Annotated in this window: 42 protein-coding genes; 17 read left to right on the top strand and 25 right to left on the bottom strand. The window is 40.5% G+C overall.

Annotation, left to right across the window (positions count from 1 at the left end; translation table 11 throughout):
- From DYY65_RS01675 to DYY65_RS01665, 3 genes are all read right to left on the bottom strand, one after another.
- The coding region (locus DYY65_RS01675; RefSeq protein WP_370519264.1) for an electron transfer flavoprotein subunit alpha/FixB family protein at positions 1 to 705 on the bottom strand (705 nt) is incomplete at its 3' end.
- Positions 702 to 1,595, bottom strand: coding sequence for an electron transfer flavoprotein subunit beta/FixA family protein (locus tag DYY65_RS01670; RefSeq protein ID WP_162476258.1), 894 nt, complete (start codon positions 1,593 to 1,595; stop codon positions 702 to 704). The genes DYY65_RS01670 and DYY65_RS01675, both read right to left, overlap by 4 nt.
- A gap of 170 nt (positions 1,596 to 1,765) precedes the next feature.
- Positions 1,766 to 2,488: an HD domain-containing protein gene (locus tag DYY65_RS01665; protein WP_162476257.1), complete on the bottom strand. Its 723-nt coding sequence runs from the start codon at positions 2,486 to 2,488 to the stop codon at positions 1,766 to 1,768.
- Between the two features lie 107 nt (positions 2,489 to 2,595).
- Here DYY65_RS01665 and uvrB point away from each other — a divergent pair, with 107 nt between their 5' ends.
- From uvrB to DYY65_RS01645, 4 genes are read left to right on the top strand one after another with little or no spacing between them, the layout of a single operon-like run.
- Positions 2,596 to 4,581: an excinuclease ABC subunit UvrB gene (gene uvrB / locus DYY65_RS01660; RefSeq protein ID WP_370519263.1), complete on the top strand. Its 1,986-nt coding sequence runs from the start codon at positions 2,596 to 2,598 to the stop codon at positions 4,579 to 4,581.
- A gap of 15 nt (positions 4,582 to 4,596) precedes the next feature.
- A complete protein-coding gene (uvrA, locus tag DYY65_RS01655) occupies positions 4,597 to 7,488 on the top strand; it encodes an excinuclease ABC subunit UvrA (protein ID WP_162476256.1) in 2,892 nt (963 codons plus the stop codon).
- A complete protein-coding gene (uvrC, locus tag DYY65_RS01650; protein WP_370519265.1) occupies positions 7,473 to 9,155 on the top strand; it encodes an excinuclease ABC subunit UvrC in 1,683 nt (560 codons plus the stop codon). The genes uvrA and uvrC overlap by 16 nt, the downstream gene beginning before the upstream one ends.
- 47 nt (positions 9,156 to 9,202) lie before the next feature.
- Positions 9,203 to 10,606: a cobyrinate a,c-diamide synthase gene (locus DYY65_RS01645; RefSeq protein ID WP_162476254.1), complete on the top strand. Its 1,404-nt coding sequence runs from the start codon at positions 9,203 to 9,205 to the stop codon at positions 10,604 to 10,606.
- Between the two features lie 54 nt (positions 10,607 to 10,660).
- Here DYY65_RS01645 and DYY65_RS01640 read toward each other — a convergent pair whose 3' ends face one another.
- The 5 genes from DYY65_RS01640 to DYY65_RS01620 all read right to left on the bottom strand — a co-directional run bounded on the left by DYY65_RS01640 (position 10,661) and on the right by DYY65_RS01620 (position 15,503).
- Positions 10,661 to 11,101, bottom strand: coding sequence for an SRPBCC domain-containing protein (locus DYY65_RS01640; RefSeq protein ID WP_162476253.1), 441 nt, complete (start codon positions 11,099 to 11,101; stop codon positions 10,661 to 10,663).
- A 161-nt stretch (positions 11,102 to 11,262) separates the two neighbouring features.
- A complete protein-coding gene (locus DYY65_RS01635) occupies positions 11,263 to 11,742 on the bottom strand; it encodes a CBS domain-containing protein (protein WP_162476252.1) in 480 nt (159 codons plus the stop codon).
- Positions 11,743 to 11,799: 57 nt separating this feature from the next.
- Positions 11,800 to 12,471, bottom strand: a complete 672-nt coding sequence (locus DYY65_RS01630; protein WP_236561599.1) for a precorrin-8X methylmutase — start codon at positions 12,469 to 12,471, stop codon at positions 11,800 to 11,802.
- 642 nt (positions 12,472 to 13,113) lie between these two features.
- On the bottom strand, positions 13,114 to 14,184 hold the full coding sequence (locus tag DYY65_RS01625) for a cobalt-precorrin 5A hydrolase (RefSeq protein WP_236561598.1): 1,071 nt from the start codon (positions 14,182 to 14,184) through the stop codon (positions 13,114 to 13,116).
- A gap of 134 nt (positions 14,185 to 14,318) precedes the next feature.
- Positions 14,319 to 15,503 carry a cobalt-precorrin-5B (C(1))-methyltransferase gene (locus DYY65_RS01620; protein WP_201449256.1) on the bottom strand — a complete coding sequence of 395 codons (1,185 nt, stop codon included), beginning with the start codon at positions 15,501 to 15,503 and terminating at the stop codon, positions 14,319 to 14,321.
- A gap of 302 nt (positions 15,504 to 15,805) precedes the next feature.
- On the opposite strand from DYY65_RS01620, the gene DYY65_RS01615 reads away from it, so the two are divergent.
- Positions 15,806 to 16,720, top strand: coding sequence for a serine/threonine-protein kinase RIO2 (locus DYY65_RS01615; RefSeq protein WP_162476251.1), 915 nt, complete (start codon positions 15,806 to 15,808; stop codon positions 16,718 to 16,720).
- 23 nt (positions 16,721 to 16,743) lie between these two features.
- Here DYY65_RS01615 and metK read toward each other — a convergent pair whose 3' ends face one another.
- Positions 16,744 to 17,886, bottom strand: coding sequence for a methionine adenosyltransferase (gene metK, locus DYY65_RS01610; protein WP_162476250.1), 1,143 nt, complete (start codon positions 17,884 to 17,886; stop codon positions 16,744 to 16,746).
- A 34-nt stretch (positions 17,887 to 17,920) separates the two neighbouring features.
- Positions 17,921 to 18,178 carry an LSM domain-containing protein gene (locus tag DYY65_RS01605; RefSeq protein ID WP_162476249.1) on the bottom strand — a complete coding sequence of 86 codons (258 nt, stop codon included), beginning with the start codon at positions 18,176 to 18,178 and terminating at the stop codon, positions 17,921 to 17,923.
- Positions 18,179 to 18,288: 110 nt separating this feature from the next.
- On the opposite strand from DYY65_RS01605, the gene DYY65_RS01600 reads away from it, so the two are divergent.
- Positions 18,289 to 18,996 carry a hypothetical protein gene (locus tag DYY65_RS01600; RefSeq protein WP_162476248.1) on the top strand — a complete coding sequence of 236 codons (708 nt, stop codon included), beginning with the start codon at positions 18,289 to 18,291 and terminating at the stop codon, positions 18,994 to 18,996.
- Between the two features lie 555 nt (positions 18,997 to 19,551).
- On the opposite strand, the gene DYY65_RS01595 is transcribed toward DYY65_RS01600, so the two are convergent.
- The 3 genes from DYY65_RS01595 to DYY65_RS01585 all read right to left on the bottom strand — a co-directional run bounded on the left by DYY65_RS01595 (position 19,552) and on the right by DYY65_RS01585 (position 22,183).
- Positions 19,552 to 20,013 (bottom strand): CBS domain-containing protein, encoded by a 462-nt coding sequence (locus DYY65_RS01595; protein ID WP_162476247.1) that lies wholly within the window; start codon positions 20,011 to 20,013, stop codon positions 19,552 to 19,554.
- Positions 20,014 to 20,027: 14 nt separating this feature from the next.
- A complete protein-coding gene (gene moaA, locus DYY65_RS01590) occupies positions 20,028 to 21,026 on the bottom strand; it encodes a GTP 3',8-cyclase MoaA (RefSeq protein WP_162476246.1) in 999 nt (332 codons plus the stop codon).
- Positions 21,027 to 21,379: 353 nt separating this feature from the next.
- The gene (locus tag DYY65_RS01585; protein ID WP_162476245.1) at positions 21,380 to 22,183 is read right to left on the bottom strand and encodes a matrixin family metalloprotease; all 804 of its coding nucleotides are present in this window, start codon (positions 22,181 to 22,183) and stop codon (positions 21,380 to 21,382) included.
- A gap of 196 nt (positions 22,184 to 22,379) precedes the next feature.
- Between DYY65_RS01585 and DYY65_RS01580 the strand changes: the two genes are divergently transcribed.
- The 3 genes from DYY65_RS01580 to DYY65_RS01570 all read left to right on the top strand — a co-directional run bounded on the left by DYY65_RS01580 (position 22,380) and on the right by DYY65_RS01570 (position 24,205).
- Positions 22,380 to 22,802, top strand: a complete 423-nt coding sequence (locus tag DYY65_RS01580; protein WP_162476244.1) for a hypothetical protein — start codon at positions 22,380 to 22,382, stop codon at positions 22,800 to 22,802.
- Positions 22,803 to 23,083: 281 nt separating this feature from the next.
- A complete protein-coding gene (locus DYY65_RS01575) occupies positions 23,084 to 23,407 on the top strand; it encodes a hypothetical protein (RefSeq protein WP_162476243.1) in 324 nt (107 codons plus the stop codon).
- A 363-nt stretch (positions 23,408 to 23,770) separates the two neighbouring features.
- Positions 23,771 to 24,205 carry a VOC family protein gene (locus DYY65_RS01570; RefSeq protein WP_162476242.1) on the top strand — a complete coding sequence of 145 codons (435 nt, stop codon included), beginning with the start codon at positions 23,771 to 23,773 and terminating at the stop codon, positions 24,203 to 24,205.
- A 129-nt stretch (positions 24,206 to 24,334) separates the two neighbouring features.
- On the opposite strand, the gene DYY65_RS01565 is transcribed toward DYY65_RS01570, so the two are convergent.
- The 3 genes from DYY65_RS01565 to DYY65_RS01555 all read right to left on the bottom strand — a co-directional run bounded on the left by DYY65_RS01565 (position 24,335) and on the right by DYY65_RS01555 (position 26,378).
- A complete protein-coding gene (locus tag DYY65_RS01565; RefSeq protein ID WP_162476241.1) occupies positions 24,335 to 24,976 on the bottom strand; it encodes a DJ-1/PfpI family protein in 642 nt (213 codons plus the stop codon).
- A 70-nt stretch (positions 24,977 to 25,046) separates the two neighbouring features.
- Positions 25,047 to 25,409 carry a hypothetical protein gene (locus DYY65_RS01560; protein ID WP_162476240.1) on the bottom strand — a complete coding sequence of 121 codons (363 nt, stop codon included), beginning with the start codon at positions 25,407 to 25,409 and terminating at the stop codon, positions 25,047 to 25,049.
- A 528-nt stretch (positions 25,410 to 25,937) separates the two neighbouring features.
- Positions 25,938 to 26,378, bottom strand: a complete 441-nt coding sequence (locus tag DYY65_RS01555) for a hypothetical protein (protein ID WP_162476239.1) — start codon at positions 26,376 to 26,378, stop codon at positions 25,938 to 25,940.
- 1,175 nt (positions 26,379 to 27,553) lie between these two features.
- Here DYY65_RS01555 and DYY65_RS01545 point away from each other — a divergent pair.
- Positions 27,554 to 28,081, top strand: coding sequence for a pyridoxamine 5'-phosphate oxidase family protein (locus tag DYY65_RS01545; protein WP_201449254.1), 528 nt, complete (start codon positions 27,554 to 27,556; stop codon positions 28,079 to 28,081).
- A gap of 16 nt (positions 28,082 to 28,097) precedes the next feature.
- On the opposite strand, the gene DYY65_RS01540 is transcribed toward DYY65_RS01545, so the two are convergent.
- The gene (locus tag DYY65_RS01540; protein WP_162476237.1) at positions 28,098 to 28,967 is read right to left on the bottom strand and encodes a hypothetical protein; all 870 of its coding nucleotides are present in this window, start codon (positions 28,965 to 28,967) and stop codon (positions 28,098 to 28,100) included.
- Positions 28,968 to 29,181: 214 nt separating this feature from the next.
- Positions 29,182 to 30,267, bottom strand: a complete 1,086-nt coding sequence (locus DYY65_RS01535; protein WP_162476236.1) for a polysaccharide deacetylase family protein — start codon at positions 30,265 to 30,267, stop codon at positions 29,182 to 29,184.
- A gap of 512 nt (positions 30,268 to 30,779) precedes the next feature.
- On the opposite strand from DYY65_RS01535, the gene DYY65_RS01530 reads away from it, so the two are divergent.
- On the top strand, positions 30,780 to 31,139 hold the full coding sequence (locus tag DYY65_RS01530) for a DUF3467 domain-containing protein (RefSeq protein WP_162476235.1): 360 nt from the start codon (positions 30,780 to 30,782) through the stop codon (positions 31,137 to 31,139).
- Between the two features lie 845 nt (positions 31,140 to 31,984).
- A complete protein-coding gene (locus tag DYY65_RS01525) occupies positions 31,985 to 32,218 on the top strand; it encodes a hypothetical protein (RefSeq protein ID WP_162476234.1) in 234 nt (77 codons plus the stop codon).
- A gap of 353 nt (positions 32,219 to 32,571) precedes the next feature.
- On the opposite strand, the gene DYY65_RS01520 is transcribed toward DYY65_RS01525, so the two are convergent.
- The 5 genes from DYY65_RS01520 to DYY65_RS01500 form a co-directional block, all read right to left on the bottom strand.
- Entirely contained in the window at positions 32,572 to 33,210 is a 639-nt protein-coding gene (locus DYY65_RS01520) for a hypothetical protein (protein WP_162476233.1), read from the bottom strand.
- An 8-nt stretch (positions 33,211 to 33,218) separates the two neighbouring features.
- On the bottom strand, positions 33,219 to 34,397 hold the full coding sequence (locus DYY65_RS01515) for a multicopper oxidase domain-containing protein (protein WP_162476232.1): 1,179 nt from the start codon (positions 34,395 to 34,397) through the stop codon (positions 33,219 to 33,221).
- A gap of 298 nt (positions 34,398 to 34,695) precedes the next feature.
- Positions 34,696 to 34,926 (bottom strand): hypothetical protein, encoded by a 231-nt coding sequence (locus DYY65_RS01510; RefSeq protein ID WP_162476231.1) that lies wholly within the window; start codon positions 34,924 to 34,926, stop codon positions 34,696 to 34,698.
- Between the two features lie 41 nt (positions 34,927 to 34,967).
- On the bottom strand, positions 34,968 to 35,339 hold the full coding sequence (locus tag DYY65_RS01505) for a hypothetical protein (protein WP_162476230.1): 372 nt from the start codon (positions 35,337 to 35,339) through the stop codon (positions 34,968 to 34,970).
- Positions 35,336 to 35,500: a hypothetical protein gene (locus DYY65_RS01500; RefSeq protein WP_162476229.1), complete on the bottom strand. Its 165-nt coding sequence runs from the start codon at positions 35,498 to 35,500 to the stop codon at positions 35,336 to 35,338. The genes DYY65_RS01505 and DYY65_RS01500 overlap by 4 nt, the downstream gene beginning before the upstream one ends.
- 85 nt (positions 35,501 to 35,585) lie before the next feature.
- Between DYY65_RS01500 and DYY65_RS01495 the strand changes: the two genes are divergently transcribed.
- The gene (locus DYY65_RS01495; protein WP_162476228.1) at positions 35,586 to 36,707 is read left to right on the top strand and encodes a DDE-type integrase/transposase/recombinase; all 1,122 of its coding nucleotides are present in this window, start codon (positions 35,586 to 35,588) and stop codon (positions 36,705 to 36,707) included.
- Here DYY65_RS01495 and DYY65_RS01490 read toward each other — a convergent pair.
- Both DYY65_RS01490 and DYY65_RS01485 read right to left on the bottom strand, forming a co-directional pair.
- Entirely contained in the window at positions 36,685 to 37,188 is a 504-nt protein-coding gene (locus tag DYY65_RS01490) for a hypothetical protein (protein ID WP_236561596.1), read from the bottom strand. The genes DYY65_RS01495 and DYY65_RS01490 overlap by 23 nt on opposite strands.
- 383 nt (positions 37,189 to 37,571) lie before the next feature.
- The gene (locus DYY65_RS01485; RefSeq protein WP_162476226.1) at positions 37,572 to 38,045 is read right to left on the bottom strand and encodes an acyl-CoA thioesterase; all 474 of its coding nucleotides are present in this window, start codon (positions 38,043 to 38,045) and stop codon (positions 37,572 to 37,574) included.
- 797 nt (positions 38,046 to 38,842) lie between these two features.
- Here DYY65_RS01485 and DYY65_RS01480 point away from each other — a divergent pair.
- The 4 genes from DYY65_RS01480 (at position 38,843) to DYY65_RS01465 (ending at position 42,173) form a co-directional block, all read left to right on the top strand.
- Positions 38,843 to 40,024: a low temperature requirement protein A gene (locus tag DYY65_RS01480; protein WP_162476225.1), complete on the top strand. Its 1,182-nt coding sequence runs from the start codon at positions 38,843 to 38,845 to the stop codon at positions 40,022 to 40,024.
- A 390-nt stretch (positions 40,025 to 40,414) separates the two neighbouring features.
- Positions 40,415 to 40,819 carry a hypothetical protein gene (locus tag DYY65_RS01475; protein ID WP_236561595.1) on the top strand — a complete coding sequence of 135 codons (405 nt, stop codon included), beginning with the start codon at positions 40,415 to 40,417 and terminating at the stop codon, positions 40,817 to 40,819.
- A gap of 625 nt (positions 40,820 to 41,444) precedes the next feature.
- On the top strand, positions 41,445 to 41,813 hold the full coding sequence (locus tag DYY65_RS01470) for a hypothetical protein (RefSeq protein ID WP_162476223.1): 369 nt from the start codon (positions 41,445 to 41,447) through the stop codon (positions 41,811 to 41,813).
- Positions 41,814 to 41,966: 153 nt separating this feature from the next.
- Complete coding sequence (locus DYY65_RS01465) at positions 41,967 to 42,173, top strand: hypothetical protein (RefSeq protein ID WP_162476222.1); 207 nt, start codon at positions 41,967 to 41,969, stop codon at positions 42,171 to 42,173.
- Positions 42,174 to 42,283 lie beyond the last annotated feature (110 nt).

Below are 42,283 nucleotides of genomic sequence, written 5' to 3'. Positions count from 1 at the left end.
CGGTTGGAATACTCCTGGGATTATGCTACATGCCTGAGGGTGATATTCTCTCTTGATAGTAGGGTTGCGATTGTCCAAACATAAAATTGTAGTCCAGAGGAATCCGGAAAAGTCAGGTCTATACATTTGTAAGATCTTTTCGTATTTCAACAGCTGGCCTTTTGTCTTGTGTTCGTGCCTGATCTCAAGGTCCCCGATTACTAGCTTGTTGATATCGGAAGCAAGGCCAGATCCGAGCTCTGCAAGAACAGTTGCTGACAAATGTCTGCCAACGTTGTCCGCAGAAAAAAACATGAATCGTGGCTTTTTAAATTGCTGGCCATATTCTGGTGAGATCTTTGAGGAGTGGTCGCGATTCGTTGCGATTTGACTTATTACCTTAGTATCCAAAAGGTTGATTGGGTATCGTAAGTTAGGGTCTTCTACACAGATAACAGCATCTGCACCGTAAAAGATCAGTTCTTCGCACATTTTCTTAATGTCGTCTCCTACCGCGATAGCAACAACCTTCTCTCTGGAGGAGTACTTGCTGTTAAAGCCGTCCATTATTCTTCTGGCCTCACCCAGCATCTCAAATGTGACTGGCAGAGGCCTACCCTCTTCATGTTCTGCTACCAAATACAAATGTCGATAGCCTGATTCGTCCTCGGCGGATCTGAGGTTGGACTCCACCACATCCCCGGCAGATACCTTGACAGCAGTCAACTCTGTTGAGAGTTGCCCCCTTTGGCGATTTCCAACATCTTTCCAGCAACGGTACGTAATTGATCTGGGTCAGAACCGTCAACTACTGTGGCACGCCTACTAGCTCCTGCTTTGGGAATCTTTTCAACCTTGTACACTATCGTAGGTGAGCCCGGCAGTCCAACCATGCCAGGATCTACACCTAACTCCTGAGCATTGAATACCTTAAGATAGTTTTTATAAACTTGTGCTCGACGCTCACCTTCATTTTGGTATCTCGCCGATGCGAGTCTTTGAGAAATTGTGCTAAAAATTGACTTGTAAGACGGATCGACAGCGATAAAAACAGGCAGGCTTGCTTCTACCTCTTCAACAATATCAGGCGTCCCTTGCAAGGATATCAAACGCCTTGCGGATACACTTCGTTTTTCAACATTAATATCATAGCTTACTACGTTTCCCAAAAAAGTATAACCAAGCTTCCATGCTGTTTGCGGACCAGTCTGACCGGTTTCGCCGTCAGATGCTCTATGCCCAGAAAACACTATGTCTATCTCTCCCTGGCCTTCCATTTTTTTTATTCCAAATTTCAATACTTCGGCAGTAGCTAGAGTATCAGCTCCTGAAAATATCCTATCGCTGTACAGATGAAGAGAGTCTGCATCAGAAATCAATTGGGCCTGTCGCAATGCAGAATCGGCGATCGGTGGTCCCATAGTTGCAATTGTTATGTCTGCTCCGTACTTTACTTTAGCAAAAAAAGCAGCCGAAGATGCTAAAGCACTGTGTGGCCCAAGTATGCTTTTCGTCTCGGCCCGATTCAATGTACCGTCAGAGTTATAACTCACATTACCTTCAGAGAAATCAGGCTCTAGTTTCACTATAACTGCTATCCTTAAGGCAGAAGTCATTAACTGTGGTCTTTCTATATCATAGCTTTAAATGGGTTACGCAACAAATTGATGGTGCATTCTGTGACTCGAGACCTTTTTAAGACAATTAAAGAAGTAATCCAAGGGCTGCTGAAAGAATAACCTTGTTAGACTATTTTTCTCTGAATTAACCGGCCACACAGGTAAGTCTAAGCAGACTGAGGCATCGTAAGCGTTTGCTCAAAATACTTAGATCTTAGTCTTTCGTAAACAGATCTGATTGGAGGATAAAAGTCGGGAAGTTTAGGTTTAAGCATGGTGTATGCAATATAGAAGTCTTCAGCCTCTCTAAGATATCTCTTTATCTTGTCATAAATTGCCTTATTATTCATTTGTGCTATTTCGAGAATAAAAGTCATATTGTTTAACCTATCTGCCAGCTTGATTGTTTTTACATCATATTGAGACGAAGACAGCATTTCACAATAACTCTGGAATCTGTTTAGTTCCCTTTGAGCTTTTTCTGGACCAGGGAAATTGTCTAATGGCGGGATCTTCAGTTGCGTTGCTATTTCCTTTACCCTGCTTCCGAACCTGTAACTCAAGTATGCCTCAAATCCATAGTCTTTGGTTTTATGATAATCAAGAATTCTATCGTTATCTTCTAATATATCGTGCAATAATGCTGATGCAATTTCCACGCTGGTCAAGGTGCGATTGACTGCCCTGTAATGCCTCACCACATCTGCTGCCACAGGCCAGATATGTGTGTCTAAGAATGACGATTTGGCATCCTCTCTAGTTACGCCATGATGTACTTCTTCGGCAAGTTCCATTGCGCCCTCTACGAAATCATCTACACGAAAGTTAGCGTCCCTTTCCAAAAAAACCAAGAATTCTTGCTTGCTCATTGCAAATTCAGGTTTTTTCATATAATATAATATCGAGAATCTAGAAAAAAAGTCTTCCTATTGCTTTTACCCGGATACATCTTGAAATCTATAGTAATATATGCTCGTTTTGACGAATAACTTTTCCTGTGCTCAAGAGCTATAACTCCTTTAGGCTGACGCAAACGGCATACCCCCCACGTGGAGATCAACCAGAAGCAATTGATAAATTGTCTTATGGGGTTTCGCAAAGACCTGGTCTCCAAACTTTGCTTGGAGTTACTGGTAGTGGCAAGACATTCACAATAGCCAATGTGATTGCTAAATCGAAAAAGAACACACTAGTTCTTTCTCATAACAAGACACTCGCAGCACAACTTTACGCCGAATTTAAGGAATATTTTCCCAATAATAACGTTGGCTACTTTGTTAGTTTTTACGACTATTACCAGCCCGAAAGCTATATCCCGCAATCAGACACCTACATCGAAAAGGATACTGAGGTGAACGAAAAAATTGAAAAAATGAGGTTAGAGGCCACATCTATGCTGATGTCTGGCGAGCCGACCATTGTTGTTTCAACTGTTTCATGTATTTACTCCCTTGGCTCACCGTCAGAATGGAACGAAAACTCTTTGATGATTTCAGTGGGGATGCAGATCAAGAGAAATGCTCTAGTTCGCCGATTGATTGATTCCAGATATGAGCGAAATGACTTGTCCTTAACGCCAGGCACCTTTAGAGTAAAAGGTGATATAGTGGATGTCATTCCTGCATATTCTGATGACGTGGTTCGTATCTCACTAGACGGAGATCAGGTCGAGTCAATAAGCATTCATAACCACCTTACAATGAGAAAATTAAGGGACATGTTTTCAGTAACAGTCTTTCCTGCAAAACATTATATCGTAAGTGAAGACGCCAGATCAACTGCAGTCCAATCTATTGAACAAGAATTGGAGAGCTGGCTTCCCAAGTTGCCAGGCGAACTAGAAAGACAGAGGCTGAATTCGAGGACAACGTATGACCTTGAAATGATTCGCGAGCTAGGCTATTGTTCTGGAATTGAAAATTATTCACGCCATTTTGATGGCCGGTCGCCCGGCCAGCCGCCATATTGTCTGCTTGATTTCTTCGGTGATGATTTTTTGTTGGTAATAGACGAATCTCATGTGTCTCTTCCTCAGCTGCGAGGCATGTATGCCGGCGACTTCACAAGAAAAAAGACGCTAGTAGAACATGGGTTCAGGCTCCCAAGTGCATTTGACAATCGGCCCTTAAAATATGAAGAATTCCAAAAATATATGAAAAATGTCGTGTTCGTGTCTGCCACTCCGTCGGAAACCGAGACGCAACAAAGCTGGCAGGTAGTAGAACAGGTTGTCAGGCCAACAGGCCTAGTGGATCCCAAAATAATTGTTAGACCTACTCAGGATCAGATCAGTGATCTCATTAGGGAGGTGACCATCAGGGTGGCCAGGAATCAACGGACGTTAGTCACAACATTGACAAAGAGAATGGCTGAAGATTTGGCAGAATTTCTTGCAAGAAAGGAGATTAAAGTTCGCTATATGCATTCTGAGATAGACGGATTGCAAAGGACTGACCTTTTAAGAAGACTCCGTTTACAAGAGTTTGATGTATTGGTAGGGATTAACTTGTTAAGAGAGGGATTAGATATCCCTGAAGTCTCCCTTGTAGCGATTCTAGATGCTGACAAAGAAGGCTTTTTGAGAAACGCTACAAGCCTCATCCAAACGTTTGGAAGAGCAGCCAGAAATATCGACGGGACAGTCATTATGTATGCTGATACGATAACTAAGTCTATGGAGTCTGCAATAAGCGAGACCGATCGTAGACGTGCTAAACAAATTGAATTTAACTCAAAGCATGGTATAGTCCCACAATCTATCGTTAAGGCAATTCCGATACCAGTAGACGAAATCGTAGAAGCTAAAGACTATGCAATATCAAATACTGCGTCTATGACCAAGACCGAACTTACAAAACTTTCAATTGAAATTGAGACAGCTATGAAAAAATATGCTGAAGACTTGGACTTTGAAAATGCGATAAAGTACAGAGACAAGTTGAATAGGATAAAGCAGACGTTGGGCGAGATGAATTTAGAATAGGATGGAAAACGAGAAATGCACAACAGAATAGTCATTCGCGGTGCGAGGCAGCACAATTTAAAAAATATCGATCTGGAGATTCCAAAAAACAGCTTGGTTGTAATAACGGGACTATCAGGCTCGGGAAAGTCAACCCTTGCTTTTGACACTATATACGCTGAAGGCCAGAGGAGGTATGTGGAATCTCTTTCTGCTTACGCTAGACAATTTCTAGAGCTGATGGATAAACCCGATGTTGACTCAATTGACGGATTGTCACCAGCTATCTCCATACAGCAGAAAACGACCAGCAAAAATCCACGCTCTACGGTGGGAACTGTGACTGAGATATATGATTACCTCAGACTCCTTTTCTCTCGAGTTGGCACCCCTCACTGTCCAAGATGTAATCAAGCAATAACAAGCCAATCTACCGAGGCCATAACTGATTCGCTTCTTAGGACCTTAGATGAGAAACAGATTCTGATTATTTCACCAGTGGTACGAGCAAAGAAAGGATCTTACGAAAAGCTATTTGAGGAAATAAGACAAAAAGGATACTCTAGGGTAAGGATCGATGGACAAATAGTAAACCTGGACAGTGATACAGAAGTAACAAGTGATAGAGAAAGGCACAATATTCCCCGGCTAGACAAACAGAAAAAACACACCATCGAAGTTGTAGTCGATAGACTGAAAGTATCAGCTGATGAAAAAAGCAGAATATTTGAATCACTTCAAACTGCCTTAAAGCTAGGCAACGGAATCGCAACTGCTTCCTTTAATAATATTGATAGATTGTATACTCAACGTAATGCCTGCGTCAAATGCGGCATAAGCATTGGTGAACTGGAACCTCGTAATTTCTCATTTAACTCACCTTTCGGAGCGTGTAGCGAATGCAATGGATTGGGAATGAAGATAGAGTTCGATCCGGATCTTGTCGTACCAGATAAGACTAAGAGCATATTGGAAGGAGCCATAAAGCCTTGGATGGGACGCTTCGGAACATTCCGCACGGCTATACTAAGAGACGTAGGTAAGCACTTTAACTTTGACCTGAACACCCGCATTTCTGATATGACAGACGAACAATTGAGGATAATATTATATGGAACTGACAAAGTGATCCAATACAAACATGAGTCTAAATATTCCTATTCCAAATGGGAATATCGCGGCCAGTTTGAGGGCGTTATCCCCAGCTTAGATCGAATATACAAAGAGACTGACTCAGATTCTAAACGTGACGATCTAATGCAATTCATGCGTGAGAGGGACTGCGAAAAATGCCACGGAAAGCGACTCAAAGATGAAGTCCTTGCAGTTAAAATCAATAATAAATCAATTATGGAAATATGTGATCTTTCGGTTCAGGAAACTTACAACTTTTTTGAGAAGTTAATTCTTTCTGCGACAAATATGCATGTAGCTAAAGTAATTCTAGGAGAGATTAAATCAAGGCTTGAATTTCTTATCAACGTTGGTCTGACATATCTTACATTAAATCGAATGTCAGCCTCCCTTTCCGGCGGGGAATCACAAAGAATCAGACTGGCTACTCAAATAGGCTCTAACCTTACAGGTGTCCTTTATGTTCTAGATGAGCCTACAATCGGTCTACATCAGAGGGATAACACAAGACTGATAAGTACTCTCAAGCGACTGCGTGATCTCGACAATACGTTAATAATTGTTGAACACGACGAGGAAGTCATACGTAGTTCTGATTGGGTCGTCGATATTGGTCCGGGAGCAGGCGTGCATGGAGGGATGGTTGTTGCAACTGGCCCATTAGAAAATATTCTCGAGTCCAATGAATCAACAACGGCTGCTTATCTTAGAGGTGATAAACGCACATCCTCGAGACGAATAAGAAGGACGCCTAACAAGTGGTTGACGGTTTATGGAGCAAGAGAAAACAATCTGAAATCGATTATCGTAAAGTTTCCGATAGGATGCTTGATAACAGTCACAGGTGTATCTGGATCAGGCAAATCTACACTCGTAAATGACATCTTGTATAGATACCTTGCTATGCATTTCCACAATTCTAAAGAGAGGCCAGGCAAGTTCAACAAATTGACTGGATTAGAACAAATTGACAACGTAATTGGTATAGATCAATCTCCTATAGGCCGGACTCCAAGATCTAATGCTGCTACGTACATAAATGCCTTCACACCAATTAGAGAAATATTTTCACGGACTCCACTCGCGAAGGAAAATGGTTATCGTCCTGGTCGCTTTTCTTTCAATGTTTCCGAAGGCCGCTGTGAATCTTGCGAAGGGGCAGGAGTCAGGAGGATAGAAATGCAATTTTTGCCGGACGTATACGTTGTCTGCGATGAATGTAAAGGTAAACGGTACAACTCTGAGACTTTAAAAGTTAGGTACAAAGGCAAGAATATTTCTGAAGTGCTTGATATGACGGTAGAAGAAGCCCTCATATTCTTTCAAAATATTCCGACAGTTCGAAAGAAGCTTCAAACGTTAGAAAGGGTCGGACTAGGCTATATCAGAATAGGGCAACCAGCAACCACTCTATCTGGTGGTGAGGCTCAGCGCATTAAGCTCTCTGCGGAGCTTTCTAAAAGAGACACAGGTAGAACCTTGTACATACTTGACGAACCTACTACTGGGCTCCATTTTGCCGATGTTAGCAAACTACTAGATGTATTGGACTCATTAGTTAGTTTAGGCAACACCGTGATCGTCATTGAGCATAATTTAGATGTCGTTGCCTCTTCTGATTGGATTATTGATCTAGGGCCAGAGGGGGGCGAAAACGGGGGTGAGGTAGTATGTGTCGGATCTCCAGAAGACATTGCTGGTTGTGAAAGCAGTTATACTGGTCAATACCTTAGGTCAAAGCTATCAATAGATCAGTTGATTTTTAGGAAAGGTGCTAGATCTTCAACTCAGTAGTTCAGGAAGAGATAGGCTCACAAATTAAACGCCTGCCCAATTCACCAGGCGTCTACATGATGAAGGATGGAGATGACAGAATAATTTATATCGGAAAGGCAAAGAATTTGCGTAAGCGGGTTTCTTCCTACTTCAAACAGCCATCTGGCGACGCTGCATCCATGGGCTATGATAGCAGCAGATGGAAAACATCAAAACTCATCAGCAGGATTCGCGATCTAGATTATGTTCTCACCGATAATGAAGTAGAGGCATTTTTATTAGAGTCAAATCTCATTAAAAAATACCGACCTATTTTCAACATAGAACTCAAGGATCAACAACGCTACACATATCTCAAAGTTACCAATGAGCCTTTTCCTAGGCTACTGGTTGCTCGGCGAAATGCGAATGGAGATTTATACGGACCAAAGGGAAAAGTGTACGGTCCTTTTGTCTATGGAAGTTCAAAGTTTCTAACGATAGGCTTACTACGGAAAATATTCAAGATTAGAATCTGTAATAAATTGCCAAAAAAGCCTTGCCTTGAATATTTTCTAAGAAACTGCGATGCTCCTTGTATCAACAATACTACCATGCAAGACTACATGAAGAACATTAAATCTCTACAGAACATTCTGGAAGGCAAGAGCGACATTAGCAAGTTCATGGGTGAAATGGAAGTAGAAATGAAACAAGCCTCTCAAAACCGCGATTATGAAAGGGCCCAGCAAATACGAGATACGCTACATAGGCTCAGAAACCTAAGCGTAAAGCAAAAGATGGAAAAAGCCGCGTTGCGATATTCAAATGAAGAATATGTGGGAATAATAAAGCTGGTTCATGAAGGAGTGGCCCACGTTATGACACTCCGTAGAAGAAACGGCGTAATAAGTGACATGAAAAAATTTGAGTTCGAGCTGCTTGGGGATAATTCACTGGCAAGCTTTTTGTGTCAATACTATTCGTCTTCTCCAGAAATTCCACAGCTTATTTATGTAAACGAGGTACCGGAATCGAGTATCGCATTGACCGAATCAATCAAGCGATTTACAGATCATGATGTCAAAATTATTTTGGTCTCAGACAAAACAAAGGAGAAGGGAGAATTAATGGATTTAATACTGCGTAACTTGTGGAGACACGCCGAGAACGGTTTTCCTCCGGAAGTTGTTGAACTAAAAGAATTGCTTCATTTGTCTGCCATTCCATCCGTAATCGATTGCTTTGATGTGTCAAATTTAGGAACGAAGTACGCTGTTGGGGCTTGTACTCGTTTTGTTAACGGAAAACCACAAAAGGAATGCTATCGAAGATTCAAAATCAAGTTAACATTCAGTCAAAATGACTTTGCAATGATGCACGAAATTGTAAGTAGGAGGTATTCATTTTTAAAGGTAAACAACCCTCAGGTGACTGAATGTACATTGCCAGATCTAATAGTAGTAGATGGCGGGAAGGGACAGCTTAGTTCTGCCGTAAGCGCTTTGAAAAAGGCCGGTCTTCACATCCCCTGCATTTCTATAGCTAAAGAAAATGAATCAATCTATTCGCCAAATCTGATATCTCCTATTCAGATTCCTCGTAGAACCCAGGCTCTGAAATTGATCCAGAACCTAAGGGATGAAGCCCATCGTTTTGGCTTGGCTTACAATCGTCATTTAAGAAAACTCGGTGACTCTGACTAGGAAGTCGCATTTTTCATTGTACCATAAGGTTGGGCATATTTCCATTAATGATGTCATCTAATCACATAGCTATACCGACAATAGTCGTCGCTGGCGCTACAAGCGGGGTCGGCAAAAGTTCAGTCGCTATGGCGGTCATGCACTCACTGAAGAAGAAGAGTTACAAAGTTCAGCCGTTCAAGGTTGGTCCAGATTTCATTGATCCTAGTTACCATACTTTTGTCACCGGCAGACAATCCCGAAATTTGGACATATGGATGATGCGGAAAAGGGGTGTACTAAATTGCTTTTACGAGAGTTGTCATGATGCAGACGTAGCAGTAGTAGAAGGAGTAATGGGATACTTCGACGGAATATCTGGAAGACACGATTATGGAAGTACGGCTCATATAGCAAAGATTTTAGATGCCAAAGTCATATTGGTGATAGATGCGGCTAAAGCAGCAAGATCTCTTGCAGCTATTGCCATGGGATTTATAAAATTCAGCAAAACGCTAAAAATCCACGGGATTATACTAAATAAAGTTGGCAGTTCAAAGCATGAGGCAATTCTACGACAGGCGTTTGCTGATAAAGTAAATGTGCCAATTATAGGGATGATAAGAAGGAACAGCGAAATCACTATGCCCGAAAGGAAATTAGGATTGACCCCGGCCGTTGAACTTGACAAAAGCAAAAAGAACGAAATTCTCTTGGCAGCCAGGTACATTGCAGAACAAATCGATCTTGAGAAGATTATGGATCTTATGCATAAACCCAGACATTCAGAACTAGGTCCCCCAGCAGTTCTGCGAAAAAAGGACGGCCCAAATGTAGCAGTTGCACTTGATCAGTCTTTTAATTTTTATTACGCAGATAATCTAGATGCTCTAAGGAAAGAGGGAATAAACCTAATATTCTTCAGCCCAATCCAGGACGTATGTCTTCCTCCCGATATCTCCGGGATTATTTTGGGCGGCGGCTTCCCTGAGATCCTCGCAAATCAACTGAGCAAAAATCAAAGCATGAAATCATCAGTATTAGAGGCAGCTCAAACAGGAACTCCGGTTTATGCCGAATGCGGGGGGTTAATGTATCTTAGTAGGTCAATTGTGGAGGAGGGCAGGGAGAAAATAAACCGAGGATATCCAAAAAGTAGGATGGTCGGGCTAATCGATGTTGATACAATTATGACTGGACGTCTAACTCTGGGATATACTATGGCCGAGTGTGAATCGCCTCCGTTCAAGAAAATGTTGAATTTGAGAGGACACGAATTCCATTATTCAAAAATAGAAAACGTCCAATGCGACGCAAAATTTGCATATAAAATGTTAAGAGGGAATGGAGTTGACGGACAAAGAGATGGATTCAGGGTGTACGATTGTCTTGCTTCTTATATGCACTTGCATTTTTCAGACACCAGATTATCACAGAGACTTGCCAAAGCATTCAGAAAATTTCGCAAATAGATTCTAATTTACTATCTTTGTCCTGGCAACATAGGCATGGAGTGCTCCAGCATACTATTGCTTCTCATGTTCAATTTTTTTTTTCAATGCACTATTCATTTCTTCGAATTTTCTCCGTATTTCGAAGTCTAGACGACTACCGGCAAGACTTACTCCGATGCCTCTGAATATCTCACGATGGACAAGTCTCACTTGATTATTTTCAAGCCTTTGCAAAGTTAGTATGTGCTCTCCGTCGAACAGCCCTGGCAGAAAGGCCTTCCCGAGCCAACGCATCTCATGGTTAGGCTCGATTTTGGTCAATACTGGTCTGTACTTTCTGGTTTTTTTAGTGGAAGTAGATATTTGTATCTCAAGCCTTGACCCTTCGTTGAGTTTTCCGGTTATATCGCGGATAAATGGATTCCAATCGCGATAATGACCGAAATCTGTCAGCACCCGCCACACCTTTTCGGGCGAAGAGTCGATATCCACCTCCGTTCTTATTTCCTTCAAATGGCGATCTTTTTCTGATTCTATTCAAACCCACTTATAGTTAAATTTTCTTTCAAATAACCCTCGATTTTTCATGAGAAGCCATCTTTCTGTTGAAACATCAAAAATTAAAAAATCTAAATGCGTTCGTCTAATTTACGGTGACCGTAGATAGAGCTATGTTATTCAGAATTTCTTTCTCCTTCTTTAATATTCAACAAGCTCTCTAAAATTGACGCGTTGACTTCATCCATATCTACGTTTTGTTTTAAATAATTCGCAAAGTCATTTGCGCTAATTATCCCCTGTTCTCTTCCGTCGTCTAGTACGAGAAGATGTCTGACTTTGTGCTGAATCATTTCATCTGCCGCCTCTCGCAGGGATGAGTTTGCATTCACCGTGATGATAGGTGAAGACATTATATCTGTAACAATGGTTTGGCTACTTTGCTTATGAAAAGCACATACTTTTCTAACCAAATCACGTTCTGTAAGTATGCCAATCGATTTGCCTGAAGTATCCACAATTAATAGTGAACCTGAACTGCTGTTTCTCAGCTTTTTCGCTGCCTGTTGAGCACTGCTGGAGCTTGTGAGTGTTTCAAGTTTCGTCTTTAAAATTTCCCTAACGGTCGTAAGTTTAGTCGAATCAGAATTATTCAAAGATCTGTACTACTAACTGTTGATATATAAAAAGAAAACCTTTCTTGGCCTTCTCACTTAAAATTTTTGAGCTAGCAGCATTAATGCATTCATTATCGAGGATGCAGCAGGGCTTCCCCCCTTCCTGCCGTTATTGGTGATACTTGGAATGGCAGTCTGTGAAAGCGCGTGTTTGGATTCTGATGCAGATACAAAGCCTACGGGAACGCCTACGACCAGAGCTGGTTTGGTTGTCCCTTCATTTATCATTTTGATTGTCTCAAACAAGGCAGTGGGAGCGTTACCAATCAAAACTATACCGCCATTCATTTCGTTAGAAGAAATTCTCATAGCCAGTTGCGATCGGGTCTTGTTTGAGGTGCGGGACATCTCGACTAAATTCTCATCGGATATATGACAAACAGCATCAAGCCCTAGACGAGTTAATGATTTCTTATTCAACGCAGAGAGCACCATATCCACATCACATACGATGGTGCACCTTTGTCTGATAGCATTGAAACCTGAAGAGAGAGCTTCATTTTGAAAAACAATCTTTGCTGCCCTGGCGAAGTCAAAATCAGCAGTTGAATGAATAACCCTTCGAACTATCGACCATTCAGTCGGATTATAAGTATGCTCACCGATTTCCTCATCTATTATCTTGAAACTCTCGTTTTCAATGTCTAGAGCTTTTTCCGACATTCCTCTTGCGGACAGCAAATCAGACGAACGATCAAATGGAGCCATCTAGTTTTTTCTTTTCCTCCTCAACACTTCCGATTACAAGTTTTATTAATTTATATCGGCTCCAGTACATTCTGTCATATTCCCTTTCATATGTATACTTTAGGAGCTTCGGCAACATCAGATTTTTCATGAGCTCTTTTATAAGGAGAGCAAGACATTAGGATGCGGCCTTTGGCTGTAGCTATTAGCATTCAAGGTATTTCTTCGTCTATATCCCTCGTGCCCAATTCAAGAAGCAGATCCTAAAGATTGGTAAATTGGTCTTATCGACTTGACGTCATAAACGTGCATCTCTAGAATTTTTGTCCGAGCTGCCAAGTCTGATGAGCAAAATATCTACGACAGCTGATGATACCAAAGTGTCTTGGTTACGGCTAAATTCAGTTTATGATCCCTTTTGATTTCTGTGCGTTGTTTTATTTCTTTGCCTTCAACATCGGATGCAAGTTATGTTATCTATTTCATTATCTAGACATTTGTTAATTCCCTCATACATATATGGTAGCGCAACTTGCAGAAGGCAATAATCTGCGTAAGAGTACATCTGCCTGGAATTGTGAATTCAGAACAGATAGGTTGCAATTCATTTCGCACTTCGTGGTCTCAGCTACTGATTGAGTAATGATAAGGCCATTCATATACTCAGAATTCAACTCTGGCGATCGCGACAGTAAGGTCAGGCGGATACTTCTGTTTTGGCACTACCAGTACTCCCTTCGAGCTTATGATAGATGAGGCTTCTGATACACTTGATGTCCCTTCAAACTTCTTTACAGTTTTTGATGGATTGGGGACAGGTATACTGTCAAGTGTATGCCTATCATATACCTCTAGAGGAAGTTTGTTCTGTTCCGAGAACTGCTTCAATCCCTGCACCACTGCACCACGATTAATTGATGCTATATTTTTGATAGACTTATAGCTCAACCCATAATTCACAAGTGTACTCCTAACTCCATTTTCAATGGTTTCGATTTTTGTATCTGCGTGAACTCCAAGTCCCACAACTAGGCTTTTTGGCCTGAAGATAACTGATCTTTCTAATATCAGCGGGTCATGGATTAATCTATCTGAGATAACTATCGCCCCTCTGAATCTTGACGTCTTCAAATCCTCAAGAGAGCCGACAATTACTACATTGGAGGGCAGGGGTTTTTTTTGCCACCAGTTCTTTTCTCCTGCATCCTGGTAAACACCAATTCTTTCTTCATTGACCATCATAGCACTCACTTTTGTTACATTCTCAAAATTTTCAATTGTCCACGAAAATTCCTGCCCCAGCAGATCAACAGCAATCGTTTCGTTCACATCAGCTGCTGTGGTGATGACAGGTCTACAGTTGTCAAAGAAGGTTGATATTAGACGGGCAAGCGAATTGGCGCCCCCTAAGTGTCCCGAAAGAGTGCTAATTGCGAAATTAGCACCATCATCAATTACAACGACTGCAGGATCTGTTTTCTTATCTTTAACTAACGGAGCGATCAACCTAATTGCAGCACCCAGAGAAAAAATGAAAACGAGAGCGTCACATCTATTGAAAAGAGCTGATACTAATTGAGATATTGGTTCTTTGAACCAATTTGTTATAGGTGAAGAGGAATTCTCAAATTTTATAGGGGCGTACGTTTCTATTTCAGGCATTTTGTCCTTAATCCTGCCAGCAATTTCAATCCCGCGCTTTGTAATGGCGACTATAGCTCTTTTTTCAGTCAATTAGATACCCTTAAAGTCAGAAACTAGAAAATAAAAAGTGTTTCTTAAATCCGAATTTAAGTCCTAGGACCAAATATAACCACAAGCTTTCATAATGAAACGGTTGCTCTTTCAATCTAAAACAGACTGGAAGTCTAACCCGCGAATCTACCACATATTTTCCCATCAAAGTCAAACATAATTACCTCTATTAGTAAAGCACCTTTCGAATGCTCTTGCATTTGCTCGTGGACCTTCTTGCAAATCAATTCAAAAAACCCAGGTATTTGATGGACCTTTACTATCTCAGAGACATGTCGAGCCGTATTGGCTTTTTGTATCTCTTCTACGAGTGAACTCTGTATGCCTGGAAAACAATTCATGGCAATTTTTGCCATGAACTCCATGTCTACATGAGAGCCCCGAACATGAGTTTGCTTGATTCCCATTGCCATTTTTGTCAGCTTTCCTACAAATCCAGCAATCGTTACTTTGCGAATTTGTTTTAAAACACAGTTCTTAATAGAGTAACCTGCGAAATCTCCCATTTGGATAAAACAATGCTCTGGAAGTGTGTCGCCAAATAATTCCTTCGCATAGTCTTCGCTTCTACCCCCTGTTGTCAGAATCACCCATGTATTACCCATCGCCTTGGCGACGTCCAAAGCTTGACGTATGGCGGCTGCAAAAGAGGCAGTTGAGTAAGGTAACACTATTCCGGTTGTGCCCAAAATAGAAATGCCACCGAGGATGCCTAAACGAGGATTATCAGTCTTGACGGCAATCTCTTCACCTAAGGGCACGGATATGACAATCTCGATTCCACCATGTTGTAGCCATCCTGATGCGACTTCCTTTGCTGCAACTTGGATCATTTTTAAAGGAACCGGATTGATGGCTGGCATCCCAATTCCAATTCCTATACCGGGCTTAGTTATTCTCCCTACTCCTTTTCCTCCATCAATTGAGATGATTCCTGCATTTTGAGTTAGCGTGACGGTAGAATGTATTTCAGCACCATGTGTGACATCAGGATCATCTCCTGCGTTTTTGATGACTGCCGCGGTGGCCATATTTGCGTCAGATTTCTTTATCCACGAAATATTAATGCTAATTTGATTTCCTTTCGGAAGTGACACGACAACTTGGCTGGCATTAGCTTCACATACAAGCGTCAGAAGAGCAGCCTTGGTTGCAGCAGCCGCACAAGTTCCAGTGGTGAAGCCGGTCTTTAAGGCCCCCCTTCGCATCCTCTGTAGAATATTTTCGGGTAGTCTTTGCTCTTGTTCAGCGAGCTGAAGATCTTCAGATTGGTCAGATACTTCCTGTGAATCATTCATTCAGCTACCAGTTCCTCCTTCTAATCATGAGCACCTCAAAGTGAACCGAAATGAAGTCACTAGTACTAATGTAAATGCACTCTTGTAACCTATCTCCATCAGCATATTGTTCGAATTCATCGTGAACAATTTGATCCAATCTCCATCAATCTGTCGAATAAGAATGAGCTCTTTTATAATCCAGTAGTGTTAAAGTCGGTCAATATTAGACATAAATTGTCAGACCGACAGTCTGGCGGTCTTGATTTATGGAGGGTGCGTCAAAATGACACCGGTGTTCCTTTGACGGATAGGTATCGCGTTTGATTCATATTGGCACTGTTCCTAAAAATCCAGACCTGTCTTCGATCAGAATAATAGCTGATTTCGTTAAGAAACTTGGTCCGGAAGACTATATGATTCTTAAAACTTTAGCATCTGCGCTTACCCATCGGCAGTCACTCACAAAGCAACAAATAGTGAATTATTCAAAATTGCATGAAGATATCGTCGACTTTAGACTAAGGGCGTTGAGGAACTCTAACCTAGTGAGCAAGCATGACCATGACTTTGCAATACTTAGGGCTGGGTTAGACACGATGGTGCTAAAGCTGCTCGCGGATAAAAATGTAGTAGGCGGCATTGGCAAGCCTATTGGTTTGGGTAAAGAGTCAGACGTTTACGAAGCAATGAAAGATGAAATGAAGCTAGCCGTTAAATTCTATAGAATTGGAAGAATAAGTTTCAGGGGTACAACTAAGAAAAGGTCTTTCTCCTTCAGACAGGAAGATAATTCGCATCATTGGCTCCTGGTGAGCATGAACGGAGCAAAAAAAGAAGTCGAGATACTACAAAGGTTAATGAAATCAGGTGTTTCCGTTCCCAAGCCACTATACAGGGCGATGCATTGTGTGGTAATGAAGCGAATAAATGGTATTCCACTAGCAAACTTGTTAAATGTTAATGATCCACCTGTCTTATTCAACGAAATAATGAGGAATGTCAGGATGGCATACAAAAATAACATAATTCATTCCGACCTTAGCGAGTACAATATTCTTATCGGCCAGTCTGGCGAACCTCATATTATCGATTGGCCTCAAGCCGTAAGCACAAACCATCCAAATGCCAAATTACTTATTACTAGAGATGTGGTCAATATCGTAAATTATTTCAATCGCAAATTCCATCTAGCTCAAACTGTCGCTGACGGAATGGAACTCGTGCTTAACTCGTAACAGCTTGTCCTACAAACGAAACCTTAGGTGAGCAAATTAACCTTATCTGTTATTTCCCATGTGAATCCTGGTTCATTACGACCAAAGTGACCGTAAGCAGCAGTTTTCTTATAGATAGGCTTTTTGAGGTCAAGATTATCAATAATCGCAGCAGGCCTCATGTCGAACGATTTCTTCACCCTTGCTTCTATTTGATCTTCAGAGATGCTTCCAGTCCTGAATGTATCAACCATAACTGACACCGGTGACGCTACTCCGATGGCATAAGCGATTTGAACCTCACACCTTTGCGCCAAGTTTGCTGAAACAACATTTTTGGCAACATATCTTGCCAAGTAACAGGCTGACCTGTCCACCTTGGAAGGATCTTTGCCAGAAAAGGCGCCTCCACCATGTCTTCCCATTCCTCCGTAGGTATCAGCGATAACCTTTCGCCCGGTTAGTCCTGTATCCCCCGGTGGCCCGCCGACTACGAATCTGCCAGTGGGATTAACAAGGAACTTTGTACTTTGATCAACCCAATCCCCGCATACGGGCTTAACAACCTCTCGAATTATTTGCTCTCTCAATTGCGATAAGTGAATATCGGGTGAGTGTTGTGTGGATATAACCACAGTGTCTATTCTTACGGGCTTATTGTCTTCATAAACCACCGAAACTTGTGATTTGCCATCAGGCCATACCCAATCGAGTTCTTTTTTCTTTCTTACGCTTGAGAGTTTCATTGTTAATTTATGTGCAATAGAAATCGGAAGAGGCATGAGTTCAGGAGTCTCATTCGAAGCATATCCAAACATCAATCCTTGGTCTCCCGCACCTTGCTCTTTCTCACCGTTTGCAGCTATACCCATTGATATGTCAGGACTCTGCTCGTGAATTGACACTAACACTGAACATGACTCGGAATCGAATCCGTAATGAGGTTGATCGTATCCGATTTCCTTTATCGTTCTACGAATAATTCGTTGTGGATCAAATTTTGAGCCAGAGGTGACTTCACCAGCAACGAATACTATACCAGTGGTGGTCATAGCCTCGACGGCAACCCTTGAGTCAGAGTCATACCTAATAAATTCATCTAGGAGTGAATCAGATATCTGATCACATATCTTATCAGGATGCCCCTCCGTTACACTCTCGGAGGTGAAGATAGATCTGCGCACCATAGCTATCCAAAATCAGATCTTTTAGCAGCGGTGTTCAGAATTCTTTTTCAAGCTTAATAAACAGAACGTTATTTCCTCTGATTACTACCTTGCCATAATTTGCCAACACGTCAGAACCGTCAAACTCTTCAGCATTCAATAAAATTAGATTCATATAAGAATCAACATTGCTCATTCTGCCTCGATATTCAATTTCACTCTTCAACCTTACTGCGACCTTTCGATTAACCGCACGCTGCAAAGTAGACAAAGGCCTTTTTGGTTGTTGAGAAGAGGACGAAGATGATGACAAATTCAACTTATCACTTGGGATTTCAAAGCCGCGGGGCTAGAATAAAAAGGTTCCTCCGTTTTGTGAAACAAGCGAAATCTGTTTAGTTCAGATGTTACTAATGATTATGTTTGTCACAACTTTTGCCCACCGGTTGCAAAGCGATCGACATGCTCCTAGGTGGAGGATTGCATGCTGGAATGATCTCGGACGTTTACGGTGAAGGCGGGTCAGGGAAGACTCAACTATGCTTCACCATTTGTGGAAGAAATGCAAAGTTGTTTAAAAGAGTGAAGGGTATCGCGATAGTATTCGTGGATACAAGCGGGACGTTTAGACCTGAAAGGATCACAGAAATTGCATATGACAACGGACATGAAATTCTAGATAAAATATTGGTTATAAGGACACTATCCTACATGGATCAGATACGCTCCATCGAAAAAATTGTGGAGATTCGCCCTAAACTCCTAATCGTAGATGGGATAGCATCGCTATTTACGGTCAATCACCATGGAATTGCTAGACATCTAACTTTAATGAATCATTTGCACAAATTATCGCTTGTAGCAATTAACCTTGGATGTCCGGTAATCATTACAAACATGATTCGTAGCCGTTTGAGTGATTCTGGCGCGCCCACTCTTATTCGTAGTCTAGAAGATAGCACCAGAGAGCTTATGGGTACTTCATTGTCCATTTATACACACATGAAATTAATGCTAAGCATTGTTCAACCGAACAAACAATTGTTCAAGGCAGTCATAAAACAGCCGCGTTGTGACAAACATGCATACTATACCATTACTAAAAGCGGAATATCAGATGTGTCTTTATGAGCTAGAAGCAAACCAGATTGAAGAGTGGGCGAATTTACCTGTCTTAATTACCAGATGTATCTAACGATATGATGGATAGTACAACACAACATCCCACGCCTAATCATATTTTAACGAATACTTGATCAATAACATATTTCACTTTTTAAAACCCTTTCTTATAGATACTATATGATTCTATGCTATAGATTATAATTAATAATGGAAAGTGTTATAAATAAGCAGTTTCTATTACACTATAACCGATAGATAACCGCTAAAAAGATAGTGACCCTCCGTACCCGTGTGAAGCATTTGTTTTAGCACTGTGGTAGGGGGACTGGCCCTATCTATGAGATATATTCTTCGATGAAATTCTGCTGTCCAAATTTTGGATGTATCTAGATCTTTTTAACGTGGGCTTGGAAATATTTATTCCTAAGATGCAAGGCCCTGCTTATGGCGTTAATGATATTTGACGAATCTTCTCCCACAGGGTTCCAGTAAAACCGGGCTCATTCTACGTCAGACTAGTCACTCGCGAAAATTGTTCAAAAAGGACAGATTAATCTCGTTTCAACTCCCCTTTTTAATGCCTATCGTCACAAATTTTTCATTAAGTTTTTCTCTCAAAATGTCGAGCCTTGCAACTACACCGATGAGCTTTTTATCCTGGTCTACTACAGGTATCAAGACTATGACCTTCTGAAGCATAATGTCAATTATATCATCGATAGAGGTATCACGATTTACCACAATAGGCTCCTTGGTCATGAGGTCGGTGGCAGGAAGACTGTCAAGGTTTTTGCCTTGTCGTACTGCCCGCAAGATGTCTGCAGCAGTAACAATCCCTACTACCCGAATGCTGTCGTCAATAACAGGCACACCGTTGAATTCACCAATTAGCAGCCTCGTACTTATTTCAGTACCAGAAGTGCTTTCCCTGGCGGCTACTACGTTCGTGGTCATTAAATCGGAAGCTACAATCATGCCGGCCTGAACCAAATATTGTCCGAGTAGTATATTTTTCTTCCGCATGCATACAAAACGCTCTAGCCGCCTATTTTATGCATATAATTCAATGTTGGTCTAAGAGAGTTTGTTTTAATAAGTTTAATTATGCCCTCGGGCTTTTTCTTCATGCACTTTTGAATAAATTTCGCGATATCTTCGTCTGACTGGCCGTCTCTCAGCATATTTTTTACGTCATAACCGGGTTCTTCATAAAGACACGTCAAAATTTTGCCATCAGAGCTAAGCCTGACCCTGTCGCAGTTGGAACAGAATGGCTTGGTCATAGAGGAAATAAATCCGACCTTCCCAATACCATCAATAAAAGAATACAGGGTAGCTGGCTCTGAAGCGTCGTCTGTACTGACCGGTATGAGTGCCCCCACTTCGTGACTAATTCGGTTAAGGGTCTCAGTCTTACTCACTACCAAATCAGATCTCCAGATTCCAGATCCATCAAGTGGCATGAATTCTATGAACCTTACAACTATACCTGTATCCCTAGCGAACTTGGCAAAGTCGGCAGCTTCATCATCATTCCATCCTTTCACCAGAACAGTGTTGACCTTCACTTTCAAACCGACGGCATCTGCCTCTATGATCGCTTTTAAGACCTTATCTTTTCCTCGTCTGCCCCCCATACTTTCAAACTTCTGTTCTTTGAAGGTATCTAAACTAATATTCACGCTGGAGAGCCCAGCCTGTTTTAATATCGAAGCTTTTTCTCCTAGCAAAAGACCATTTGTAGTCATACTAATAGTCCTAATTTTGCTGATACTCGATAACATGCTAATTAAACGTTCGACTCTGGGCCTTACAAGCGGCTCACCCCCGGTGATTCGAATTCTTTCGATCCCAAGTTTGCTAAATATACTAGCAAGTCTATGGATCTCATCATATGTCAAAATGTTCTCTTGTTCTAACCAATCGGTAAAGTTCTGGGGCATGCAATATAAACACCGCATATTGCATCGATCCGTGACAGATATCCTCAGCTTCCTGCTGACTCTACCGAAGCTGTCAACTAGATTAGAGGTCATAAAATCGATCTTCCTGAAGTATAGAAGTGCGAATCAAATTTCTTTCTTCTTCCTTGATTGTTGATATGTGTGGCAAAGAATAAATGAAACTCCTTGAAAGGGAGTAAGGGCCGACGATCAGTAACTGCCCACTCTCGACCCTCAAGTTGGGTAATATTCGATCGGCTAACAAATATTGAGTACAAGCTAATTAAATGCAGATTAAGATAATGTACTAAAGGCTATATATATTCAGGGTGCCCGACGCTATGTAAGTGAAATATCCTAATTTATTAAGTTAATGCAAGTGGCCATCGACACGTTTTGAGCGGAAGGATCTTAGACCATAAATTCCGTATTAATATAATAAAAGGTTAGCTGCACCGGATACGATTTGTAGCCGGAGGTTGTGCTGACATGCTTGAACCCCCAACCTTCCAATCATTTGCCGTTAGCACTGCATTTATATCGCATTTTGAGATTGAGTCTGACTGATAGTTGATTGCAGGAGCCATTATGTCTCCAGCAAAATTTGCGTGCCCTAATCCCAAAGCATGGCCTATCTCGTGCAGGGCAATTTGCATTGTTTCAGAAGCGTCAATTGGTGAACCAAATCCCATTCTTGCCAAAGTTATTTGAGCTTTGTCTATCAAACCATCCTTTGGGGTCAGTCGTGTTTCTCCTAAAATTTCACTGAAAAAGTGCCCTCTGCCAACTATCGAGCCAATACCATCTGAATGATTACTAGTCTGACCACCTTCCGTCAGGAAGGTTATCCTTATATCAGAATTGCGGACGTTAGAAATTTGCTTTAACTGTAATCCATCAATTCTTGACTGCCATTCAGTCATGGCTTCTGTAACTGCCTGGCGCGAAGAAGGACTACCGCCAGTTATACTGTATGTTAGTTGACCACTAGCAATTTTGTCATCCCATCCACAACAGATTGCGATAGAAGGTGAGAATTGAGCATTTTTCTGTGGCTCACCTCTACTAGAATGCTTGTGGTGTCCTGACGAGCCGTAAACTGGCTGTGAGTGGAGAGTCATGGAGCCTAGAGTAAAAATAATCAATCCGGCCAGAAAGCAACATAGAGTTAGCTTCGCACTACATGATGCTAACAATCTTATGATACTAATTATAATGCCATTCTTATATACCTTATTTGTGATTGACAATCCTGAGGATGATCACAAGAACATCTATAGCTGCTGTTCGAATCCCAGGCCTATAGTACCACTATTATTATCACATGAAAATAGGACGGATATACTAGCTCTAACCGGCGAAAAAAGGACCTTTCAGAGCATATCAAATATATATAATTGCTAAATACTTTAGAATAATCAGTAGTAACGGAAATAGCGTATTAGCATGAAGCAGAAAAATAAGCAAATCGGGTCTAGACCCAGTGGTTATTACTATTACGCAGCCGGTGCTACGACGGCGATAGCCGGCATATTGCACTTGATCCTGTTCTCAAACGGATTGGGAAGAGGGATCAGTGAGGTTGGCATATTTTTTCTAATATCTGGCCTAATTCAGTTATTTTGGGCTGTGCCTGTGGTCAAACGCTGGGGCAGAACATGGTATTACATAGGAATAGGAGGAACAATAATACTGATCATCCTCTGGGGAATCACAAGAGCACCGAATCCTCTTACACATGGAAGGGCATTATCAATAAATTCTATGAGCGTTGTGACAGAACTCTTTGAATTCGCATTTATCGGATTGTTGGCGATAGTAATCTGGAAAGAAAGGAGATCAAGGCTACCTGAGATTAAACATAATTAAGCCCTATTAAAGATTGCCAGAAAGTTGGACTTCTGGCAAAAATAGTGATGGTAACGACAAGTGGGGAGGCTCTTGTTGCCTGCTTTGACAACACATTAGAAATGAAGGTTCCTTGTGTGAAATTGGACCTTGCAACCAAAGAATACATGTTTAAGAGCAAAACCTCACTTGAACATGTGTTTTTAAGTACATGTTGGTGACTCAATCCGGAGACAATTTATGTGGAAAAATTATAAAGCTGTAAAGCGTATTAATTTCGGATTTCATTGAAGAGAGAATATGTGATATCAAGAATAGAGGCATCCCAGGACGGCAGTCCATACGTATACGTCACCTTCACCGACCCTGCCGATTTTATTGCCGGGAGCGATAAACCACAAAGCCCTTTTGGGTCAAACATGATGGCATTCACATCACCTGAGGATCTTATGAAAAACTTACCGAAGGCGATGGCAAACATTTCTAAAGCCATCGGAGGAGCAGGTGGTTCTATTACAGAGTCTCGCACTTTCAAAATTAGCATGAGAGAATACGAGGATATGTCAATTAAAGTCGGAGACAAAGTTACTATTGAAGTAAAAAGGTCACAAAGTCCTGAGATATAAATCCAATTACAGCATCCTTTGAATTACCGCAAAGACACAATAATTGCAGCTAAAAACATTCAGCTTATACGGCCTTGTGACTAAGCCACATGGCTCACCAGATTTGACCTTCTGTTTTACAAAAGCACTGTAAGGAAGCCAATAGATATTGAGCGCATTACATTATGTATCGAATGACTTGTGCTAGTACTTCGTGCTCTCAGGGTTATTCAATTAGCGCTTATAAGCAACTTCAAATTATATATTTCCCCAGCTCAGCTCAACTGAAGCTGTGAAATTAATATTCTCAAATTTCAGGTTGGTACACTAACGAGCTAACTCATTACGACTGTAACATATTGTTCAGGAAGCTTAGCTATAGATTTGCAATCTTGGACAGCACACTTAAATTATTGCTGTACTACCTGTACCAACGTGCCAAGGATAATTCATTTTGAAATTGTTGCAAGCGAACCCGAACGAGAAATAAAGTTTTATAAGGACGTCTTTGGCTGGGAATTTAGCAAATGGAATGGGCCTCAAGATTACTGGTTAGTAAAAACAGGAGGTGATAGCCTACCTGGAATCAACGGGGGACTTGCTCCGAAAAGAGATCAACATGGAGGAAGCCAAGGCAGCAAGATGACTAATACTATTGACGTTCCGTCTATTGACGATTTTTCAGAAAAAATCCAGAGAGGAGGAGGCAAAGTCTTAAGCCCTAAAATCCCCATAGCAGGTGTTGGATACTTGGCTATCTGCCAAGATCCAGAAGGGATAACTTTTGGAATAATCCAAACCGACCAAAGTGCGACATGACGCCGCAATATGAAAAGCACTTGGAATGATGAGGCGTCTAAAGATCAATCTTTAAGGATATGCTATAGTTATTGCTAAAGTTCTGTCGGACTGCGATCATCTAGGCCACTATACGATCAAATGGTATTATTAGGCAGTCTTTGCACGCCTGTTGTCGAATGGGAAAGGATATTCCATATATCGAGCCGTCGCTAAGCCAACGTCATCTCCAAAATAATGGCTTACAATCCTTAATGCAAGATCGATCCCTGATGACACTCCTGCAGATGTAAATATTGGTTGTTGCAGTGTATATCTGACGTTCGGTTGTATTTTGGCCTTAGGAGCACACTTCCTTAGAAAATCGAATGCAAGCCAGTGGGTAGTTGCTTCACGTCCATCCAGTAATCCAGCTTTTCCAAGGAGACTGGACCCAGTGCACACCGATGCGGTTAAGCCTGTTTTAGATGCACGTTCAGCAATCCATTCGATTAATTTTTTATTTTTAATTTCCCTGCGTGTACCGAACCCTCCGGGAACAATAAGTAGGTTCAAGTCAGGACATTCTTGGGTAGAGACATCTGGCATCAAGCGCAGCCCGCCAACTGCAACTACCGGCTCTTTTTTTTTCTGTGACACAAGCAATACTCTAAATGGCGATGGTTCCTCTTGCCTAGACCTTTCATGTAAACGAGTCACTGAAAATACCTCGAAAGGTCCTGCTACATCCAGAACCTCCACTTGATCAAATATCAGTAGACCTACAGTTAAGAATGCTCTCTTCTGAGCCAACAGATACGATTTAATTTTGTTGACAATTTATTGTTATTGCAGGACAAGAGTAGGCAGATGAGAAGCAAATCTATACATTCCAGTATACTACTAGGAACTGACAGCTGTTTGAATTTCCATGCAAATGTGCGACAGATATCCTGTTCCTGAGACCCACTTTCAACATTTGGGACTGGATTTTTGGACACACCTTATTCGTACTGCTGTGGCCACCATAGCCAGTCATACTTGTTAGAACAGGAAGAAGATGATCCTGATAGAATATTAAGCCTTTACAACCGTTTTCATCGCAACGCTTAGAATAGGCGCTCCGTGCGCCAACTATAATCCTTCCGCTCGAATCCATTATGGCAGCGAATATAACGCGTTTGTTAAATGTCAAAGCTTCTTTGCATACCTTATGTAACTCCTTTCTGTTAATAGCTTCTTCCAATTTGCAGCTTCTTCAACAATGGTAATGATAACTGGTTCGCAGAAATATTATGTTACATTCAACAAAGTCTTTCTACGTATCAACCATAAGTTAAAACAGTTTAGTATAGCAAAAGCTACTATAGCACAACATTATAGTAGACTCTAGCTGCTGTTAATTCCAGCATCCGCGAAATCCAATCTTGACATAAAGATATTTGCAATTGCTGCAAAAAGTTGTCGCCGATTCATCAAAAAAAGGTAATTACCACTAGAATCCTAAGCTTGGTACATAAGCTATTGAAAAAAACTCCATAAAATTATCGTCGTCATTAGCATAAGTCAACCGGATCCGTGACGTAGATTTGAAACCCAACGCGCGGGAATTTATTAGCTCCCAGATTCATTTCTCTCTAATAGTATTTCTATGGTCTAGAAAATACATCGACCCTCCAATAAAGTAATCTAAGATAACAAATGCTTTTTTATTAAACTAACTTAGGAAAGGGACCGCCACTGATTGTAGTATCATACTTTTTGTTGTGTGATATTATTTTATAGCATCGCAAAGCTTTGATATTATCTGTTGGTGTTTTTCAGGGGGAGTTCTGGGCAATTGTAAATATATGCATAGAAATTTATCCTTCGTCTGCGTAAGTGGTGTTGCAGCCAGTAACATATCGCCTCCTGAACCCTCCTGATATTTTATCTCGACAATTTCAAAATGCGCTTTGTTTGTTGACCAGTCTACCCAGCAATGAGAAGCCATATTATTGAGCAAAGGTACAACCGTCTCTGTGTAAAACAAGAGAGCTGGTCTAGATGGTTCAAAACCGCTATTCGCTTTTAGAAAACCTTGAAAAGTATGCCCTTTTCTAAACTTTCCGACAACTATGCCTCCATTAGAGTCGACTACAGCAGTGAATTTTACAGCCTTGGTAGCATACAATGAAATTAAACAGACTTCCTCAAAGAAATCGCGTTCTTCCATTGCTTCCTGATTGGAAAAGGAAAAGGCCTAATATTAACCATTTTTTCCACATATGGTAACTTTATCAGGATCTTAAACTTTTTGCAAGCTATTTACTTAAATAATATAAAAACTATGGTTAACGCATCGGCTGATAATAATGACATGCAAAGGTATCTGTATCCGCCATAAGGCGTCCAAACCTGTAGGCAGCGGGCGATATTCTACCGGACAAAAACGATGTCAGGTCTGCGAAATATTCCTTAAATGGGATGGACTCTGGTGCCCATGCTGTGGCTACAGACTAAGAACAAAGCCCCGTAATCTTAAGTATAAGGCCAAGTTAAGGGCGAGGAGGGAAATTGCCAAGTCAAAGGTACTCCTGTCATCGGCACAAAGTCAGCAGTCACCTGGTCTGAGCCCATAAGTTAATTGCGTTTTTTAACATTGTTGCAAGCATCCATTAATCAGGATATTCTTTCGTGAGCCTTAATAGTTCAGACGACTTTCATTTCATGCTCATGGCCGTACTTGGAACATGACCAGTAAACGTTAACGAGCCGATCGGTTCCATGTGCCTCGTACATTTATAGCCGGATGTTTTTAAGAAATGGGAGCACTCATGCTTGCTTTTGAGGGGGACATGACGCTATCAAAATGAACTAAAATAAGCTCGATAGCCAGAGGTAGTTTTTTTGGCATGTATTAAAGTGCTAGGGTCGCTCGATACAATTCAAGCTGAAAATGAGAATCTTGCCGTTTATGCCACTTAATATGCCATGAGGCAAACGCTAGAAGAGCGACAAACCAGTTCTATCTTTTCAATGAAAAGAACAATCAGATGAAGTGCGCAATAGTTCTTTAACTAAGAAAATTCTGGCTCAATGCCAGATCTTATCTGCTGAAGCTTGATGTAGAACTTAAAACGGGGTTCATTTTGTATAAAAGATGTAAAATCATAACTAGTAGTTTTGAATAGCCACGCTGTACTATTCCAAGGGACCTGTGACATAAGGCACGCTAGTCACACTCAGTCCACCTGACATATATCCCCTACCTATCACAGTAGTGTGACAAGTGACTCTTGCCGAGTACATGTGGGCTTCTAGTAGTGAATTGATAAAAATCAATGTTCCACTTTGACGTATATTTTCTTATAATCACCTTTGCTGCTTTGAGTTTCATGAGGGGCGCTATTGTATATTACGTCCACCCAAGATGATGTTCATGATGGATATGCTCCTCCTATGTCTTGGGGTATCTTACCAAACATTTTTATCCCATCTCATGATTGCATAGTTAGTTTGGCCGAAGGCACTTCGGGTATAAATCTGAAACGAAGCGAAGAATCCTTCCTTGAGCAGAATGAGGTGTGCAGGGTCGCTACCTCACACAATGATATCCCTCATGTTACAACAGTCAATTACTGCTACATAGACCATTTCATATTCTTTGCAACTGACTATAATACTAGAAAATATAGAAACCTCGAGCAAAATAGGAACATAGGAATTATTATTGATTCTTATGGCTCGTCAATAAACAATAAGGCAGTGATAATTCAAGGCGTGGTCGAGTTTGTTGAAAGAGGAAATGAATTCGTAAAACTATACAAGCTATTCGACAGCAGGTTCAACTGGGTTAGAAATGACCCCTGGAAGGAAGGTGAGGCACCATTCGTAAAAATTATCCCAAGATCCAAAGCGAGTTGGGGATTAAACTGATTTACTTTACGATATTTCAGCGTCCCTTCCCCAATTCCTTGTGGTAAATGAGTTGCAATGATATTGCAACGCTTGAAGTACTAGGAAGGATCACAGGATGGCTTGTAGGATTAAAAAGTTGAATTGCGGTGCTATTTAGATTTTTAGAATACTGGCTTGTAGAATTCAATTGTGCCTGAGTGTTTGAATTATTCACCGAACTCATAAGAGGGGCAGTGATGTTTTGGCTATTTGACAAATCTACACTATACATACATGTTGAGCCCGGCCTAGACAATGCATTTATTGGGAGAAGCGGATAGGATTTGTTGTTAACAAGAATTTGCAAGACGGACTGGGATTTATTACTACACGGCAGCTTGGCGTATATATTGCCACTATTAACGACGGTTCTATCTCCGAAATAAATGAGAATAAAATCCTTTGACGGGATATTCTGGTTTGCCAATTGCATAACTCCTGTATTTAAAATCACATCGGTCATTCCACCAGTCGTTTGAGGACTACTCTTGAGGCTCTTTGAAGTGCTGTTCCGTATTTGGTCAATTGCGGAAGACAGCAAAGCCTTTGGACTCATAACAGAATTTATAGTAGCAGTGATATTTTCAGGAGTTTGATTTGGAACGACGGTATTTCTGCCAAATCCTGCTCCAACAGTATTATTTACGCTTGGACTGACTCGAATTGTAGACTTATTTTCTGTTTGTATGGTTTTCACCGGCCCCTGTTGTTGGGGAGTGACGGGGGTTGTGGTTGAATTGTTCAACAGGTTTTCCAGTATACCATTGTTATCTGTTTGTGCAGAAGCTTCTATTAGCAATCTGTCATTTGCCATAATTAATACTAGAATAGTAGTAAAGACTATAGTCGTTAGAAGTTGTTTCATTATCGAAAGGGCTTTAATTCGACAGTCCAAAAAATGGTGGGTTATATTTTGTTGATATTTGTCTCATATACTTTCATCAAAAGCTGGTGTAAAAATAATGGAAGCATTAGTAAAATGCTCGGTTTTCATGTTTGTTAGTAACGATTAGATCGAACTTGCTTTTATAAACAGGTTATTGATTCCAGATGTCTGTATAAACGGGCCAGACCCGAGTCTAAAAGGATAGCCTAGATGTAGACGGAGTTGGTGCTGGTTTGATGTTACTAAGTGATTGTGATGGCGTGTTCTTGACATAGAAGACGTTTTTTGTAGAGTCATAACCAAGTTGATCCATGGTTAGCGTTTTAAATCCATTGTCATGCAAATACTTCATCATCTGTGCAAACAAGGGCACCATTATCGTTGAAGGCAATTGATTGTATACGCTATTACTATAAGTGAGATTATGAAACGTTATTATCGGGATTGCATTTATTACTCCATTTTTGTTGTAGGGGATTTGACTATTGACTCTTTGAACGAACTGCTGAAATAGCTGAGGTTGTGAGAGTTCAGTGTTGCTATGTATATGGTCGAAACTTTGACTTCTTATGTCATATATGTTGACGTAGTTTAATGAACCATCTGGTGAAAATGTTGTGCAATTTGCTTGAGGATGTTTTTGGTATCCCTTGCAGTCCAAGAACATAAGAGGATCACTCCCCGATCTTGCCATGTAATAATATTTGGATACTACGTTGACGACTGTTTTATTTCCTGACCCTAAATTGTCCGGATACCCGAAAAGAGGCACAGGGTAACCATGTTTTACAAAGCATTCCTTCGCACCGCCGAGTTCAAAGTACAATTTGCTAGTTGACACACCATTCAAATGAGCGTGGGTCATTGTATGAGAAGCAATCTCATTACCGTCGTGCAGCAATCCAGCTACATCTTGCCAGGTTTGTCTTTCCCCATTTTTGTCTACCCATCCACAGACCTCAAAGAAAGTGGCTTTGAAACCATATTGGTCCAAAATTGGCTTTGCATATAATACCTGAGTTTTGTATGAGTCATCAAAGTTGATCATTATTACCTTACTGTTATTATTTCCCGTGACTGGACTAGCACCGTCGCTAATTCCGCTATTTCCCTGAACCCCTGGCGATGCAGCACTTTCACCATGCGTGATAGATGATTTGCTATGGTGAGATGACTTGCTCTCAGCCAACGGAACTGAAAATGGTGCAAGCAAAACCAATGCGACGAGGACGCACAAGAGCGTTAATCTTATAGATTTAAACCCAGTATCTAAGTTCAAACAATATTCACCAATGGCTGATTTTAGTTAATTGACGCGCCTGTAATTCCTTTTCTCAATCGGTGTAGAGGCTTCAATTCCATATAAAAGTAATATGGTTTGTTCGTCGAATGCACTTCTCTACTCCTACAGCGAAGGAATACTATCAAATTGGAAGTAGTCAGTAAGATAATGAATATACTCACTCCATAAGTTTTGATAATTACTTAATCTAAATTAGTGTGAAATTGCTTGTAGATCATTATAACTGCACACCTAAAGTCATGGCCGTTATAGGCTATATATTAACTGGCTTCGTCTGCTTCAAATCCTGTATAGTTTGCTTGCATGAACTGTAATGGCTGCTCTACACTCCTTTTAGGCAAGCTGAAACGTAATTAACCGTACTTCAGGTCTGCTCATCCTCTGGTGAATGAAACCTAATGCATATGTCTATTAGCCATTTGTCTATTGGAACTGGTACAACGCTCAAACTAACAAGAATCATATAGGTAGGAGACATATCAGCGCAAATGAGCAGTAAAACCCCTGAAATTGAAGTACGAGAACATGCTAATTTTAGAACGATTAACGTGGGCGGAGTCTATGGCATGCCGCTTGGCATGCACTTTGAAGTAATAGTGTACTCAGAACAGTTTGAAGTAGGAGAAGCACTTGCGTCACCGAATATGATTGCACCACCTAAGGTTAACAGGACGATTGAATGTAGGCTTATAATAGACCCATTCCAGGCTAAGTCAATAGTTCAGTGGTTGACTGCGCAGGTCAACGCATTTGAACGACAGTTTGGACATATCCCGTCAGCTGAGGAAATACAACAGCAGAATCTCGAACAGGAAAAAGAGAAACAGAACAAAGGGGTTTACCAATGAAGGTTGAACCAACCCTCCTGCATGGCTGGTAGCTTGAAGGATACCTTTAATCTAATTCTCTAATGATACACTAATACGATATGAAATTATGATTCTGTATTCCTGACCTATTTGTGAGTTAATCAATCGTACCTTATCAGGAACATAGTAGCACTAGTAAGGTATCTTCGCCGGATGAGATAGACTCACGGTTTCATCACAAAATATAATATTAGTAATGCCACACACATAAGAGGGCGCCTGATTAAAGGTATAGTTCGTTTCATTCAGTTGCCGAACTATCAGGCGTCCAACGTGTCTAACCTTTCAGACCTTTTGCTTTTTATTAATGTGAATTAATTTGATTTGACTATCTACAATCTTTCTAATAATGAGGTTCTATCGTTGATATTCGCTTGTCACGCTGGATTTTAAGGATAAGTTGCGGAGTTTTCGGCATGAGGCACGAGGACTTTTGTATTCCGAAAAAGGGGTATCAATAATAAATTGACCATCACTATTAATGCACATAATTTTGAATTGATTAGAAATTAGCTTGAATGCCAATTAGCAGCATTTCAAAATGGGGGATGTGAGCCCATTCCCCCTAAGATGTATTCTCGTGGTTGACTATGCTCCATATATATTTGCCATCCAACTATATATTAGTTACTGGCTATAGTAACAAATTCATTTAATGCCCTAAATGGGAAAAGGTAACTTAAGGATCACCCACAAATATTGAGAAAGGTGCTCTTGCGGTTAGCAATTTAAAAATCTTATAAAAGATCGAAATTTATGGAATATTCATACTATAAAAATCGTTGTAACAATCTATAAATAAACTGAATTAGGTACCGGTATTTATGGAAAAGATAGTTAAATTCGCGAGTCTATTCGCAGTGGCGGTCCTAGCTGTGGGTGTGATAGCATCGTTACCTTTTGCTACCTCACATATATTTGCACAAAGTGCTGCTCCTGGTAACAGCACGGCTGGAGGAAACGCAACAGCAAGTAATAGTACTTCGGCCGGTCCTATGGGCTCCTCCTCTGGTGCGTCTGGTGCGTCATCTCCACAAGCTTCTAGTCCCGGGTACTAAATCGTAAGATGGCTAAGGAAAGTTCAGAAAACAACATTCCACCATTTTATTGTTTTGTGGCAGTTATCAAGTTCAGCCAATAATAGAACCCAATTTAGTTAATAACGATCAGCGACAAAAGGCATCAAACTGCCATTTCATTAGTGCCACTATTCATTCGAAATTTTTATTTGCTGGATTTTGATCTGTAGTATAGATTATGTCATGATTCCATTTTGAATTTGGCATAAATTTTCAGAAAAGCAACAAACCGACTTGACGAAAAAAATTGTCGTCAAAATCAAATGTCAAAAAATGGTATTATAATAACTATACACTTGATTGTCGCAAAGTAATACAGTTTTACCATTGATTTATGCAAGTGAAGCATTGGTGGACTCAACTATTCTCATATTGCTCCTATCAGAATAGTAATATCTTAGCCACAACATGACGCTAAAGAAAAGAAGTGATATGACGTGTACCACCTGCCCAATGTACTGGAGAAATGGGAGTAAGACAATTCCGTCGTTATTGAGTACACTAAGCAAGTCTCCTGCTACCCAAATCATTATGAATATAGACAGTTGGAATTGAAAACTTCTGATCTTTTTTGATTGTGTTGCTGCTATCCATACGAATAAGCCCAAGGATGCAAAGAGTAGAATTATAGTAATGCTATTCATAAAGAGAAGTAGAGTTGCAGGACTCCATATCACAACCATATTTCTTATACTCGTATCTTTTTTTGGCTTGGCTTGACCATAGTAAGTAAATCCAAAAAATAGTAATACTGCAGCAGAGAGCGGCTCGAATATGCCGTCTGCTAAAATGTCAAAACCAAAAAAACTCACAATTTGATAAATAGCATGTATAAATATAAAAATTGAGAGAATTGCAGTTAGTCTTCTTAATTCGCTATTTAGTTTAATAGTAAGATAAATAGGAATCGCAGCGGCTAGTAAGATAACTACAGAGCTAATAAAATGAAGTTGAGTTTCCCCAATCATCATCTTTTGTGTTAACTCTTTGTTACATTAAAGAAGCCCATCCATCCTAGCCTAGTGAACTCGTTTTTATGTGCGTGGAACATGAACTCGCCTGGGTTATGGTATGTAAATTGCAAGATACCTCGATCTCCTTGCATCATTTGAACGATATCTGTGTACATTGTAGGTTTCTCATTCGTTCCAATGGGTATGTAATAAAACATATCACCATGCAAATGGAAATTATTGAGTGGGTCAAATTCAAGCATATTGACCAAGTAAATTCGTACAGGTTGTCCTACCTTCAGATGGATCTCATCCCTGTCTGTGTAACCAAATGCCATGCCATTGACCGAATATACCTGGTTACCTGGTTCACTTTCACTCATCACATGTGCTCTTTCGACCGGATTAGCCATTTGCTGAGGAGTCGGCGGTCCCTGGCCTGCTACCCAACCTCCTCCGCCGATAGTATTATTTAGATCATCATAACTATATCCGTTCATCAGCATAACAAATTCTGTCGCAGGGGTCCGTCTTTCCTTAAAGGCGGGATCAATTATCATCATGCCGTACAGACCCCTATTTATATGGGTCTCTACAGGTTCCATATGACAGTGATATGGGTAAATGCCATAAGGCCTAGCAACGAAGGTATATTTGAAATCCTGACCTGGGAAAATCATTCCGCTGGTCCCCATAACTCCGTCTACTGATCCAGAATGGATGCTGTGGACGTGCCAACTGTGAGTAAGGTTGCTATCTTTACTGTTTATGACGTCAACTATGACATGATCGCCTTCTGTCACACGCAACGTTGGGCCGGGTACGCTTCCATTAAAGGTCCAAGCTGGAAATTGTAGCCCTTCTTTTGTGATTGGAATATTTTTGCCAGTTCCATGATAATCATCTATAACAAGCGTGAATCGTCTGAGGGTGGTACCGTTGTTAAGAACAGTAACGTGGCCACAGGAGAAATGAGTGAGGTATGTCATATATGTTGTTGGCGTGTGTTGATCCATTGCACAATTCTTTTCTTTGTCGTATTCAGCAATCTGTTCAGTGTATGGCGAGCTGGATTGTGATGGAAACAAGCCTGGAAATGCATAGGCTGATATTGCCGCCATAAAAGAACCAATTACAGCTGAACTTGACAACAACAATGCGATGGCAAGCGTGGTAAAGAAAGATTTCGAAAATGGGCTAAACATCTGTCAACGCATAAATGATCGTAATAAAAACGTACTAGTACATACAATAGTTAGAAATTTCTAGTTAAATGAATTTTCTAGATCTTCTGCTCAGAAGGTTTATCTTAATCACAACGATTATCAAATTCAATTTCTGTCCTTGACTAGAAAAGTAAAACTGAAGAACGAGTTCACTGGAGATATCTAGGTAGTTTTTATGTTACCTGTAATATGTAATAACACTAGTAAAAAATTGCCAAGATATTTAAGAAACTCTCAGTTAAAGTCTACTTTTTTTAGAAAACCTTATTATATATAATTAGTGAAATTGGGTTCTGTACGCCTCTTCGTCGGATGAGCGGTTTTTGGTGGGCTGTATGCGGTCGTCGGACGGTCTCAAATAAAATGGTATTGGAAGAGGTTTAATTCTTTTGGCCTCATAATGGTTAGGGGTGATGGTCATTACACAATCTATGTATAATCCTCCGCTTATTGACACACAACCAAAATGGGTTGCACCTTCTAATGGGCATTCATGCGTCTCGCCCATTATGAAACGCAATTCACATTTCGGACATCGTAATGTATTGCTCATTTTGGTTGTGGGGTTTGTGTTTGTGTTATAGACATAGGGCCAAAATTGGCCTCAACCCAAGCAGGATTCTGCATTTCCTTAAAATGCTGGGTGACATACAATGCTAAACCCATTATGGTTCCAAAAGGAATTTTTACCTGCAAGAATGCCTCGTCATTTATTCCTCCCAATTGCATTTCATTCTTACCCTCTTTGGCAACAATATGACGCCTAAAGAACACAAGCGTACATAATTTGCTCGACCCGTCGATAAACGCCTTGACAAAATCAGCAGGCAGGATACTCATATCAGGCATGCTAGACACTCTATATTCGGGTTCAACATTTTTATTCTGAAAATTTATTTTGAAATTAGGGTCTTCGCTCATTTTCCTTTCACCTCCGATAACCTCTTGATTTTTCCCAATTCCTTCCGAAGCGATTCCTCGAATAAATCGGTGACGGTAATCCCCCTCTTTATGGCTTCTATTTTAGCATCCTTCCACAATTGTGGATCAACATTGATTGATGTTGGTTCTCGCTTAACCATATATACCATGATCGGTATACACCCATATAACGGTATTGGTAAACATTTATAGCTAGGGATAACATACCATTAATGGTATACTGGCATGAACAAAACAGCTATAAATCGGCAGCAAGCAGGATTGGTCATTGCTAACATCGATGGCGCTATAAAAAGAATTAGCGAATTAAAATATGTCGTAAAATCCCAAAAGGGCAATGGCGACTACGATGTTTGCTCAACCGATTTAGGATGGATTTGTTCATGTCCTGACCACAAATTTCGTGGTGTGAAATGTAAGCATATTTTCGCGGTTGAAATTTCATTTGCATTACATAGAGAGGTAGAGGTAGCAAGAATCGCGCCGCTGACCACAACGACTTGTATCTATTGCAATTCCTCAAACATTGTAAAAGATGGATTGCGCCATAACAAATATGGTGATATTCAGAAATACAATTGCCGAAATTGTAATCATTATTTCACAATCAATTTTGGATTTGAGAAAATGAAATCAAGCCCGCAGACAATAACATCTGCTCTCCAATTATATTTCACGGGCGAATCTCTCCGCAATGTACAAAAATTCTTGAAATTACAGGGTCTAAAAATAAATCACAATACCATCTACAAATGGATAAAGAAGTACGTGACACTCATGGCGCGGTATTTAGAGCAAATCAAACCGAATGTGTCAGACGCATGGAGAGCAGACGAATTGTATTTGAAAATCAGAGGCAACCCAAAATATTTATTCGCTCTTATGGATGACCAAACAAGATTCTGGATTGCGCAGCAAGTGGCAGATACAAAATATACATCCAACATTCAGCCATTGTTTAAAGACGCGAAAGAAATTGCAGGAAAAAGACCAAACACGATGATAACAGATGGCGCGCCAAATTTTGCTGACGCATTCAAAAAGGAATTTTTCACAATCAGCAATCCAAGGACACGACATATCGCTCATATTCGTTTGCAAGGCGACCATAACAACAACAAGATGGAAAGAATGAATGGTGAGGTGCGCGATAGAGAAAAGACCATGAGAGGATTAAAGAAGACAGATACTCCTGTTCTAGCGGGTTATCAGATATACCATAATTATTTCAGACAACATGAAGCTTTGAAAGGGAAAACACCTGCTGAGAAGTGCGGTATTATAATTGAAGGAGAGAATAAATGGAAGACCGTAATTGAGAACGCTAGCTCGAAAAAAGCGGTTTAGATTTATGTTCTATTCTGTCTGCGTCTTCTTCGAAGGTCTTCGATTTCATCGCCTTCGTCAGCGAATTAATGGCCGCGGATAATTCCGCAATTTCGTTGTCACCTATTGTGGATTTTAAATGCCATAGTGCTTCTATATCGAAACAAATTTTATTTGTAATAATCTTAGAATCCTTCCAATCTGACACATTGTTTATGTAGCCGTTTAACATAGCAATTTTTTCGTAAATGCCAGCTTTTGAGGTGTTCCCCAAATATTTATTCATGACATCCATTGCCGCGTATGTTTTTTCCAAAGATTGTCTTTGCCTTCTAAATCCATCCCAAACGACGACGCCCAATCCTACTCCGATAGCAATTATCGAGGTAGCGATGGTTATCGATGCTCCAAGAATGTCGAACATAAACCAAGCAATTGCGGACAGCCCTATTAATATAATCAATATTATGGCTGTAGAATGATACACTAAAAATGACATCATCTATCAAAGCTTTATCCTTTTGTCCGACAATCGCATACAGATATTCTAGAACATCAATCCGACGAGAAGTATACAGAACCTGAAATTGAATACATTTTAAAGCAATAAATAGCTTGGAAAACAAAAATATACTGGAAGATTATTCTGATTATCCCGTTCTTTTAGTAGACATACTTAGAATATCTAAAAGAGCAAAGTGATCAAAGCCCAACCAAAAGATAGAATTTTATCTAGTGCGGTCAGCGCAGGTGTAAGATTGGCAGTGAATTAAACTACTATAATCATTTCGACCAAATACCGATGTCCTGGCAACTACTAGCACTTTATATTAACTCGACTTATTTTTAGAAAATCTGAGTCAGATTTGATCTGCCAGTCTATACCTACTTCAACCTAGCATTCATTCTTGATTCACCCTCAAGAAATCTTCTTCTGTCATCTTCTGTCCTCAAAATCAGAGGCGTAACTTTTACAGGCTTCCCGGCATCATCCAGAGCAACCACAGTCACAAAGGCAGTTCCTGTTAATGTCCTTTCACCCGAGTCTAAATCATCTGCCATTATAATTACTTCAACTTCCATTGAAGATCGTTTAACATAATTAAGGCGTGCAGAAAGAATCAGCGCATTGCCAATAAAAACGGGCTTAAGAAAAGCCACTCTGTCAATACTGGCGGTCACCACGTTTGCATGACCAGCATGCCGCTTAGCAACGAGACCAGCAATAAGATCAATATGCTTAAGTATTACGCCTCCAAAGACGTTACCTTTGGGATTTGCATCCGACGGGAGCATCATGATAGTTGTTTCTGATTTTGAGTCGTTGGAATGCTTGCCGCGGAGTGAATCTTTACTCATATCCATATGATCGATAATGGGTATCCAATTATTTATTAAGTAAATGTAAAAACAACGTCAGCAAATAGATAGTTAACGGATATTACAGCCGTCTAATAGAAAGAAAAACTAGATTCTATTTGGAAGCCCCACGTGTGAAATACAGAAATAGGTAGCGGGGTGAGGCGTCCAAATAGTCACATGTCAACATTGGTAGGCTATTAGAGTTACTTTTAATTCATCAATATATAACAAATTGCCCTTGTTTATCTAGAGGATAATTCCTTACTATATACAATAAGAATCTATTTCGATTTATTCAAGACTCGTTCTCATGACAAGAGGATAACGCTAATCTCTGTCCGAAGTGCCAAATTCGTTCATATACTTTCTTTTAGATCCTCTAATGAAACACAGCGATGCGACCTAGTCTAAATCATTTTCGGTTACTGTATCAGAACAAGTATCATAACTAATGCGGGATCAGGTAAGGAGAAAGTTCTACTATGATTAATGTTGCAACGATCAGTACTATCAGAAAAATGTGATCACGCCTCAGCTTCATTGCCTGACCTCTTTAGAAGATATTAATATTTAATCCTTTGAAATTCGATCTCCCCTCTTGTCGGGGTGACTTTGGAATGGAAGCGCGATGGTAAGTCGGAATCCAGAATTACATTCTTGATGACCGAATTTACATTCTGCTTCACAGGGTGATATTATCTAGACGCGGTTATTTTGCAGAGATATCTGTACCCATATGGAAGTGTTAAAAATATTAACTATAGCTGCTGCCTTATAGACTTATAAGTAAATGTATGCTAATCGATGTTCTAATATCACCTTTGGAGAACATTGAGAAGGAACGCCATTCGTCGTGGCTTGAAAACTTCTATGATTTGATAGTAGCGATCGTTGTTTTTCAGCTTTATACTAACCTGAACCATAGTGTGTCCGTTTATGGATTTCTTGGGTTTGTTGCACTATTCATACCGGTGTGGTGGTCTTGGATAGGAGTGACGTTCTATAGCTCCAGGTTTGAAACAGACGATCTGGGACATAGGTTATTGACTTTATTACAAATAGCCGCCGCGGCATTTATGGCTGTATGTGTGCCTGGCGGGTTAGACAAAAATTCAACAGGATTTGCTGTGTCATATGCGGCAATTCGTGGCATTCTTGTTATCGAATATTTACGTACTGGTAAACATATACCTTCGACTCGCACAATCGTCAGACCTTATTCTATAGGATTTTCTATTGCGGCTTCGATTTGGCTAGCATCTGCTTTTGTTCCAGCTCCAATGCGATTCATATTGTGGATAGTAGGCTTAGCAATAGATGTTGTTACTCCAACAGTATTTACAATGCGGACATCTAGCGGCTTTGCTCCGAATATTTATCACCTACCAGAAAGGTTTGGCACATTCACGATTATAGTTCTAGGCATTTCCATCCTAGCAATCGTCGACGGAATTTCTGAGCATAATTGGACATTCCAATCGATTCTGGATACAGCCCTTGGATTGGGAATCGCCTTTAGTCTATGGTGGATTTATTTTGATAGCGTTGATGGCTCTGAGGTCAGAGCTTTTTATAATCAGAAAAAAGTAGGAGTTTACATTTGTTGGCTTTACATACATTTGCCTCTCCTTATTGGATTCACAGCGCTAGGTGTAGCTATCGAGCATTCTGTATTGAGTAACCAGTACCAAGCCCTGCCGGACTCGGATAAATGGATGTGCATCTCAGTAGCACTTTGCGTTGGGGCATTAGGAACAATAAACATTACTTCGGAAAAAACCAAATTCACGTCGACAGTATTTTTGGGTTCGATGTCGTTATATGCCTTAGTAGCAGCATCGGCTGTTATCGCTATGGCAATGGTCGAACATGATTTGCTGCCAGTATATCTTATGTCTGCAATGGCTATCGCATGCGGTGGTCAAGTAATTCTCGATATTAGACGTCACCCACATCATCGTCTATTTAGGCTATAGAAGATGCTGACTTATGATTTTCATTTCTTTGAAAATAACAGATAATAAGCTCGATATTCAGTTTCATTTAATCCTGTAGGTCATCTAAGCCCATCTTTCGATTCTGAATTCATAAATTTTCGCGCTACAATGAAAAGACTCAGAAAGCAGCAATCAATTATACAGTATGAAAGGTTCGTCCGTTTCATTAATGCTGTCTAGTAGTCATACTATATATGCAAATTACCTGTCAACCGAGTCATAGGTTTAATATTCAAAATTAAATTTGGATGTTCATCAAAAACAAAGGGCGGTAACTAATTTGTATAACAATATATAGTATTCATAAACCTATCTAAGTGTTCTTAACGCCTATAAGGATAAGGAGTATAGTTGCGACAGTAATATAATATGACTGGTATTGCACTATTGATTCTGGTATCGTCCATTAGTTTGGCAGTAATGTTAGCAAGTGCCTCAGGGAATGCAGCGTGGGCAGCTTCTACGGTACTCTCACCAACAAACCGTGCCCCGTCAAGTCATTCAGGCCCTGTCATCCAAGAACAAGTAAATACGGGGAATGCTGAGTTAGACAAACAAATCTCAAAATTCTACAGTTGTATAACTAAGACACACTTGGATCCGCCCACAATTCAGGTCGTAGATGGCTGTTATTCGCAGCAACAGATTGCTGGCGTCACCGCCCCCGGTACAGCGACCCACAATCCAACTAACGTTGAAACACACACCATTAACACAAGCCCAAAGAAAAACACATTGAACCCTCCTCCTGGTATTCTGGTGGAAGTTCCTTGACTTTATACTACAACGAATGTCACTTACTTTGAAATAGCAGCAAATGAGCAACCGCTTATCGTTGTGATATCTGGTGGTTGGCAAAAACCCCTTTTGGAAAATGTTAGCGAACAATAGCATGAATTAGATGTGCTTTGGAAGTTAGACAAAACACATTATCGCAAGCTTCGAGTTTATGACTGATTGGTTGAATGAGTTCTTGAGACTCAATGAAGTATCGGAGGATTTTCTGCTCCTTGTTTCTCCATTTGTCCGGTAGCAAGACTAGGGGATAAAGTAACACAATTTGAATATATGCAAATTCAGCGTGTCACAGTCTAAACTGGCAATGAAACCCCTAAAACAATTTTTATATAGGGAGAGGCAAGCCATTGAAATCAATTTTCCCTACGGGATCTAAAAATAGCAAAACTTGCTTTTTTGATAGTTATGTAATGTAAGAAAGAAGTAAGAAAGGAGAAGTGTGGTTGTTCAGGCTGATGCCATCTCTTATGATTTACATGCTCGGAATTTCAAAATAGTAACCTTATAAATAAAGCGAGGTTAAGTTTATCGCGTAGCAGCAAATATGATCAAACCCATCTTTGTAGTTCTATTCACCTGTTTTATGATGACGTTCTCAGTCATGTCCTCTGTTTCAGTTGCTTTCGCACAGGGCACATTATTTTCAGGTAATAAAACTGCGCCTTCAGGTATTGATTGGAATACTCTTTGCAACGATGTGAGCCAAATGTATATCCTACTTCAGCCTTGTAGCGACCTTACAAACTCTAACGGCACTTTGACTTCGGCTGGTCAAACCACTATGTCGTGTATAAGTAATGGATTGTCATTAGGTCTAGATGCCCTTCATCACGGAATGTCTTTATCTAAAGTTATCTTCGGATTGGGCTTGTTAGCACAGCCTACGGGGTGTGGAGAATTCATCAATATGAATTCCATAGAGACCGCTAGTCAGTTCCAGTTTCTAATACAGGCGTTCAACCTTCATTAAGATTTAATTTTAGCTCGCGAGAGAACTTGGTTCAGCTTTGGCATATGTACACAAAATTTAGAGCCTATGACGTACCTTGGCCTTGCGTTTTAACTGTCGCATTAAACATACGCAGTTGAAACCCATAAATAGTTTTTTGTTGTAGCCATTGCAATGTACAAACAGATAACTTTTGCGATCGCAGCTGCACTATTGCTGACAGCGTTCGTAACAGTGGCTTCTGGTGTCTTCAATCCAGCACATGCTCAGAACGCAACCGCTGGTGGTATGGCGAAGAATGCCACAGGGGCCGCAGGCAATATGACTAGTGGCGCAGGCAATATGACTAGTGGCGCCGGCGCTAATATGACAAAGAAGTAGGATATTACTTGAAGTCGCGAATTGTGGAGCAAGAAATAACCTTCATTTTTTTTTATATTCGTAGAAATGAGTTACATTGAACAAATAGTCTGAGGTACTTTTTGCCTAAT

The sequence above is a fragment of the Nitrososphaera sp. AFS genome (genome assembly GCF_009898475.1).
In the GTDB taxonomy this organism is placed as follows: domain Archaea; phylum Thermoproteota; class Nitrososphaeria; order Nitrososphaerales; family Nitrososphaeraceae; genus Nitrosopolaris.
This window is presented reverse-complemented; position numbering and strand designations above follow the sequence as displayed.

Excerpts from the sequence above, each read along its gene's own strand:
- DYY65_RS01670 (WP_162476258.1), bottom strand. The coding sequence starts at position 1,595 with ATGACTTCTGCCTTAAGGATAGCAGTTATAGTGAAACTAGAGCCTGAT.
- DYY65_RS01665 (WP_162476257.1), bottom strand. The coding sequence starts at position 2,488 with ATGAAAAAACCTGAATTTGCAATGAGCAAGCAAGAATTCTTGGTTTTT.
- uvrA (WP_162476256.1), top strand. The coding sequence starts at position 4,597 with ATGCACAACAGAATAGTCATTCGCGGTGCGAGGCAGCACAATTTAAAA.
- DYY65_RS01645 (WP_162476254.1), top strand. The coding sequence starts at position 9,203 with ATGATGTCATCTAATCACATAGCTATACCGACAATAGTCGTCGCTGGC.
- DYY65_RS01630 (WP_236561599.1), bottom strand. The coding sequence starts at position 12,471 with ATGGCTCCATTTGATCGTTCGTCTGATTTGCTGTCCGCAAGAGGAATG.
- DYY65_RS01620 (WP_201449256.1), bottom strand. The coding sequence starts at position 15,503 with ATGAATGATTCACAGGAAGTATCTGACCAATCTGAAGATCTTCAGCTC.
- metK (WP_162476250.1), bottom strand. The coding sequence starts at position 17,886 with ATGGTGCGCAGATCTATCTTCACCTCCGAGAGTGTAACGGAGGGGCAT.
- DYY65_RS01595 (WP_162476247.1), bottom strand. The coding sequence starts at position 20,013 with ATGCGGAAGAAAAATATACTACTCGGACAATATTTGGTTCAGGCCGGC.
- moaA (WP_162476246.1), bottom strand. The coding sequence starts at position 21,026 with ATGACCTCTAATCTAGTTGACAGCTTCGGTAGAGTCAGCAGGAAGCTG.
- DYY65_RS01580 (WP_162476244.1), top strand. The coding sequence starts at position 22,380 with ATGAAGCAGAAAAATAAGCAAATCGGGTCTAGACCCAGTGGTTATTAC.
- DYY65_RS01555 (WP_162476239.1), bottom strand. The coding sequence starts at position 26,378 with ATGGAAGAACGCGATTTCTTTGAGGAAGTCTGTTTAATTTCATTGTAT.
- DYY65_RS01540 (WP_162476237.1), bottom strand. The coding sequence starts at position 28,967 with ATGAAACAACTTCTAACGACTATAGTCTTTACTACTATTCTAGTATTA.
- DYY65_RS01530 (WP_162476235.1), top strand. The coding sequence starts at position 30,780 with ATGAGCAGTAAAACCCCTGAAATTGAAGTACGAGAACATGCTAATTTT.
- DYY65_RS01525 (WP_162476234.1), top strand. The coding sequence starts at position 31,985 with ATGGAAAAGATAGTTAAATTCGCGAGTCTATTCGCAGTGGCGGTCCTA.
- DYY65_RS01520 (WP_162476233.1), bottom strand. The coding sequence starts at position 33,210 with ATGATGATTGGGGAAACTCAACTTCATTTTATTAGCTCTGTAGTTATC.
- DYY65_RS01515 (WP_162476232.1), bottom strand. The coding sequence starts at position 34,397 with ATGTTTAGCCCATTTTCGAAATCTTTCTTTACCACGCTTGCCATCGCA.
- DYY65_RS01510 (WP_162476231.1), bottom strand. The coding sequence starts at position 34,926 with ATGGGCGAGACGCATGAATGCCCATTAGAAGGTGCAACCCATTTTGGT.
- DYY65_RS01505 (WP_162476230.1), bottom strand. The coding sequence starts at position 35,339 with ATGAGCGAAGACCCTAATTTCAAAATAAATTTTCAGAATAAAAATGTT.
- DYY65_RS01500 (WP_162476229.1), bottom strand. The coding sequence starts at position 35,500 with ATGGTTAAGCGAGAACCAACATCAATCAATGTTGATCCACAATTGTGG.
- DYY65_RS01495 (WP_162476228.1), top strand. The coding sequence starts at position 35,586 with ATGAACAAAACAGCTATAAATCGGCAGCAAGCAGGATTGGTCATTGCT.
- DYY65_RS01490 (WP_236561596.1), bottom strand. The coding sequence starts at position 37,188 with ATGATGTCATTTTTAGTGTATCATTCTACAGCCATAATATTGATTATA.
- DYY65_RS01485 (WP_162476226.1), bottom strand. The coding sequence starts at position 38,045 with ATGAGTAAAGATTCACTCCGCGGCAAGCATTCCAACGACTCAAAATCA.
- DYY65_RS01480 (WP_162476225.1), top strand. The coding sequence starts at position 38,843 with ATGCTAATCGATGTTCTAATATCACCTTTGGAGAACATTGAGAAGGAA.
- DYY65_RS01475 (WP_236561595.1), top strand. The coding sequence starts at position 40,415 with ATGACTGGTATTGCACTATTGATTCTGGTATCGTCCATTAGTTTGGCA.
- DYY65_RS01470 (WP_162476223.1), top strand. The coding sequence starts at position 41,445 with ATGTCCTCTGTTTCAGTTGCTTTCGCACAGGGCACATTATTTTCAGGT.
- DYY65_RS01465 (WP_162476222.1), top strand. The coding sequence starts at position 41,967 with ATGTACAAACAGATAACTTTTGCGATCGCAGCTGCACTATTGCTGACA.